This window comes from Halobaculum sp. MBLA0143 (genome assembly GCF_041361465.1).
Classification (GTDB): domain Archaea; phylum Halobacteriota; class Halobacteria; order Halobacteriales; family Haloferacaceae; genus JAHENP01.
In genome coordinates, this window is record NZ_JBGKAC010000001.1 from 1,242,041 (window position 1) to 1,298,343 (window position 56,303).

The following is a 56,303-nucleotide window of genomic DNA, read 5'->3' on the forward strand; positions in this document are numbered from 1 at the left end:
ACTACGGTCGTCTCCCCGGGGGCGTCGGCGTGGGGGGTCGCCAGTCGTCGCCGTTCCGTCCCGGTGTCGCCTCGGAGCCAGACGAGTTCGTCGTCGACGGTCTCGACGACCACGCCACGCTCGGTCAGGCCGGCCACCAGCCCGACCGGCTCCAATCCCGTCGCCTCCCAGCGGCGACTCCCGCCGGTCCCGTAGGCCGTCACCGTCCCGTCGGCGAGCACGTACACGTCCCGCCCGGCGGCGACGTCGGCGACCGGCGTGCCGGGGCGCCGGAGGGTGAACTGCCCCTCGCTGTCGACGTACCGCACCTGTCCGTTCGGCTCGGCGAGCACGACCCCGTCGGCACCCCCGTCGGCCGCCGCGACCGTGCCGTGCTCGAACGCCGACTGGCGAGCGAAGGCGACGGGCTCGGTCACGACTCCCCGCCGCCCCGGAGCATCCCCAACTCCTGCGCCTGTTGTTCCACGTACTCTTTCATCTCCGGGAACCCCTCCAGCTCCTGGGCCTGCTTCATCACGCTGGAGACGTACTGTCGTACCGTCTTCGGCTCCGTCTCCTCCAGCCGCGCGAGGAGGTACTCCGTGTCCGGCTGGATCGGGTCCCGGTCGTCCAAGGCGACGCTCTCGACGAGCTCCCGTTGGAGGTCGCTGCCGAGCACGCGGTCTGCGATCTCCGCGGGCGTGTAGCCGACCGACGCCTCACCCAGCTGCCGGCAGTCCACGTCGTCTCGCTCGGTGATCCGTCCCAACGAGGTCTCCCACACCTCCGTCATCACGTCCGCGCCCGGCTGCGGGATGAACTGCTGGATCGGGAACCGCCGGGTCGCCGCCGGGTCGATCGAGAAGGGCATGTTGGTCGCGCCGATCACGAGGAGGTTGTCCTCCACGTCGTTCATCTGTTGGAGGAAGGCGTTCGTCAGCGCTCGCTCGTGTCGCTGGAGGTTGTCGTCCGACCGGTCCGGGATCAGCGTCTCCACCTCGTCGAAGAAGAGGACGGCGAACCCGCCGCTGGCGATCTCGTGGGCCTGGTCGAACGCCGCCTCGACGTTCTTCTCCGACTCGCCGGAGTACTTCGACACCACGTCGCTGCCCCGCACCTCCAGGAACACCACGTCGCCGTACTCCTCTTCGATGTCCGTCTCGTACTTCGCCTCGTGGGCGATCGCCTCCGAGATCAGCGTCTTCCCACAGCCCGGCGGGCCGTACAGCATCATCCCGCCGCCGCGGTCGGCGAACTCGCGGCCGTAGCTCTCGACGACGGCGTCCCGGACTCGCGAGTCGAACAACGACAGCACCATCCGTGCCGTTCGTTTCACCTCGGAGAGTCCTGCCACGTCGTCCTCGAAGTTCTTCTCTGGAACCGTCGGCTGGATGTTGATCGACGCCCCCTCGTCGCCACGGCCGCCGCCGTCACCGTCGGCGTCGTCACCGCCGCCTCCGCTCCCGCCCCCGTCCCAGCCGGAGCTCCGTCCGGCGTCGTCGGAGCCGTGAGCCGGCGTCGAACTGTCGGTCTCGAACTCGAACTCCGTCCCCTGTCCCACCATCACCGTCGGCTCGTACGGCTCGACATCGGTGACGGAGAACTCGACGACCTCGCTCCCGAGGTCGTACCGTTCCACGATCGGGTGTAACAACACCTCCCGATCCTTCAACACCGCTTCCAGCTTGTCGGCCGGCGTCCCGAGCGGGTTGATCGTCACCGATCCCGCCGGACGAACCTTCTTCGGCGACGGTAGCGAGTAGACGTAGAACGACTCCGTCCGGTCGATGCCGCCGAACAGCTCCGCGATCTCCGGCGCGATCTTGGCGTCGCTCCCGATGTTGCTGGCCACACGATCGTTCTCCGCATCGACCTGGAGCGTCACGTTGACGCCACAGTGCTCGATCCGGACGACCTCGTCGTCGGGGTTGATCTTACTCGCTCCCAACGTCAGGTGCGAGGTCGGTTGACTGTCCAACACCACCGGTTCTAGGCTCAGTTTACTCATGTTGTCACCTCTCCGTCCTGTCTCGTGGCGAACCCTCCGCTCTCGTCTCGGTCCGTCACGAGAACTCCGCCTCCGTGTTTGCCGCCAGTGTTCGCTTCAGGAACGCCTGGAGCTGTTCGAACTCCGCAGCGACGAGCGCGTCCGGCGGGTCGAGCCAGAGAACGACTGCCGGCTGCCACGCGAGCAGCGCCGCCGTGTCACAGCAGGCGCGTTCGAGCCGTTCGAACGCGTCGGCGGCACGCGGCTCGCCGACCGCCTCGAGTCGGCGCCCGACGCTCCGGAGCCCCTCGGCGGCCGCTTCCAGCCGCTGGGCGACCCACGGGAACACCACGTACCAGTTCGCAGCAGCCGGTCCCTCGCGGCCCAACGGAAGCGTGACCTCGTCCCCGGATTGGACCGCCCGCCCCGCCGCAGTGGCGGTCTCGACTGCGTCTGTCGGCGGCTCACCGTCGACGAACCCGTCCAGTATCCGTCCGACGGCGCGGTCGACCGACTCCGGCGCGGTCTCCGACAGCGACGGGAACCAGTCGACGGCCGAGAGTGTCTCCGACAGCCCGAGCAACGCTCCGTCGACGGCGTCGACCGCGGTCCACGGTGACGCGGTCCCCGGGCGGCGCGCCGTGCGGAGGCGAGACACCTCCGCCTCGATCGTCCTTACGGCCTCGGTCCACCTGTCCGTACACACCTGCATCTGTTCGTCACTGTGCCGTCTGTTGGGTCTCGACGTCGCTGAGCTGTTCGGCCTGCTCGGTGGCCGCCTCCATCTCCTCGTCCGTGCCGAGGCTGTCGAAGAACTCGTCGTCGTCCTCCTCTTCCATCTTCTCTTTGGGGTCCATCATCCCGCTGAGCGACGAGAGGAAGCCGGCGTACTGCTCGGACAGCTCCACCAGGTCCTCCGGGAAGATCGCCTCCCCGAGCGCGAGCTCTCTGAAGTTCTCCCGGTGGTCGATCATGATCCCGCGCATGGCGTCGAACTGCTCCATCACGCGACCCAGTTCCTTCACACGGTCGGAGCCGGGGCCCAGCTCGGGACCCTGTGCCTCCTCCATGTTCTCGTAGAAGTGGTACTGCTCGCGGAGGTGGTCGAACTCCTGTTTGTCCGCCTCGTTCAGGTCCGACGGCTTCCCGTCGCCGACCAGATTCTCCATCTTCTGGCGGAGCTCCTGTTGTCGTTCTTCGGGGTTCACGTCGGAACTGCGCCGGTCCGTCTCCGCCTCGCGGTTCTCGAACCGTTCTTTCGCCTGCTCGACGCGGTCGTGGGCGTAGTCGATCCGTTCGATACAGGTGTCGAACATCGCCGCCCAGTTGTTGTACATCTTGGTGTACTCCGTCTCGGAGAGCTCGTCGAACGGCTTCAGGACGGTCACACCGTCGTTGTCGGAGGCCTCGACGATGTTCTGATCGTCGAGGTAGTCGATCACCGCCTCCGCCTGCCACTCCGTGTCGGCGAACTGGTCGTCCGACTCGACCAACGCGGAGACCGCCTGCTCACGGTCGATCTGTGCTTCACCCTGGTCGCTGATGTCGAGCGCGTTCCCCAGGTCGTGGTCCATCAGTTGGCTGACGAGCCGCTCCCAGTTGGCCTCCTCCTCGGCGTCATCCTTCCGCTGTACGATACTCCCGTCGAACCTGACGGCCTCGTCCCGGCTGCTCCTCGGAACTGCCGTCACCATTCCGTCCGATTGTTTGAAGTCGTCGAACTTCGTCATACGTTCATCTCCTCGTCGATCAGGTCCGAGACGCGCTGTCGGACCTCGTCACGCAGATACTCGTTGGCCGGTTCCGTCGACGCCATCCGGAGCTCCTCGATCTCCGGTTCGACCTCCTGTTTGAGGCTGCTCGCCGTGTGTGCTCCCTCCTTGTTCACCACCGGTTGGACCATCGACTCGGCTCTCCCTGCCACCTCCGCGTCGACCTCGTCGGTGTGTTTGGCGATCGGGACACGCCCGTCGGTCTCCTCGATCCCGGTGCCCGACTCGAACCACTCGGCGACGTGCTTGACGATGTCGTCCTGATCGAGGTCCAGCCCGGGCCGGCTGGACCTGACGGCCGCGAGCACGTTCGAGTAGCTCTCGATCTGGTCGACGAGCAACGACCGGTACTCCGTCTTCGGCATCGCGTAGCCGGCGTCCTGGAAGGCAGTGACCACCTCCTCCTCGATACCCTCCCAGAGCCACCGAGCGAACTCGTCGACGTCGTCTCTGACCAGGTACTCCCCGTCGAGGTCGAGGATGTACCCCTCCGACTCCAGGTAGTTGATCACGTCCGACACTGCCGTCACCGAGATGGCGTCCTCCAGGTTCTCGTGGGTGATCCGACCGTTCATCCCCTCGCTGGCCAGCTTGTCGTTGAGATCTTCACCCCGGCCGTCGACCCGTTCTTTCAACTGGGGACCGATCGTGTAGTAGTCCCTGGCGCCGGCCGCGATGCGCAACACGAGCCCACGCTCGTTGTCTTGCAGCTCCTCGACGAAGAACGAGACGTCGTCGAGCGCGAGGTCGAACTGTCTGCGGAAGTCCTCCGCAGTGGCGACCAGGTCGTGGTCGAACAGCTCCTGTAGTTCGTCCGCAACACCCATGTCGAGCCCCTTGTCGAACGGGTCGACGTAGAAGACGCCCGGTCTGATCCGTTCGAACGGGTAGTCCTCTGCCGACGCCATCTCCCTGAGCTCCTGTTTGATGTCGGTGTTCGACACCGACCCAGAGTGGACGAGACCACTGCCCTCGGACTCGTAGGCGTCCTTGATCGCCTGCTTCTCTCTGTCGACGTACACGAATCCGTAGTTCTCCTCGGCGACGGAACGACACGCGTCCGAGAGGACATCGTTGTCGACTGGCCGTATCGGCATTGTCGGTACCCACGAAGTAGTGATCCTAAAAGTTGTCCCCTACCCACCGTACTGGCCGACGGCGACCCCGAACGACCGACTTTTGCTCGCCGGCCCGCACAGACCGGACGTGGACACACGCTTCCCGGACGGCCACGAACTGACGCTCTCCCGTGCGAGCGGCCGGTACGCCTTCCTGACCCGCGACGGTCTCGTCTCGAAGACGACCGTCCGCCCGGCGGAGACGGCCCTGGTCGAGACGCTCGGGGACGCCGACGGCGACGCGGTCGTGTTGGGGGCGGACTTCGGTGTCGTCCCGACGCTCCTGGCCCGGGAGACGGGCTGTCGGCCGACCGCCGTCACGACGAGCGCGCGGGCGGCCGACTGCTGTCGGGTCAACGCCGACCGCAACGACGCTGCCGTCGGAGTGACACTGGACGCCTGGGTGCCCGTCGAGCGGGCGGACCACCTCCTGTACGCGCCCGCCGACGCGGTGCCGGCGGCGGTCGCCCGCGAACGGCTCGCCCGTGGTGTCGCCGCGACGGCCGCCGGCGGGACGGTCGCCGTCGCGGCGCCCGACCCGGACGGTGTCGCGCCGTTCCGGGCCGTGTTCGACCGGTGTTGTCGCGGCGTAACTCGGGAGCGCGTCGGCGACGCGACGGTGTTGTCCGGCCGGCGTGCGGACGGCGACCCGGAGACGGGACTGGAGCCGAACTCGTTCCGCGCGACCGTCGGCGAGTACACCTGTCGTTTCCTCACGCTGCCGGGGCTGTTCTCCTGGCGAGGAGTGGACGACGGGACGGCCGCCCTGCTGGAGGCGGTCTCCGTCGCCGACGGCGACCGCGTGCTGGACCTGGCGTGTGGCTACGGCGCCGTCGGCGCGTTCGTCGGCGCTCGGACGGACTGTCGGCTGTACGCGACGGACGACGACGCGCTGGCGACCCGGTTCGCCCGCCGCAACTACGAGCGCAACGGCGTCGACCCCCAGACGGTCGTCACCGCGGACGGACTGGACGGCTTCGACGACGAGTCGTTCGACACAGTGGTGGCGAACCCGCCGACACACGCCGGCAGCGGCGTCACCCGGAAGCTGTTCGCCGGGGTCGCCGACCGACTCACCCCCGACGGCGCGTTCTGGCTCGTCTACAACGAGGTGATGGGGTACGACTACACGCTCCGGACGGAGTACGACCTCGCGGTCGACGTGGTCGCGGCGTCGGAGGGGTTCGAGGTGGCGGTCGCTCGGCCGAATTAAGCCTCCTGGAGCCGGCCGCCGTCGACGGCGACGTTCTGGCCCGAGAGGTAGTCGGCCGCCGACGAACAGAAGAACAGGACGGGCGCTGCCACGTCGTCGAACGACGCCGGTCGACCACGGGGGTAGTCCACCCCCTCCACGACCGTGTTCTCCACCGCGAACGGGGAGACGGCGTTGACCGTGATCCCGTCGTCCTGTGTGTCGTACGCCAGCGTCCGGGTGAACGACAACACCGCCCGCTTGGCCGCGAAGTACGGGAAGTTCTCCGGCACCCGGCGGTCGTCGCGGGCGTCGGCGACGCCGAAGTTGACGATCCGCCCCCACTCGCGGTCGCGCATCCCGGGGAGCACCCGTTCCGAGCAGAGGTAGGTGCCGTACAGACAGCCGGCGATCGTCTCTCGCCAGGCGTCGTAGCCGATTTCGTCCCACCGGCCGCCCGGCAACGGCCCGACGGCGTTGACGAGCACGTCCACCCCGCCCAGTTCCGTCTCGCAGTCGCTCACGAACGCGTCCACCGCCTCGGGGTTCGTCACGTCGCCGGCGACGACCGCCGTCTCGGCGCCGCGGTCCCGGGCGTCGGCCGCCGTCGCGGTCGCCTCCGCCGCAGTCGACTCGTCGCGGTGGTGGACCGCGACGTCCGCGCCCGCGTCGGCGAGCCGCAACAGGAGCTCTCGTCCGACGCGTACCGCAGAGCCGGTCACCAACGCCGTCCGTCCGTCGAGGTCGGGATCGAGTGAGTCCACCAGAGTCGACAGGGCCGGCGCGTGTATCAAACCCGCGACTGCCCGGAGCGTCGGCGGCGCCACCCGTCGGGGCGGCGACTCGACCCGCAGACTCAAGTGTCGACCGGATAATATCACAGTATGAACCGAGGATTATCGCACGACAGCGACGGGGCCGAGGAAGAGGAGACGGCCGTCGTCGGCACGGAGCGGACGCTCGCCGTCGGCGGCGACAGGCCCATCCGGATCAGCACGGGCCACCGGATCAGACACCACGACGGGAAGTGTTCGCGACCGCACGGCCACAACTACGAGGTGTCCGTCGAGCTCCGCGGGACGCTGACGGAGGAGGGGTGGGTCGCCGACAAGGGGACCGTGACGAGCGTGATCGACGACTGGGACCACCGGTTCCTGTTGGAGGCTGGCGACCCGTTGGTCGAGGCGTTCGCGGCCAGCGGCGACGGGGACGCCGTCGTGACGCTGCCGGCGCCGCCGACGGCGGAGGTGATGGCCGCGACACTGGAGGAACGCATCGCCGCGGCCGTCCCGGACACGGTCGAAGACGTCGCGGTGACGGTCCGAGAGACCCGGGAGCTGGGTGCCGTCGGGGGGCTGTAGCGTGCCCGTGGAGTCGGACCCGGCGGCGGAGTTGGCGGTGGGCGGCAGCGACGAGAGTGACCCCGCCGACGCGGACGAGCCGACGCTCCCGATCAACGAGCTGTTCTACTCCCTCCAGGGGGAAGGCCGGCTCGCGGGCGTGCCGTCCGTGTTCGTCCGGACGAGCGGCTGTAACCTCCGGTGTTGGTTCTGTGACTCCTACCACACCTCCTGGGAGCCGGAGGGGGGAACGAGAACCGTCTCGGAGGTGGTGTCGGCAGTGGCGTCACACGACGCCGATCACGTCGTCGTCACGGGCGGAGAGCCGATGCTCCACGACGCCGTCGAGACACTGCTCGCCCGGCTGGACGACCGTGGCTACCACACGACCGTCGAGACCAACGGGACAATCTACCGCGACGCGCCGGTGGACCTGGCGAGCGTCAGCCCGAAGCTGGCCTCCTCGACGCCGACCGCGGAGCGAGACCCGAAGGGAGACGGAGAGTGGGCCGAGCGCCACGAGGCGGCCCGGATCGACCTGGACGCGACCGCCCGGCTGGTGGAGTCGTACGACAGCCAGCTGAAGTTCGTCGTCACGGACGAGTCCGACCTCGCGGAGGTGGAGTCGTTGGTCGCCCGGCTGCGCGACCGGGCGAGCGTCCCCGTCCCGGACTCGGAGGTGCTCCTGATGCCGGAGGGGGCCACTCGCGAGCGGCTGGCAGAGACTCGCCAGACGGTGGCGGAGCTGGCGGCCGAGTACGGCTACCGCTACACCCCTCGGATCCACGTCGACGTGTGGAACGACGCCCCGGGGACGTGACGGACGACCGCGACGGACGGATCGGATCGGCAGACCACACACCACACAGACACCGATGACAGACACGGACACAGACACGAACGCGACGGCGGACAGTGACGACGAGAAGCGGGCGGTCGTCTTGGTCTCCGGCGGGATGGACTCCGCGACGGCGGCCTACGAGGCCCGCGACCGAGGGTACGACCTCTACTTCCTGCACACCTCCTACGGCCAGGAGACGGAGGCGAAAGAACGAGCGTGCGCCGAGACGCTGGCCCGCGAGATGGACGTACGAGACTTCCTGGCGGTGGAGACGAGCCACCTGTCGCGGATCGGCGCCTCCAGCCTGACGGACGACGGGATCGAGGTCGGCGAGGCGGACCTGGACGACGACGAGGTGCCGGACTCGTACGTCCCGTTCCGGAACGCCAACCTGCTGTCGATGGCGGTGGCGTACGCGGAGGCGAACGACTGTTCGGCGGTGTTCCTGGGCGCCCACAGCGAAGACTACTCCGGCTACCCGGACTGTCGCCCGGAGTTCTTCGCGGCGTTCCAGTCCGTCGTCGACGCCGGGACGAAGCCGGAGACGCAGATCGACGTGGTCGCCCCGTTCACGGAGTGGTCGAAGACGGAGATCGCGGAGCGTGGGACGGAGTTGGACGTGCCGTTCGCGGACACCTGGAGCTGCTACCGCGCCGAGGCGCCGGCCTGCGGGACGTGTGACGCCTGCGCCTACCGGCTCCAGGCGTTCCAGCGCGCCGGCCTCACCGACCCCGTCGACTACGAGGAACGGCCGACGTACGCCGACTGATCTCACTTCAATCCTTTGACGACTCTCGGTGCCAGTGACGGTGCCGGGCGGTGTAGGTACGCTGGATCTGTCGCTACACCAGACGCGTCAATGCAGAATCCAATCGACAGGTGGGCCGTGACGGCCCTCAGATCGTACACAGTGTTGGTGATAGCGGCGTTGGTCGTCGGCGCCGTCGTCGTGCCGTCTCTCGCCGGCACGCCGGCGTCGCCGGACCGCGTCGTCGTCGTGGAGGTGGACGAACGGATCACGGACGACACGGCGTTACAGGTGACCCGACAGCTCCGGTCGCTGCGCGACGACGACTCCGTCGCGGCGGTCGTGTTGCGGGTGTCGAGCCCCGGCGGCTCTGCGGCCGCCAGCGAGGCGATGTACCTCTCCGTCCGGCGACTGGCTGCAGAGAAGCCGGTCGTGACGAGCGTCGGCGGGCTGGCGATGTCCGGCGCCTACTACACCGCGGTGGGGAGCGACGAGATCCTGGTGACGCCCGCGAGTCTCGTCGGGCACGTCGGCGTGATCGCGTTCGCTCCCAGCGGCGGGCTGTCACCGTCGGCGACGACCGGCCCGGACAAGGCCAGCGGCGGGCTCACCCGCGATCAGTTCTTCACCCGGCTGGAGTCGATAAAGCGAGCGTTCGTCGGCGCCGTGATGACCGAGCGGGGGGAGGAGCTGACCGTCTCGCGGTCCGTCGTCGGGGAGGCGTCGGCGTTCAGTGGGTCGAAGGCGGTCGAAAACGGCTACGCCGACGGGATCGGCGGGGTGGAGGCGGCGATCGCCGCCGCGGCCGACCGTGCCGAGGTGTCGGACTACCGCGTCCAGTACACGGACCCGGCACAGCCGGCACGCGGGCTGTCGCTGGGGAGCAACACCACCGTCGCCGCGACCGGCCCCGGTGAGTACCGTGGCGTCGACACCGTACGGTACCTGATGCTGTACGGCGTTCCGGAGGCGGACGGCCAGGCGTACAACGCCACCGCGGCCGCGGAGGTGGGGGCGTGAGCCTCCGTGGCGTCCTCGCACGGGCCGGTGTGTTCGTCGTCGTGCTCGGGCTGATCGCCGGCGGTGGGCTGTTCGTGACCGGGTCCCCGGTTTCGCCGTCGCCGCCGACGGTGTCGGAGGACGCGACGGCCCCGTTCACCGGGCCGGACAAGGTGGTCGCCCCGTCGCCCGAGAACGGGAGCCTGAACGTCGAGGCGGACGGCGACGGGAAGGTGGTCGTGGTCGACACGGCACACAGCGGAGAGCTGTCGCGGGCAGCGTTGACCCCGTTCACGAACGCGCTCGTCGACAGCGGCGCCGAGGTGCGGTACGCGCTCGACGACCGGACCCGCGACGAGCCGTTGAACACGACGCTGGCGGGCGCCGACGCCTACGTCGTCGTCGGCCAGGGCGCGGCGTACACCAACGACCAGCTCCGCGGGATCGCCAACTTCACCGCGTCCGGGGGGCGGGTCCTGATCGTCGACGAGCCGAACGCGGGCGTCGGCGGGATCGCCAGCCTCCTGTTCGGCGGCGGTCGCCGCGACACCACGACCCGGTCGCTGGCGCCGTTGGCGTCACAGGCCGGGATGGGCTTCGGTGACGGGTACCTCTACAGCGTGGAGAACTACGACACGAACTACCGCAACGTGTACGCCACGCCGACGGCGGACGGCCCGCTGACGGAAGGTGTCTCCCGGACGGTGTTCCACACGGCGCTGCCGGTGACCGGACCGGGAGTCGTGGCGACCAGCCCGGACACGACCGTCTCGGACACGCGCCGACAGGAACGGTTCACCGTCGTCGCGCGGTCGGGTAACACGACGGTCGTCGGTGATTCCAGCGTGTTCGATCCCGAGTACCTCTACCGCGCGGACAACGAGGTGCTCGTGTCGAACGTCTTGGAGTTCCTGCTGACCGGCGAGAAACGGCCGGCCGACGCCCCCGGGCGCGACTCCGGCGAGAGTCGGTTCGGCGCCTGACGCCCCGAGATCGGGGCGACGGACCCCGTCTGTCCCAGAGGAAACTGCTTATGCGGCTCGCGCGCATCTGTCCGTCCACACGATGCTCGGGCAGATCAGTCGGATGGACTACTTGACGAAGGTACAGTACCTCATGATGCTCCTGTTCGGCGCGGTGACGGCCGTGTTCGCGTTCGCACCGCTCGGCACGCAGACTCGCATCATGGGCGCGGGCGTAGCGTTCGGCGTGACCGTCGGGCTCTGGTTCTCACACCTGTTGTCGATGGTCGTCGACGCGGTCGGTGATCTCCGCTCGGGGGCGGCACAGTAGATGAGTGAGGAGCGCACAGACGAGGCGTCGAGCCAGACTCGAGCGGTGACGGACGGAGGCGGTGCCACTCGTGGCACGCTCGACACCACCGCCGCCGCCGACGAGGAACCGACGGAGCCGCCCGAGCCAGTCGAGGAGACCGGCCCGAACCTGGGAGCGTTCCTGCTCACTGCCGGGAGCGTCACCGTCGTCTTCGTCGCGGTGTTCGTGTTCGCGTTCCCACAGCCGATCAACCAGTACTTCGCGGGGATCGTGCTGTCGGTGACCGTCGTCACGCTCATCGTGGGGATGGTGTTGGACCTGTTGGGTTACTTCGACGACGAGGCGAAGGTGCCCGCCGCCGGCGACGACGGACCAAGTGAGCCCGAGCAGCTCCAGAGCGTCCGCAAGCGCCCCAACAAGCCGTTGCCCAAGCAGATCAACTTCGACGACGAGCTGCGGGAGCTGCGCGACCACTTCGACGGGGAGGTGCCCAGCCAGATGAACTCCTTCCTGACGGAGTACGAGAAGCTGAAGTCCGCCTCGCAGAACCGGAAGGTGATCGCCGGCAGTCTGCGGGCGGCGCTGAACCCCATCAGTGCGCTCGTCACCGACGAGGAGACGGAGGAGATGGTCGACGAGATGGGCGACCGGTTGTTCGCCTACATCAAGGCCGACCCGGTCGACAACATCGTCGTGACGGAACACGCCTTCTACGAGGACGGTGTCGTCACGCCCATCGCGGAGCTCCAAGGCGAGCAGGCCCGGATCAAAGCCACCGTCCACAACCAGGGCGACTCCGCGAAGGCGGAGGTAGCCGTCCGGTTCAAGAACGACTCCGGCGTCCCGGTGAAGACGGCGTACCTCCCCGTCGGGGAGGTGGTGACGGAGGCACAGAAGGAACTGAACACGAGCGTCTACGTCCCGTCGCTGGCGACGGACGCGGACGTGTTCGTCGTCCGAGCGACCCAGGACACCCCCGTCCTGGACATGTGAGGAGTAGTCGGTGGTCGCGCCGCGTGTCGACCGCCGACGGCCAGTCGTCCTGTCGTGTGTCGACCGTCGGCAGCCAGTCGTCCCGTCGGCGACGCACCGACGAGCAGGTTGGTTCTCGCCTCGTTCTGCCGTGATACGGGACTACTCGACGGTCGTCGTCGGCTCGGTGTCGGCCACTCCGGCCCGGTCGAACAACCGACGTGCCTGTCGTTCGGCGTCGCGTCGCGCCCGGGAGAGGTCGATCGTCGTCAGCGTCCGGTCGCGCATCAACACCTGCCCGTCACAGATCGTGTGTCGCACGTCACTCCCGTCGGCGGTGTAGACGAGACTGGTGACCGGGCTGTGGCCCGGCCCGAACTTCGGCTCGCTCGTGTCGACGACCGCCAAGTCCGCGTTCGCGCCCGGCTCGATCCGTCCGCTGTCGATTCCGAGCGCCCGGGCTCCCTCGACGGTCGCCATCTCGAACACTGCCTCCGCCGGCAGTGCCGCCGCGTCCCCGGTCGCCAGCTTGGCGACCATCGCGGCGTCACACATCTCGTCGAACAGGTCGAGGTCGTTGTTCGACGCCGGGCCGTCCGTCCCCAGAGCGACCGGCACCCCGGCCGCACGCAGTTCGGCGACGGGCGCGATCCCGCTGGCGGTCTTCATGTTCGCCGCCGGGTTGTGGACGACCGTCACCCCTCGTTCGGCCAGTCGCTCGATCTCTCGTTCGTCGACGTCGACACAGTGTGCGAGCGTGTCGCCCGGCTGGAGCATCCCGAGGTCGTCCGCGTAGACGATCGGACGGCGACCCGTCGCCTCGACCACGTCCGACACCTCCCGGCTCGACTCGTTCGTGTGGTAGTGGAGCGGGAGGTCGGCCTCGCGGGCGGTCGGGACGTGCGTCTCCAACACGTCGGTGTCGACCGTCGCCGGGTTGTGTGGCTGGACCGTCGCCCGGATTCGGCCGTCGGCCGTGCCGTCGACCTCGCGGGCGACCGTGACGCTCCGTTCCATGTCGGCGTGTGCCGCCGCGGACTCCTTGCCGACGCTGATCGCGGTGTGGCCCAGCGTCGCCCGGACGCCCGCCTGTTCGACGACGGCCGCGGTCTCGGGCACCTCGAAGTACATGTCCGAGAAGGCGGTGACGCCGGCGCGGATCATCTCGGCGACGCCCAGCCGCGCGCCGGCCCGCACGTCGGCGGGTTCGAGTGCGGCCTCGACCGGCCAGACGGTCTCTTCGAGCCACTGTTCGAGCGGCTGGTCCTCGACGAACCCCCGCAACAACGTCATCGCAACGTGGGTGTGGGCGTTCACCAACCCCGGAACGACCAGTCCGCCGTCGGCGTCGAGGGTGTCGTCGGCGGTGTCGACGGTGTCGGCGGCGGTGTCGACGGTGTCGTCGGCGGTGTCGACGGTGTCGTCTCCACCGTCGACCGATCTCACCTCGCGGATCGTCCCCTCCTCTCGGTCGATCAGCACGTCCGCTCGTTCGACGGTGTGATCCGGCAGAACGACCCGCCCACCAGCGACCCGGAGCGTAGACACGGGTCCGTATACGGAGAAGTACAACATAGGTGTGCCGACTGGGCCCGTTCACCTCCGGGCGAGCCGGCGGTCGGTCACTGGCCGGGCGTCCCGGTCACTCCTCGGAGCCCGGACTGCTGGGGTGGTACCCGGTGTCGTACTCACCGGGTCGGTCGTCGATCCGGTCGGGGTTGACGCGGCCGTCGAGCATGGCGAAGTCGAGGATCGTACACCACAACACCGCCTCGACGACGGGGACGGCACGCGGCATCAGGACGGGGTCGTGGCGGCCGACCACCTGGACGTCCTTGCGCTCGTCCGTCTCCCAGTCGGCGGTCGTCTGTTCTTTCGGGATCGAGGTGGGCGCGTGCCAGGTCGCCTCGCCGTAGATCGGTTCACCGGTGGTGATCCCGCCCTGGAGTCCGCCGTGGTCGTTCCCCTCCGGCACCGGGTCGCCCTCGTCGGCGACGACCGGCCCCTCGCCGTCGTGGAACGCCCAGTCTTCGTTGCGCTCGGAGCCGCGCATCGTCCGAGCGTCGCGGCCGGCGCCGAACTCGAAGCTCGTCGTCGCCGGGATGGCGAACATCAGCTGGCCGAGCCGCGCCGGGAACGAGTCGAATCGCGGGGCGCCGAGCCCCCGCGGCACTCCTCGGCACTCGAAGTAGACGGAGCCGCCGATGGAGTCACCCTCCGTCTGGTACTGGTCGATGGCGTCGCGCATCTCCTCGGCCGTCGGCGGGTGGGCACACCGCACCTCGTTGTCCTCCGTGTGCTCCTGCATCTCTTCGAACGTGACGGGCGGACACTCGATGTCGCCGACCTGGTTGACGTGGGCCTCCACCCGGACGTCGAGGTCGCTCTGTTCCAACACCTGGCGGGCGACTGCGCCGGCGGCGACCCAGTTGACCGTCTCGCGGGCCGACGAACGGCCGCCGCCGCCCCAGTTGCGGGTGCCGAACTTCGCGGAGTAGGTGTAGTCCCCGTGCGAGGGGCGGGGGGCCGTCACGAACGGCTCGTACTTCCCGGACCGGGCGTCTTTGTTCTGGACCACCATCCCGATGGGTGTGCCCGTGGTGTAGCCGTCCTGCAGCCCGGAGTTGACCGTCACGTCGTCGGGCTCGCCGCGACTCGTCGTGATCATCGACTGGCCGGGCTTGCGACGGTCCAACTCTCTCTGGATCTCCTCCGTCGACAGTTCGACTCCGGCCGGCACCCCGGAGACCGTACACCCCATCGCCGGTCCGTGGCTCTCCCCGTACGTCGTCACCTGGAACAGTCGCCCGAAGCTGTTGCCGTTCATGCCGTTCGGTCGGGCCCGCGCGGGCTAAAACCCCGTGGAGCCTCGGCGGCCGCCGCCGTCCGTCTGCCGCCGCCCGCAGTCGTGTGTCTCTGGCTGCGTAACACTCGCCGCGTCCCGTGCGGTTGAAGTGTGGCGACCTGTTAGTAGCGAAGTGATAACAACCGTGAGCCACACAGTCGTCTGTCGGAGGCGGTCGTCGTGAGTTCGTTCGACAGGCTCGTCGAACGGGTGACGGATCACAGTCGAATCGCGATCGTGGTGATGCTGTTGCTCACCGCGGGCATCGGTCTCGGCGCCTCCGACGTGAGCCAGGAGTCGTCGCTGGACCAGTTCCAGACGGACTCCGTCGAGGCGGAGAAGCTGGACTACATCGAGGGGAACTTCTCGGCGGACCAGAACACCACCACGGCACAGGTGATCGTCCGCGAGCCCAACGGCAACGTGTTGGACAAGCGGTCGTTGGTGTCACAGTTGGAGCTCCAACGCGCGTTACGGGACAACGAGACGGTCGACGACAGTCTCGTCGACGACACGCCGCCCGTCGGCATCGCAAACGTCGTCGCCACGGCGGCGATCCAGCGCGACGAGGCGCGAGACGTGCGCGAACTGGGGACGGAGATCCGCGAACTGAACGCCTCCGTCCAGCAGCGTCGTGCGGCGTTGGCAGCCAACCGGACGGCTCTGCGAGAACGACAGGCGCAGTTGGAGGCCAACCGGACGGCGCTCCAGGAACGGCAGGCGAACCTGACGGCCGACCGACGGGCGTTGGCCAACCGGACGGACGCGCTGAACGCGACGGCAGCGCAGCTGCGGGGCGGGCTGACGACGCTCCGACAGAGCCCGAACGCGAGCGTCCGGGCGACGTTCGACGCCGTCGACGCGAACACCACAGTCGAGCTGAACGAGACCGACTTCCGGACGTACAGCCGTGCGGCGACCGCGCTGCGGGCCGCGCGAAACGAGACGGCGACCCAGGAGGCGTACCGGCTCGGCACCCGCGGCGTGTTGCGCGAGGAGTACGCGGCCGTCGAGCGGGAGGGCCAACGGCTCCGAGAACGCGGCGAGCAGCTCCAGGCCGACGCCGAGCAGTTGGAGGCGCGCGGTCGGGAACTGCAGGAACGGGCCGAGCAGTTGGAGGAACGCGGCGAGCAGCTCCAGGCCGACGCCGACCGACTCCAGTCGCTCGCAGACGAGTTAGAGACGGAACGGGCGGGGTTGGAGAACGCCACGGACGCGACGCTGGCCGAGCAGACGGCCAAGCTGCGCTCGCTGAACGGCTCCGAGGTGGACGAGCTCGTCGGGACCGTCCTCGCCGAAGACGGTGAGGGCGGCAACTCCGTGTTCGGCTTCCTGCCGACGGACTACGACCCGGGCTCGACGGAGGCGAGGGCGACGACGATCCTCGTCACCCAGAAGTCCGACGGTGCGGCGGCGGCGCCGGGAGCGGCCTCCGGTGACTTGGAGACGGCACAGTTGGCGATCCAGAGTCTCGTGGAGTCGCGCGACGACCCCGGCCGGTACCTCGTCTTCGGCTCCGGGATCGTCAGCGACGAGATCACCGCGTCCCAGGAGGACAGCCTGACGATCGTCGGGCCGCTCGCGGGGTTGTTCGTGTTGGTCGCGCTCGTGATCGCGTACCGCGACCTGGTGGACATCCTGCTGGGGCTGGTCGGCATCGCCGCGGTCCTGCTGTGGACGTTCGGGTTCATGGGCTGGGCCGGAGTGAACTTCAACCAGATCATGATCGCGGTGCCGGTGTTGTTGATCGGACTGTCGATCGACTACGCCATCCACATCTTCATGCGCCACCGCGAGGAACGGCAGGCCGCAGACGGCGCCGGCCCGCGGCAGTCGATGACGGTCGCGCTGGGCGGCGTCGGAATCGCGCTCGTGTGGGTGACGGCGACGACCGTGATCGGGTTCCTGTCGAACCTGACGAGCCCGGTCGCGCCGATCCGCGACTTCGGGGTCGTCTCCTCGTTCGGCATCCTGGCGGCGTTCCTGATCTTCGGCATCCTGATCCCGGCGGCCAAGGTGGAGGCCGACGAGATCTTAGAGCGGTTCGGGTTCGACCGTCAGATGACGGCGTTCGGCACCGGCGGCGGGGCGTTCTCCTCGGTGCTGGCAGTCGGGTCGCAGGCGGCCCGTAAGGCTCCGTTCGTCGTGATCGGGATCGCGGTGGTCGTCACCGCGGCCGGCGGCTTCGGCGCCGCCCAGGTGGACACCTCCTTCAGCCAGGAGGACTTCCTGGCGGAGGATCCGCCCGACTGGATGGACGAACTGCCCGAGGAGCTACGCCCGGGCGAGTACACCGCGAAGTCGAACTTGGAGTTCGTCAACGAGAACTTCGTCCGCGAGGACTCCCAGGCGCAGATCCTCGTGGAGTCCGGCGGCGGCGAGTCCGTGACGGATCCGGCGGTGTTGTCGTCACTGGAGACGGTCGCCGACCGGGCGACGGACAAAGACGTGACACAGACGCTGTCGAACGGCGAGGCGGACATCGAGTCGCCGTTGGTCACGATGCGGACGGTTGCGGCGGAAAACGAGACGTTCAACGCTACGTTCACCGCCGCGGACACGGACAGTGACGGCGTCCCCGACCGGAACGTCGCGGGCGTGTACGACGCGTTGTACGAGGCGGCGCCCGGCGAGGCCGAGCGGGTGATCGCCCGCGACGACGGCGAGTACGAGGCGGTCCGGGTCGTCGTCTCCGTGAGAGGCGGCGCCTCCGGCGGCGACATCACGGAGCAGATGCGCGATGTGGCGGACGTGATCGACGACGACGGCGGGCTGGTCGTCACCGCCACCGGGACGGCGATCCTCAACAAGATCGTCCAAGACGAGCTCCTGGAGACGGTGGTCGTCAGCCTGATCGTGACGCTGATCGCCGTGTTCCTGTTCCTGATGGGCTCTTACCGCCTGACGGAGGGGTCGGCGACGCTGGGGGCGATCACGTTGTTGCCCGTGTTGCTGTCCGTCGCCTGGATCCTGGGGACGATGTTCCTCCTGGACATCCCGTTCAACGTGGTGACGGGGACGATCACGAGCCTCACAGTCGGGTTGGGGGTGGCGTACAGCATCCACCTCTCCGAGCGGTACAACCAGGAGTTGGACCGCACCCGCGAGGTGTGGACGGCGATGGACCGCGCGGTGACCGGCACCGGCGGCGCGCTGCTGGGGTCGGCGGCCACGACCGCCGGTGGGTTCGGCGTGCTCGTGTTCGCCATCCTCCCACCGCTCCAGCAGTTCGGGACGATCACGGCGATCACCATCGTGTACGCCTTCCTGGCGGCCGTGCTCGTGTTGCCGAGTATGCTCGTCGTCTGGACCCGTCGGGCCGGGCCGGAGTGGGCCGCGAGCCAGATCGGCGACGAGTCAGAAGAGCCGGACACGCCCGAGACCGTGACGGCGGCAGCGAACGGTGAGGGGGCGACGACAGACGGGACGAGTGCGCCTACGGCGGAGCCGGCCGCGACGGACGCCGGCACGACCGTCGCGGACGACGACCGCGAGGCCGGCCAGACGGCACAGCCCGGCCAGTTCGAGGAGGGCGGGTTCGTCCCGGCGTCCGTCGTCGAGGGCGGGCCGACGGCCCACCGCGAACTGGACGACAGCCACGTCGCCCCGGGGACGACCGTGTCGGCGACGGTCACCGTCGAGAACGCGGACGGCCGGTTCGTCCTCCGGGAGGAGTGTGCAGACGCGGAGCTGTCCGTCGTCGAGACGGAGCCGGAGCCGGTGGACGTGGTCCAGCGCGGCACGGAGCTGAACGTCGCGTGGGACACGGCCGACGGCGCCACCCTGGAGTACGAGCTCCGGGTGGCCGAGGACGCGACGGACGGAGCGACCGTCGGGCTGGACGGTGTGCTCCTGACGGACGCGGCCGACCGCGAGGTGCAGGGTGACCAGAGCCTGACCGTGGTGGCGAACCTGTTCGAACGGATCGTCTCCGCGGGCGCGGTGACGGACGCGGACCTCCGACTGGCCCGCGAGCAGTACGAGGCCGACGCGCTGTCGGACGCGCAGTTCGACCGGATCTACCGGGCGTGGCTCCGCGAGGGCGGCGACAGACGCGAACTGCCGGACGGGGAGGCGACGGCCGACCGGCCGAGCGAGCAGCCGCGGCAGGGCCAGAGCCAGACGGACGGAGGAGACGATGTCGGAACGGAGTGAGTCACCGCTGGGTGACGACACAGACCACGCCGACGCGGTGGCGGGGCTGACCCAGCTCGGGCTGTCCACGTACGAGGCGAAGGTGTTCGTCGGCCTCCACGCGCTGGGCACCGGGAGCGCGGGCGAGGTGGCCGAGGTGACGGACGTGCCCCGGTCGCAGGTGTACGGCGCCGCCGAGGGATTAGAGGAGCTGGGCCTGATCGACGTGCAGGCCGGCACCCCGACGCGGTACCGGCCGCTGCCGGTGTCGGAGGCGCGGTACCTCCTGTTCGAGCGGATGAAGGAGGCGGGCGACACGGCGTTCGACTACGTGGACTCCGTCGCCGGCACGCACGCCGACGACGACGACAGCGGCGAGGCCGTCTGGCGGACGGACGGGGGCGAGAACGTCGCCCAGCGCGCCGCGGCGATGGTCGATGCGGCAGAACGACAGCTCACCTACGGCGCCGCCGACGTCAGCCGGATCGGCGACGCGGTGTTGACCGCGTTGTCGGAGGCGGACGCCCGCGGCGTGGACGTCCGGGTCGCCAGCGCCGACCCCGCCGTTCGGGCGGCCGCGACGGACACCGGTGTCACCGCTGTCGGACTCGCCGAGACGGCGACGCCCGATCTCAGCAACGGGCGCGTGCTCGTCGCCGACGAACGCGCGGTGCTCCTCTCCGTCCTGCCCGGCGCGGTGCCGCACGTCTCGACGGAGACGGCGTTCTGGAGCGACGACACCGCGTTCGCCCGGATCCTCGTCACGCTCATCGGCGAGTGGTTCGCGGAACACCTCGAGACGTAGCCGGCCGACACCGTCGGCCGTCGGGGTGGATCGTTCTCCGTTCGCGGGCGGTCGGACGACTGCCGCGCCCCGACACCGACGAGTAACGGGACCGAGGGCGTCGTGGGCGGCGAAGGCGACGGCCGCCGACCGCGAGTGAGTTCCGGCGGCGAGGTGATGTTGCGAGTCGTCTCACTCGTGGCCGCTGACGGGCACCGGCTCGTACGGCTCCTCCAGGTACGCCAGGTCGCTGTCGGAGACGGACAGCTCTAGGGCTGCGACGGCCTCTTCCAGGTGCTCGACACTGGTCGTTCCGACGATGGGTGCGTCGACGGTCTCCTGTTCGAACAACCAGGCGAGCGCGACCTGTGCCATCGACACGCCGTACTCGGCGGCGAGCTCCTCGACACGTTCGTTCACCTCGCGGCCGCCGTTCGCGAGGTACGGGTGGCGCTCGGCTTCCGCCTCGGCCTCGCCGCGTGCGGTCGTCTCCAGTTCGTCGTGCGGACGGGCGAGGAACCCGCGCGCCAACGGCGACCACGGGATCACGCCCACGTCCTCGCGGTCACACAGCGGGAGCATCTCCCGTTCCTCCTCGCGGTAGAGGAGATTGTAGTGGTTCTGCATCGTGGCGAAACGTTCCAGCCCGAGTCGCTCGCTCGTGTGCAGCGCATCGGCGAACTGGTGTGCCCACATCGACGACGTGCCGACGTAGCGTGTCTTCCCGCGCCGGACGGCGTCGTCCAGCGCCCGCAGGGTCTCTTCGACCGGCGTGTCGTAGTCCCAGCGGTGGGTCTGGTAGAGGTCGACCGTCTCCATCCCGAGGCGGTCCAACGACGCGTCCAGTTCCTGTTCGATCGCCTTGCGGGAGAGCCCGCCGGAGTTGGGGTCGCCGTCGCGCATCTGGAAGTACCCCTTCGTGGCGACGACGAACTCGTCGCGGTCGTACTCCGCGAGCACGTCACCGAGGACACGCTCGGACGCGCCACGCGAGTACATGTTCGCCGTGTCGAAGAAGTTCACCCCGAGTTCGATCGCGCGTTCGACGAGTTCCCGGCCCGCTTCCTCGTCCAGCACCCAGTCGCGCCAGGAGGGGTCGCCGAAGCTCATGCAGCCGAGACAGACCTTCGAGACCGTCATTCCGGTGTTCCCGAGTGTCGTGTACTCCACGCCTCCACGGTGGGGGTAGGGTGTGGAGAAACTACCGCTCCCGGCGGTCCGGGGCGGCGACCCGACGCCCCACACCGCTCTCGTCGCCCGTATCCCGCTGGGCGAGACCGCCCACGAGACACTTACGCTGGCCGGGCGACGACCGGACGATGTCGACACACGGACGCGGACACGACGGTGACGGCTGTGTCAAGTGCGGCCACACGGAGGCGGAGGTCGGAGAGATTTCCACGACCGGTGGTGGCCTCTCGAAGATGTTCGACGTACAGACGAACAGCTTCAAAGTGGTGTCGTGTACGAACTGCGGCTACTCGGAGTTGTACCGGGACACCGGGTCGGCCGGGAGCGACCTCGTCGACGTGTTCCTGGGCTGATGGCGGCGGTCGGCGTCGGTCTGGTCGTGTTCCTGCTCGTGGGGCTCGCGGCCCCACTGGTCCTGTACTGGCTCGTGCGGGCCGAACGCGCGCAGGACGCCGAGAACGTCAGCGACTTCGATACCGCCGAGCGGGCGGCACGGCGAGACGAGGAGTGAGTCACACGACGGATCGGACGCAGGGTGAGCCGACAGGCGCGATACCAACTTCTTTGTCGGTCCCGCCCGTACGACTGTCAACTCTGCGGGGGGTGGTGTCTCGACGGTCACCACTCCCCCTGGGACACGACCTATGACACTCTGGCTCCTCGGAAATCAGTTGTCCACAGACGCCGCACCGCTCGCGAGCACAGACGAGGTGTTGCTGATCGAGTCGTACGAGTTCGCCGAACGACTCCCGTACCACCCGTACAAGCTGACGCTGGTGTTCTCTGCGATGCGTCACTTCCGGGACCGGCTCCGGGCGGACGGCTACGACGTGACGTACATCCGCGCAGAGTCGTTCGCGGAGGGCCTCGCGGAGTACGCCGAGGCCGCACCGGGAGACGATCTCGTCCTCCAACGGCCCACGGGTCACCGTGCCGGCGAACGACTCGACGAGCTCGCCGCAGACGCCGGACTCACACTCACTGTCGTCGACAACGACCTGTTCGTCACCAGCCGCGACGAGTGGGACGAGTGGGCAGACGGACGTGGTGACAGCTACCGCCAGGAACACTGGTACCGGCACGTCCGTCGAGAGACGGGGGTGTTGATGGAGGACGGTGACCCCGTCGGCGGGGAGTGGAACTACGACGACGAGAACCGGGAGACGCCGCCGGACGACTGGTCACCGCCGGAGACCGCCGGCTTCCAACCCGACGAGCTCACCCGCGAGGTCCACGAGTTCGTCACCGACCGGTACGACCACCTCTGGGGCAACCACGACCTCGACGAGTTCTGTTGGCCCGTCACCCGCGCGGAGGCGTTGCAGGCGTTAGAGCAGTTCGTCGAGGTACGACTGCCGGCGTTCGGTCCGTACCAGGACGCGATGGTCGGCGACGAGTGGGCCATGGATCACTCGTTGCTGTCGCCGGCGATCAACCTCGGACTACTCGACCCGTTGGAGGTGGTCGAGGCGGTCGAGGACGCCTACGAGGAACGCGGCGTCGAGCCGGGTGCGCCCGCCGAGACGGTGACCCGCGAGGGGACGGTGCCGTTGAACAGCGTCGAGGGGTTCGTCCGGCAGATTCTGGGCTGGCGGGAGTTCATGCGACACGTCTACCGGGAGTCGATGCCGGGGCTGTCGGAGGCGAACCAACTCGACGCCACACGAGACCTGCCGGAGCTGTACTACACCGGCGACACGGACATGGAGTGCATGAGCGAGGCGGTCGGCCACGTCTGGGACCGGGGGTACGCCCACCACATCGAACGGCTGATGCTGTTGGCCAACTTCTCGACGCTGTACGGCGCCGACCCACACGAGTTAGACGAGTGGTTCCGGTTCGGCTTCGTCGACGCCTACGACTGGGTGACGACGCCGAACACGGTCGGGATGGGGTCGTTCGCCACCGACGTGCTCTCCTCGAAGCCGTACACCTCCTCCGCGAACTACGTGAACGACATGAGTGACCACTGTGGGTCGTGTCCCTACTACCACACGAAGACGACCGGCGAGGGGGCGTGTCCGTTCAACAGTCTCTACTGGGACTTCCTGAAGGAGAACGAGGAGACGCTGCGGGGCACCGGTCGGATGGGGCTGATGTACAACCACGTCGACAACAAGAGCGACGAGGAGTGGACGGAGATTCGGGGGCGGGCCGACGACGTACGGGCGATGGCGCGCGAAGGGGAGTTGTAGCGGTCGTCACCCGAGCAGCGCCCCGGAGAGCCGTTGTGGAGCGAGGACGATTCCCCTGGCGACGGTGCAGGGGAGGCTCCTGTCCCCACCGAGGAGTGTCGCGGCGATCACGAGCGGGGAGACGGCGACGACGGCGACCACTGCGCTGACGGCGCGCATCGGCGAGCCGACCAGTCGACTCGACGCGACGTCGACGAGCGCGACGACGCCCGCAGTCAGTGCGATTCCGGCCAACGGTTCTCCCCCCGTGATGACACCCGCGGCGGTGAGCCAGTCGTAACCGAGGACGCTCAGCCAGCCGAACAGGAGGAGTTGGACGAACTGCGCGGCGACGCCGCCGAGTGTTGCGAGATTTCGGGCGGGGCCGTCCGTCGGAATCTCCTCGTCGGAGAGGCTACCGTGTTCGATCCCCTCGGCCGGCCAGTGGAGAACGTGCTTTCGGGTTGTGTCGTCAGTCATGGTGGGACCTCCTCGATCTCGGGGTTGTCAGTCAGCTGCATTTCGAGTGCAATCTTCAAAAGAACGACGGTGGCGAGAAGCTGTGTCAGCCCCAAGACTGGGACGGCGACGCCTCTGACCGGAACGACCATTGACCCGTGGTAAACCACGTCGACGGCCCCGGCGACGACGAGCGCGATCAGTACGCCGAAAGACTTGCCGACGAACGCCCCGACCAGCGCACTGACACGAAACAGGTGGTAGATTGCGATTCGGCGCATCTCCTGATAGTCTTCTTCGTCGATTCTGTTTCCCATCGACCGGTGGCTGTTACCTGAACCTCATAAATATATTGGTCTAGGACAAAATATGTACTCTAGACTACCACCCGTTCCCCACCACCCTCACGCCTCGGCCGCCACGAGCGACAACACCTCCACGCGTCGAACGCCGTCGAAGTTCCGGAGCCGGTACAGCAGTTCCCGGACGCGAGCGGCCTCGCCGCGACAGAACACCGTCTCCAGACACCACTCCCCCTGGTGAGCGTGGCTCGTCGCGGTGATCACGTCCTGGTAGTGGTGTTGGGTCTCGTGGAGCGGGCCGATCACCTCGTGGTGTTCGTAGTCGAACGCGAGGACGGCGGTCACCGCGCCGTCGGCGTCGCCCAGCCGGCTGTGGCGTTCGACGTACTCGGCCATCGCCTCGCGGACGGCCCGCGACCGGGAGTCGATCCCCTCGCGCTCCCAGACGGCGTCGAACTCGGCGAGCAGGTCGTCGGGGACGCGCAGACTCGTTCGCACGGTCGTCCGGAAGGCGGCGGCGTGTTTCGCCGTTTCGGTCGCGCCGGGCGTCGAGCGCCGGTCCGAGGCCGTTCAGACCAGCCCCGGGGTCGTCCGGACGAAGAAGTAGGCGACGAACGCGCCCGCCAGCGCCCACTGTCCGAGCCGGACGTCGCCGCCCTCACCGGTTGCGAGCTTGACGAACGGGTACGAGACGATGCCGGCGGCGATCCCGTAGGCGATGGAGAAGGTGAACGGCATGACGATCACCGTCAGTCCCGCCGGAATGGCGGCGGTGGTGTCGTCCCAGTCGATCTCCGTCACGTTGCCGAGCATGATGATCGCCACGACGACGAGCGCGAGGTGGGAGGCGTGGATCGGTACCGCGGCGGCCAACGGGACGAGCGCGAGCGAGGCGACGAACAGGAGCCCGACGACGAGCGCGGTCAGCCCGGTCCGGCCGCCGGCCTCCACGCCGGTGGACGACTCGATGTACGTCGTCACCGTTGAGGTGCCGAGCACCCCGCCGACGGTCGTGCCGATCGCGTCTGCCAGCAACGGCCGCTCGATCCCCGGGAGGTCACCGTTCTCGTCCAGGAATCCGGCGACCTGTCCGACGCCGACGAGCGTGCCCGCGGTGTCGAAGAAGTCGACGAAGAAGAACGTCACCATCACGAACAGGAACCTCGCGGGCTCGACGTTCGCCAGCCCCTCCAAGAACGCCCCCGCCAGCGGCGTGATGTCGTAGGCGGCCGCGGAGTAGGTGATCGTCGTCTGACCGGTCAGCGACGCGGGGGTGTACAGCGTCACCCCGCCGGCCACTGACGGGCCGGGGACGGACAAGCCGAGCGACGCGAGGCCGTACGACGCGAGCGTCGTGGCGACGATCCCGATCACGATGGCCCCTCGAACGCCGGCGGCGTACAGGCCGGCAGTCAGCAGGAGGCCGATCACAGAGACGACCGCGACGGGGTCCGTGGCGAACACGGGGTTGAACGTGAGGAACGTCGCCGGGTCGCCGGCGGTGACGTGCATCGCCTGGAGCCCGATAATTGCGAGGAACAACCCGATCCCGGCGCCGACGGCCCGTTTGACCGGCTCCGGAAACAGCTTGACGACGTACTCGCGGGCGCCCACGAGCGTCAGGAAGACGAACAGAATCCCCTCGACGACGACCGCGGCGAGCGCGGTCTGCCAGGGCACCCCGAGTGCCCCGACGACCGTGAACGCGAAGAAGGCGTTCAGTCCCAGCCCCGGTGCCTGCCCGAACGGACGATTCGCGTACAACGCCGTCACGAGCGTCGCCACCGCGGCGGCGATCAGCGTCACCACCGCCACCATCTGGACCGTCTCCGCGTAGCTGTGCCCCTGGAGGATGATCCCCGGCTTCCCGCCCTCGGTCCCGACGAGGACCGAGGGGTTGACGACGACGATGTAGCTCATCGTCAGGAACGTCGTCACCCCGGCTGTCACCTCCGTGCCGAAGTCCGTGTCGTGGTCGTCGAACCCGAAGAACGCGGCGAGTCCTGATGCCATAGCTTCTGTCTACACACGAAAGTGAAGAATTCTGTGATTTCCAGCAGGGAATCACCGCACATACGTGCACACTAACCCCGACGACAACCCCAACAATCACGTCAGGTCAGTGGTCCCGAGTTGGCTTCCCGCGACACCGACGACTACTGCATGTGCTGTCCCAGAGATGGTCGTCGCCAGGATAGCCCCGACACACTCTGTAACGATGGGACTGACATTGGAAGCGGCCAGCCCTGGAAGGTCTGCTAGAAAGCTTCCGCCGATGCCGATGGTGGCGGCGACCACGGGAAACTTCAGACTGTGGCCACGGCTACGGTGCCAACTCCACTGGAATGACGCGAGGAGTCCATGACCGACAACGACAGCTGCGGGGGCCAGAAACGTCCGACCGACACCGTACAGCGTTATCAGCGCGAGTGGAAGTTCAACTGCTCCGCTACTCTTAGAACTGATCACATTGAGAATCGCAAACAGTGCTGTAACGAAACCGTGGTATACCAACAATCGAACTGGGTATATGAGTGATAAGCTCGGCATTCCGTCTCGTCGGACACCCTTGGCATCATTAGCCGCCACCATCGCCTGACGAATGACATAGGTAGCAGCTACTGCGCTGATGCTAAATAGCACAATATTAATACCGATTATAACCATAAATAATAAGGGGTGCACCCATGGCGCTGGTGCGGAAGTGTTTGTGACACTACTTGGTGGCATCGGGATCGGGTACGCAAAGACCTGACTGAGTCCAGTTCGGATAATCACATGAGGTGTAAATGTCGGGAGAAATTTTTTATTACCTTAGCAGCAGATGCAATCCCCCCGACAACAAAGAATGCGACAAAAAAACTGTATCTAGAAATATCTAGCGATTTTATTATCATTTTAATATTACTTTATATATTTTCCAATAGGATAAATAAGTATGGTTCCTATAAATAAAAACAAGATAAGAACGAATATCGACGTTGTTGGATCTGGTAAGCTCACAATGCTCCACGCAAAAATAATAAAAACAGCTGCGTACGTGACGGCAGCCGCGGTCACATACGGGTGATTCGATCGAAACGACATTTCGGATTAGGTGTTCGGCCAGTTCACCTCAATACTGTCGATCGAGACGAACTTGCGGCCGGTTGTTGGGTCGAGCGGTTCGTCCTTACGGTAGAAGTCTGACCGGACCGAACCGGGGAGGGGGCTGGAAAGGTCCAGTGCCGACGAGGTGCATTTGATACGAGCACCGACTTGGTAGGTCTTGTTCTTGTCGATGTTTGCGAACACTGTGTTGTCTGCTCCGTCCCAGTTGCTGTACGAACTCCGCTTCTGCCAGTAGTCACCGTACACGGGGGCAGTGTGGTTGAGGATTTCGCCGGAGTCGATGTCGCTGTCTGTGTCGGACACCTCCCGGATGAACACAGATACTTTCCCAGTCGAAGAGCACCCAGGAGTGGCGACCATCGACCCGGACCAAGTCCCATTAATCGTGAACTCAACGCCGCCAGAGTCGTACGAGGACACTGTCTTCCACACCTCGGCAACAGATTCCGCCTGCCCACCAGCGAAGACCTTGGCGTCTGCGTAAGCCTCCTTGTCTTCGGTGATGTAGTCCTCGTTAGTTGATCCCAACGGGATCACGTCACTGTCGGTCGCACCGCCCGACGCAGACGAGAAACTGTACGTGTTGTCGTACCCCTCAAAGAGGTTGATGTCTGCAGTGGCGTCAGCCGTCACATCAACATTGGTAGAGGCGTTCAGCTCCGCCATACGCCTCATTGCCGCGGATTGGTCAGACTCGGTGAACTCAGGACTGTACCCGACTCCGTCAAGGACTGCAGGCTTCTCGCCTTCACCCCCGGACAGGCTGCTCCAGTACTGCGCAGTGTAGCCGTCTTCGAACTTGTAGAACGTTCCGATAGCCGGTGTACCAACCGCCCGCGGTGGCTGACTGCTCACTTGGCCCTCCGAGTACAGTTCATCGTTGTTCCGAACAACAACGACCCCCTCTTGACTCGGTGACCCGTGGCGTTCGATTAGGCGAGCAAACGCCTTGGCGAGGTCCCGCTTCCCGCCCTGTTCTGCACTTGTGACGCCAACTCCGAAGGGCACTGCTGCTCCAAGCGCCGTTGCAACCACGCTCCGTCTGCCGTATGTCTTCTCAGATATCGTTTTTGCTGAGTACAGACAGTTTTATATCTGTTACGATATATTCTTCCAGTATTTGCATCCAATATCTTTTCATTTCTTTGAAGCTAACTGCTTTTGGACCTATGGCTATATGTTGTACACTGCATCCATAGCACAAACAGATGCGCACAGACTAAGTGCGTTTCTGAAGGGAGTAGAGGTGATGACGTTCCAGACGCTGGACGACCTGCCGGCCGCACAGCGCGTCCTCTGTCGTGTCGACCTCAACTCCCCCGTCGAGGACGGGACGGTCGTGGACAACCGGCGGTTCGACCGCCACGCCGAGACGGTCCGCGAGCTGAGTGAGGCGGGCCACCGGGTCGCGCTGTTGGCCCACCAGGGCCGCCCCGGTCGGGACACGTTCGTCGGCCTGGAGCAGCACGCCGACCTGCTCGCGGACCACGCCGGCGTCGACGTGTCGTACGTCCCGGACACGTACGGCGAGGAGGCGCTGGCGGCGATCCGGGCGCTGGAGTCGGGTGACGTGCTCCTCCTGGAGAACAGCCGGATGGTCGACGCCGAACTGCCGGAGGAGTCGCCCGAGACGAAAGCCGAGACGGCGTTCGTCCAGACGCTGGCGGCCGAGTTCGACGCCTACGTGAACGACGCCTACTCGGCGGCCCACCGGAGTCACGCCTCGCTGGTCGGCTTCCCGCGGGCCCTCCCGGCGTACGCCGGGCGCGTGATGGAGACGGAGTACGAGGCCAACACCGCCATCGCGTCCCGAGAGTTCGACGGCCCGGTGACGATGGTCGTCGGCGGGACGAAGGCGACGGACGTGATCCAGGTGATGGAGGCGCTGGGCGACCGCGTCGATCAGTTCCTCCTCGGCGGCGTCGCGGGCGAACTGTTCCTCCGTGCCGCAGGCCACCCCGTCGGCCGGGATGTCGACGCCGAACTGTTCGACGAGCAGTGGGAGGCGAACGGCGACACTGTCGAGCGCGTGCTCGACGAGTACGGCGACCAGATCCGGCTCGCCTCGGACCTCGCGTACGAGACCGACGACGGCGACCGCGCGGAGGTGGCCGTCGCCGACATCGACGAGAAGACGACGGACTACCTCGACGTGGGCGCGGAGACCGTCGCCGACTACGAGCCGGTGATCCGCGACAGCGACGCCGTGTTCGTCAAGGGCGCGCTGGGCGTGTTCGAGGACGAGCGGTTCGCGGACGGCACCGTCGGCGTGTTGGAGGCCGTCGCCGAAACTGACTGTTTCTCGGTGGTGGGGGGTGGTGACACCTCGCGTGCGATCGAACTGTACGGCATGGACGAAGCAGACTTCTCGCACGTCTCGATCGCCGGCGGGGCGTACATCCGGGCGCTGACGGGCCAGGAGTTGGTGGGGGTGGCGGAGTTGGAGCGGGCGACAGAGACGGGACCCGCGTAAGAAGGTATATCAGCTACACTAGTAGAAGACTAAGTGACTATTTTTCTAGAAAATGCTCTTTGGCCTTTATCAGAAATACTGGTTCAGTGTCGCGGTGGGACAACTACGGACAGCCACCGAACGATGGTGACGAAGCGACGGGTGAGTCGAGTGAGACGAAAGAAGGGTCCACGAGGACGGTCAGCGACGGCTCCGGAACTGTCCCAACAGGTGGCTCATCACAGAAGGCCAAGCTACGAGCGTACGACACACTCCGTGACGAGGTTTTGTCGGCCGTCGATAGGCAAGTCACTCTGAATTCCCGTGGTGTCGCTGGCATAATTCTGGTCATCGGATACTCGGTTAACTTCGATCAGTTGGCCGTTCTCGCGTTCGTCCCAGTGATACTCGCGTACCTGCTCGTACGGACTGCCGAGTCGCGGGCCTGGATGGCGAACGCCAGCGGCCAGATTGCCAAGATCGAACAGGAACTTACTTCAGATCCGACTGAAGATTCGTTCGGCTTTGAGCATCAGCTCGGCGGGTTCGGAAGCGGAGATATCGACGGTGTCCGACGACTGCGAGATGTCCCTGCCGTGATTCGAATTCTCTTCGTCGGTGCCATCTACGCGGTTGCGGTACTCAGTGTGGTCTACGGGGTCTGGCCGCTGGACGAGACACCGCAACTGCTGAACGTGGAGGTGACCCGATCCGTTCTCCTAACCGTGTACGGGGTTCTCACTGCCTCTTTTTCAATATCTGCCATTTCTATAGGTTTGTTTGCAATCTCTCTCGAAAATCACGTATTGCGAACTGAAGAGCATCAAGACGACTAGACACTACTGAACAGCGACCAAAACTTACAGTTCGCTGTCGGTCGACACGCAGACTGTGAAACTCGGCATCGTCTCCGACACCCACGACGACGCGGACGCGGTCACGACGGCAGTCGAACAGTTCCGATCACAGAACGTCGACACGGTGATCCACTGTGGCGACTTCGTCGCGCCGTTCTCGGCGACGCCGTTCGACGCCCAGTTCGCGTTCCACGCCGTCCGCGGCAACAACGACGGTGAGTGGGCGCTGGCGGACACGGTGGAGTCGTTCGGCACGTACCACGGCGAGGCGGCGACGCTGACGGTCGACGGCGTCGCGGTCGCGGCGTACCACGGGACGAGTGAACCGCTCGTCGACGGACTCGTCGGCTGCGGTGACTACGACATCGTCGTCCGCGGACACACCCACGAACGGACCCGCGAACACCACGCGCCCGACGGCGAGGTGACGACCTTCGACACCGACGGGACGACAGAACACGATCTCGACGCGGCGGGGACGCTCCACCTCAACCCCGGCGGCGTTGTGATTCCAGGCCAAGAAGAGTCGCCGGCGGTGATCGTGATCGACACCGAGGCGGGGACGGTGCGGTTCGAGTCGCTCACAGACGCCTGAACCACCACCGAACCAACGAGCCGACAGAGACGAACGCGACGAGCGATCCGACGACCAGGCCCGTGGTGGTGAACGGGTACAGCCCGCTCCGTTCGGCCGCCAACACCGACACCTGGAGGAGCACGAGCGACAGGAGAAGTCGGAGGAGGTACCACCGACCGTCTGTCAGACTCGGGGTGTCGTCGGTCACGACGGGAACGGTCGACGACGGACGGCTTGTGTGGTTCGGTTTCGAAGGCAGTGCGGTGTCGCTCCGTCAGTCGTCGGCCTCCCGCGGCACGACGCGCTGGCGGCGACCCTGGAACAGCGACTCTAAGCCGACGCCGAGGGTCTCGTCGGTCGTGGCGACGCTGTCGGCCTTCGGGGCGCGGTCCAGCAGCGCCCGGACGGCGTCGACGTTCTCCGGGATCACGTCGCTCTCCTGGTGGATCGACTGGAAGAGGTACAGATCCGACCCCTCCATCGAGACGGAGCTCTCCCAGATGCAGTTCTCCCAGAGGTCGCCGCGAGGACGACCGGTGTCCTGGGCGAACTCCTTGAGCTTGCCCGTGCCGTCGATGCCGGCCTCCTCGGGGACGAGGAACAACCGGGACTCGTCGCTCAGCGTCTCGCGCACGTCGTCGGCGGTCGGCTCGGCCTCCAAGGTGACGTTGACGGAGTGGAGGTGCATCAGCGTCGCCGGCACCTTCACGCCGAGGGTGTCGATCTCCAAGTCGGGGAAGATCTCGTTCACGTCCGGACCGTGGTGAGAGGGGATCTCCACGGGGTCCGGGAGGATGTCGTTGATCGGGCCACGCGAGGTCTGGCCGGGGTCGCCGCCGCGCCGGACGAGCGTCACCCGGGCCTTCTCCACGCCGTACGTCTCTCGGAGCGGGGCGAGGAGTCGGGAGAGCCCGGTCGTGTTGCAGGAGACGACGCGAGCGTACTCCACGTCGTCCTCGCGGACGGCGTCGTAGTTGGCCCGGGAGACGAAGGAGGCATCGGCCACGTCGGCGTCCTCGCCGCCCTGGAAGATCGCCGGCGTGTCGTACCGCTCGTACAGCTCCCGGTTCTCGGCACCGATTCCCGACGGCGTCGTGTCGACGATCACGTCCGAACGGACGACCAAGTCGTCCACCTCCCCCGCGAGATCCACGCCCGCCTCGTGGAACTGGTCGGACCGCTCCGGAATCGCCGCGTACAACGGGTACCCCTTCCGGACGGCCGCCTCCGCCTCGAAGTTCGGTCGCGTCTTCGCAACCCCGGTCAGTTCCATGTCCGGCTGGGCCGCCACCGCGTCGGCGACTCGTTTGCCGATGGTGCCGTAGCCGTTGACGCCGACCTGTATCATCACTGGGGCGTCGTCACGGCGTCGGGTTAATCGTTACGGCATACTCTGAGAGAAAGCAACTACCATGCGAGTAATCGAGCGGATGGTTTCGGCGGCGTGTGTGCGGAGGCGAGCTACATCGGGTCGATGCGGCGTGTGTCCTCAAGTAGAGATTGGGCAGTCTCGGAGCTGTCGGGGTCGGATGTCGACTCCTCGATTATTACAGCTATGAGTTTAGCGATTGCAATAGTAATGATGCTGGACGGAGACAGCCACCAGACGGAGTCCCCAATTCTGTAATCGAACAACGGAGTGACTGCGGCACCAAAAACGGTGAGTGTCGACTGGCCAACACCGTTCTCAATCACTCCTGCAACGACGACTCCGAGGCCCAGACGAACTGACACGACTGTCGTTGCGATTACTGAGAGGATAGCCAGTAACGAGATCGCAGACGACAGCGTCTCTGGGCTGAGACTCGTATCCGAGTCTGGTTGATCCCCAATTGCACGCATTCCGACGTGTGCGCTCGCTCCAACAAACGCGATGAGGTAGTACCCGACCATCTCTGGAGACACGAACGACGTGAACAGCAGACCGGGTACAGCGAACACACTGGTGAACACGATCGTTGCCGACCCTCTGAGGAGTGCCGAGAGTAGCCTGTCTCGGAGCTTCGGGTCACCCTCGGTCATGAGTTCACTCGACAGTTGTGCGGGGAAATACTTATGAATTCCCATACTCTGATTCTGATTTGGACAATCATCTTATTCTAGTTTCTATATTCATCAGACATTTCTAGGTAGGCCGCGAGGACGGTGTATCTGATCCAGTCTTCTTCCAGATTTTCTCTGTTTTTGTTTAATATAGCAAAAATCAGAATAGAACTAATTACATAGGCAACAAGTACTTCAAACGGTCGGAGTACATTCGCAATCCCGTCGGGGACGTACTCGAACCACAGTCCAACTGCGAGTGACCCGCAGAAGAATCCTAACACGACTGTCCCGACTGTCAGCCCGCGTGCCAGCAGATACAACGCCTGCATCCGTAGTGCCCGGGTGCGACCACGCTGCTCCACGAAAGAGAGAGTCAGCTTGAGTAACGTGTCGTGTGATTCGAACTCGCCACTCAGGACGAACTGGTCCTTGCACAGCTCCCAGAAGTATCTCTCGACATCTGAAATGCGATACCGACACGATTCTCGTTGTCCCCTGATACACAACATCAGATTGTCGAAGCCGTGGTCGTCGTCGCTGTGTCCGCCGCCGACTTGGAGTAATTGTCCAACGACGAAGGCAACGCCGATGGTAAACAACACCAGTGGGAGGCCAACGGGGAGTGTCGCCTCGGAGTCAAACGCCAACTCAAACAACGGAACGGGCCTGACTGTCGCGTACAGGCCAGTGAGAACGTACACCCCTGGCACGATGTTCGCAAACAGATTGTAGAGGTTGATCGTTCTGATCCCTTGGCTCGTGACGGCACGCTCCATCTGCCTCTGCCGCGTTTATCCCCGCGGTAAAATATTTCGTCTTCGGCGTCTATAGTTGTGCATATTTGAGCAGACAGACTCCATCCGTCCGACGGCGCAAGGACTACACGCCCGGCAGCCCTCCAACGGTCTATGAGCAGCGAGACGGCAGTCGATCCGCTGACACGCGCGGCAGAGACCGCGGTACACCAGGCGTTAGAGTTAGGCGCCGACGAGTCGCTGGCGGTCGTTACGGACGACGAGCGGCTGGAGATCGGCGAGGTGCTGTACGACGTGGGCAGCGAGGTGACCGACGACGCGACACTCGTGTGCTACCCTCCCGGGGAGCAACACGGGACGGAGCCGCCGGCGCCGGTCGCGGCCGCGATGGCCGAGGCAGACGCCTTCCTCGCGCCGACGACACGGAGTCTGAGCCACACCCGAGCGCGGTCGGCGGCGACGGACGCCGGCGCGCGCGGAGCGACGCTCCCGGGGATCACCGCCGAGGTGTTCACGACCGGGTTGGACGCCGACTACGACGCCATCGCGGATCACTCCCGCGAGATCTACGAGCAGGTGGCCGACGCCGACGAGGTGCGTGTGACGACGGCGGCCGGGACGGACCTCACGGTCGAGGTCGCCGACCGAGAGTGGTACGAGGACACCGGCGACGTGGGAGACTCCGGCAGCTTCTCGAACCTCCCGGCCGGCGAGGTGTTCACGAGCCCGGCGACGGCCGACGGGACGTACGTCGTCGACGGGACGATGATGCCCCACGGACTGCTGACGGAAGAGCTCCGCTTCGAGGTGGAAGACGGACTCGTCACGGAGATCTCCGACGACGACATCCGCGAGCAGGTGGCGACCGCGGCAGAGGAGGTCGGCGACGCGGCGTACAACCTCGCCGAGCTGGGGATCGGGACGAACGTCGGCGTCGAGACACTCGTGGGGCACGTCCTGTTGGACGAGAAGGCCGCCGGGACGGTCCACGTCGCCATCGGCGACAACGCCTCCATCGGCGGGGAGACGGAGGCACCGATCCACTTAGACGGGATCGTCCGGGAACCGACGGTGTACGCCGACGGCGAACCGGTCACCCTGCCGGAGCCGTAGCGTGCGGCTGGCAGTCACGACCCAGAAGGAGACGTTCGAGCGGCTGAACGACCACCTCCCGGCGTACGGGATCGAGGTCGTTCCCGTCCAGCCCGAAGAGCGACTGCTGCCGGTCGCGGAGTCGCCGTTCCCGGCGGTCGACGCCGGCTGGGTGTACCCCTCGCGGCTGATGGAGGGGGCAGTCGTCGACACCCACCTGGGCGTCCCCTGGGTGAACGGTCGGGACGCGATCCTGGCGTCGCGCAACAAGGCCGGCGTGCTCGCGCGGCTCGCGGCCGCGGACGTGCCGGTGCCGGACACTCGCGTCGTGTCGAACCCCGCGAGCGAGACGGCCGTGACCGACGCGGCCGCCGAACTGGGGTGGCCGGTCGTCGTCAAGCCCAATTCCACGACCCGTGGGGTCGGCGTGGCGAAGGTGTCGGAGCCGGACTCCGTCGCCGGCGTGACGGACTACCTGGATCTGGTCCACGACTACCGCGCGACCGGGGACCGATCGTACCTCCTCCAGGAGTTTCTCCCCGACGCGACGGACTACCGCGTGATGGTGGTCGGCGGCGAGTACGTCGGCGCGGTCCGGCGACGACTCCCGGCGGACCGCCGCGCCGACGGCGCTTGGAAACACAACGTCCACCGCGGTGCCGTCGCCGAGGGCGTCGAGTTGGACCCGGAGCTCCGGCGGCTCGCAGAGCGGGCGGCCGCCGTCCTGGGGATCGACCTCCTGGGGGTCGACCTCCTCGTCACCGACGACCGCGCGGTCGTCTCGGAGACGAACGCCCGCCCGACGGTCGACGACCCCGAGAAGTACGTCGACGACTTCTACGACCGGATCGCCGACTTGGTCCGGGCGACTGCCGAGGGATGAGACTCCCCGGCGCTGTCCGACTCGTGCACGACTGGAGAGCCGCCGGGGTTGAACCCCGTTCGGCTCTCCGAGGTCGGCATGGACGGCTACGTCACGCCGAACGGGCGGACAGTCGAGGCTGCCGCGGACGCGACGGAGCTGGTGGGTGACACGCCGTTGCTCGCGCTGGAGGAAGCGGCGCCGAACCTCTTCGCCAAGGTGGAGTCGTTCAACCCCTACTCCGTCAAGGATCGAATCGCCCGAGAGATGGTTGACCGCGCCGAGGCTGAGGGAGTCGTCGACGACGACAGCACGCTCGTCGAGCCCACCTCCGGCAACACCGGAATCGGACTCGCGTTCGTCGCGGCCGTGCGGGGCTACGACTGCGTGTTGGTCGTGCCCGAGTCGGCGAGCGTCGAGCGGCGGCAGCTGGCCCGCGGGCTCGGCGCGACCGTCGAGGTGGTGCCGGCCGAGGCGGGCGTGGAGGGTGCCCGCGAGCGGGTCGAAGAGATTGTCGCCGACAGAGCGGACGCCGTCCGGCTCGGCCAGTTCGAGAACGAGGCCAACCCCGCGGCCCACCGCCGGACGACCGGCCCGGAGATCTGGCGGGCGACCACCGGCGGGGTAGACGCCCTCGTCGCCGGCGTCGGCACGGGCGGGACGATCACGGGCACCGCGCGCCACCTGAAGCAGGACCGCGACCGCGACGTGCGGACGGTCGCGGTGGAGCCGGCGGCGTCACCGTTGCTGTCGGCCGGCGAGACCGACGATCACGGAATTCAGGGGATCGGCCCGTCGTCCGTGCCGGAGACGCTCGACACCTCCGTGATCGACGAGGCTCGGACGGTGACACGCGAGCGGGCGGTCGAGCGGGCGCGGTGGCTCGGCCGCGAGACGGGCGTGCTCACGGGGCTCTCGGGCGGCGCGGCGACGGCGGCGGCCGTCGAGGTCGCCCGCGAACAGCCGGACGAACTGACGGTCGTTGTTCTCCCGGACACCGGCGAGCGGTACCTCTCGACGGATCTGTTCGAGTTCGAGACCGACGACGAACGGACGGAGCCGACAGGAGAGGCGGGTCGACCGTCGTGAGTGTCGTCTCGGCTATAGGTCGATGCTGGCGGAGTCGTCCACCGCGTCGAACGTCACCTGCAGCACGCCGTTGTTGTACGAGGCGTCCGCGGAGTGCTCGTCGACGCGAGTCGGGAGCCGAACCCGTTCCTCGTACTGGCGCGTCTCCCCGTTGGCCGCCAGGGTGAGCGTCTCTCCGTCGCACTTGAGGTCGATGCTCTCTTTGTCCACCCCCGGGAGGTCCGCGACGACTCGGACCTCGTCGTCACTCTCGTAGGTGGAGACGTGCGTCTCCGAGCCGAAGCCGGCGTCGGCTGCGCCGTCGGGTCCGGCCATCCCGTTCATCATCCGCTCAATCTCGTCGAAGATATCCCCGAACGGATCGTCACGATCATCCCGCATACACGAGTGGATACGTCTCTCACCCTCAAAAGCCTTCTCTCGGTGCGCCGGCCGTCACCGGCGGCGTCGCGGCTCGTTCGGGACGCTCGGCCACGGCGACTGCCCGGGTCGCGTTCACGGCCCACCGTGAGAACTGAGCCCGATGTCCCCACCCAGACGGCGTCTGCCCGACGTAGTCGCCCGTCTCGACCGGGACTACACGGTCGATCTGGACCCTCACCCGGGGCACCGTGCCGCGCCGCTGGCGTGGGTCCAGGCGTGGGCTCACGAGGCCGACCGCGTGGACGTGTGGGCGACCGGGAACCGACTCCTGGCCCGCGAGGCCCGCGTCCCGGACTGGACCACCGCGGGCGCAGTCTGGAACCGATGTCACGACGATGGCGTGATCGACGCGCACGACGACGCAGACGGTGAGCTGTGTCGTGTCCACCCGGAGTGGGTGGACTCTGCCCGGTCGAAGGAGCGTGCGACGCCGTCGTGGACTCGCCTCGGTTCGTCGTCGACGATCACGACCTCTCGGGGTCTGCGGGCGACACGGAGGCCTAGAACCACGAGGCGCCGTGGGCGCTCCGTGATCGGTGCGGACGGCACCGCGCCGCTCCCGCAGCCTCCCGCCGACGGCCGGGGGGCGGATCAGTCGACCGTCGACGACCCCGTCGCGTTCCACCGCCCGGCGCCGGTCCGGGCCGTCGACGCGGAGACCTGGGAACACCCCGCGTCCGAACGGCCGTTCCCCGGGCCGTGAGTGAGTAGGTGAGTGTGTGGGTGGGTGAGTGGGTGAGTGGGTGAGTGGGTGAGTGTGTAAATGAGTGTGTGGGTGAGTGAGTGGGTGAGTGTGTAGACGAGTGAGCGACCCGTGTGACGCCGTGTGTCGGCGCCCAGCGCCTGCCCGCGCCGTCTCCGTGCCCAACCCAAAGAGGCTTGCCTCGCGGTCCCGAACCGAAATCCGATGCGTGATCGGTACAAGGAGTTGATGCTCCGTAGCTTCAAGGACGCGATGGACGTGGTCGACGAGTACAACGAGTGGGCCGCAGACGCCTTCGACAGTGCTCCGCCCGTCCCGCCGCAGGCCGTCCCGCAGGTGGCGATGGCGCTGTACCAGTCCCGGGTGATGGACGGCTGGGGCGGCGACGGCGGGTTCGACATCCCGGAGTTCGACGACAAGATGTTCGAGTGACGCGGAGACGAGGCCTCGGTGGCTGGGCGATTCTCACGACGGATCTCTCGACAGCGACGGAGACTGTGCACTCGGCACGCGACGCGTCCACGACCGCGTCGGTCGATAGATCCGAGCTGCTATCACGGCGTCTGGCGAGTGTCGTAGTGTGAAGCGGAGAACACTCCTCGGGTCGGTCGTCACCGCCGGGGTCGCGAGCGCGGGGTGTGGGCGCCGACCCAGTCGCACGGGACGCGGTGGACGCCAGGGCGGCGAGAGTGCGCCCGCGTCGGCGACGCCGACCGAGACGGCGACCGGGACGCCGACCGACCGACCGAACCCGTACCCGGACGCTTGGGCGTACGACCCGCGCACCGAGATGGTGATCTTGACTGCAGAGGGCACTGTCGAGCAGTTCGGCGTCACGATCGCCGGCGAGGCGCTCAACGCGAGTGACACGGCGTACGACTACGTCTCGCTGCAGTTCGGACTGTTCGACGAGACGGACGCCAAGCTCGGGTCTGCGCTCGACAACGTGAGCAACCTCGACGCCGGCCAGCGGTGGCGTTTCGAAGCCTTCGGGACGGCGGACGACGCCGAGACGTTCAGCATCGAAGAGATAACCGTGTACTGATCACTCGGGCGGACGCGGACGGGGACCTCGACACTGCTCCGCCGGCCCGTTCTCGATTCTGTCGTCGTCCTACGCTCCCGGTCGAGTGCTCGACTCTACTACTCGGCAAACCCGGCAGGAATCGTGCCGGGAGACACGGGTTCCTCGCGCGCCTCCCACTCCGTCTCGTCCCCGTGATCGTCGTCACGGGTGCCTCGACTTACGTCCACGGTGACGTCTCGAGCGCGCTTCAGGTTCACCGTCGACTCGTGCGCGGCGACAGGCTCGGGGAACGCCACACAGTCCCCGAGCGGCGTGACAGACTCCTGTGGCGTGTTCTCGGGGGTGTCGACCCCCAGGAGCGGTGCGTTCAGTCCGCTGCGCCGGGGGTCCGCGCCGGCGACGCCGGCGGGGTCTCGACGGCCGTGAACAACAGCGACGACAGCGCGTTGAGTGCGTCGTCGCGTTCGGCCGCGGTGAGGACGTACTCCTCCGCCGGAACACCGGCCTCCAGCGCGCGCGACTCGGGCACCTCGCCCTCGGGGACGACGGTCGCCGACTCCAGATCCGCCATCGCCTCCGCGACGGCGGTCACGAGCGCCGGGGTCCGCTCCCCGTCGCCGCGGTCGTTGTCGAGCCGCCGCTGGGTCTCGACACAGAGTGTCACCAGTTCCTCGATCCGCGTCTCCGGCAGCTTCGTGTTCCGCAGGCTGTCGATGGATGCGCCGTAGTCCGACAGCAGTCGCTCCCGGGAGATCTGGGTCGATTCGTCCGGCTGGGTCGCGCCGTCACGCTTTTGTGACGGAGAATCGTTCGAACACATGTCGTGTGAAGGCCGCACGACACGCAGGGTGAGGGTGTTAGGCCACCCTCGCCACCTTTACCGCAGTGACGACGCCCGCGTGTCGTATCCGGAATGTAGTCCTAGCCACCGATATAGTTTATTGTTTTATAGATATGGATAAGTCTTCGAAGGAAAGCGGGGTTCGTGGGGGGCGAGGGCGTCACCTATTCGTCCGTCGCGGTCGGACGATGCGGTATGTCCCGGCTGGATCTCTCCGACGGCTTCGATGTCCACGACCACCGTTCGAAGCTGAAGCTGCTGAAACAGGACGAGAACTCGATGCAGCTCCAGAACCGCGACGACGTGGGGTGTGCCGCCTGCGGGCGCGTCTTCCAGCGGCTGTTCGTCACGAGCGACGAGACGGTGACGTTCGACAGCGCGCCCAGCGGGCCGGTGTGTGTGGCGCGGACGGACGAGCAGATTCTCGTGTTCGCGCACTGAGGTCAGTCGTCCGACTCGGAACTCGAACCGGAGTCGGACCCTTCGTCAACCTCCCAACTGCTCCAGGACCTCTGTGGTCCCGTGTTCTCCTCGAGCATTCTACGCAGGAGTTCGTAGTTCGCCCGCAGAATCCCCACCATCTCATCCGACTGGAGATCACGGTGGTATGCTGTGAAGACGCCACGCTTCTTGAACCCCTGTTTCAGAGTCTGGCTTTCGGGGTTCAACTCCATCCTCAGTCTGCGCCGTTCCTCGTCCTCGTGACGCTCGTAGGCGTCGGTTCCCATGACATCCCCCCGGTCCTCGATCGTGATCGACTCTGGCTCCATCCGACCACTGGGAAGGAACTTCACCTCAAGCAGATCGTCTGCTTGCGCCTCGGCCATCTTCATCGCGGAGGATATAAACTCCTCAGTTTCGAGCACGATGCCGTCTGTGAACTCACGCTCGAACATGTCCACCATCGACTCTCGGTAGTCGTTGGTGGAGGCAGTCTCGACGAAGAACAGGTTCCCTCCCAGAACGCCCATCAGGCGCTTCTCGCACTTCGGCACCTGTTCGGTGCCGTCAAGCTTCTCGACCTCCTCCGTTCTCCAGTTCCCATACTTGAAGTACGCTGTATCGTCTGAAGGGACGTTCAGCGTCTCTGGTATGGCACCCTGACCGCTCTCTTCATCACCCTCCCTGATCGACCACTCGCGGACCACCTCCTCAATGTTGTCGAGGGCGAGGTTCTCCTGTGGAACCCGTGCGAATTTGAAGCTAACCATTGATCTCCACCTCCTTCTCTAGTCTCATCTGGACGATTGGCTTGATAAACCTGTCCACGCTGTACCTCACGGACCTTCCTTCGGTCACTGAGTCGACCAGACCGCGTGACAGCAGGTCGTTGAGGTGGTACGATATTGTCGACTTGTCTCTGTCGAGCAGTTCCACGAGCCGCTTGGGGCGAATTCCCCTCGGATCTTGATCGATGAGCATGTGTCTGATGAGCTGTAGTTTGGCCTGTGACAGCGACCCAACCCGTTCGGTTGCGTCGGTGATTCCGAGCTGGTCCACTGCTTGGTCGATTGACTCGGAATCCCAGGGTTCCTGACCCTCGAGAAATGCCTGCTTGAGGCTCTTCACGAGAACCTGGATGAACAGCCCTGGGATACCGTTACTGTGCTTGAATGCGGGCACGACTGCATCCTCTGACAGAGCAGCGTCTCCACCGATGAACTCTACAAGAGCGCTGGCGAGTTCGCTACACTCTGTTTTGCTGAGCCCCGGTAGTTTGATCTGTTTTGTTGTGTCGATCTCCCGTTCGATCTCGTCTCTGTCGTACCCCCACAGTTCTGGACTCCAGAACGTCACGAAGAGACCATTTTCGACACTGGATTCGAGACGGGTCATGGACTTACGCGCCCGCTTGTCCTCACCACAGTCGTCGAGGATGAACACCGCGTTCTCATCCCCGGCTACGTCCTCGGCAACCTTCTGTAGGCGGGACTCTTCGTACGTCTCCATTGACGGGTCTGACTCGCCGATTGTAACCTTATCACCGAGGTCGTTGCACTCGAACGAGTAGACTTCGAGACCGGCCTCTACACGGTCTAGTGCGTCTTCCACGGTTCGTCTGAACAGAGTCTTGCCGACACCTGAAACGCCAGTGACGGCCAGGTGGATGGTTCCACCCCTTGCGGCGAAGTGCCCAGCGAACTCCCCGACCTCCTGAAGTTGCTGGTCGTAGTCAACCGTCCTCTCCGTGTGCTCTGTGAAGTGGCTTCGTATCACTTCTGTACTGACCCTCTCTGGTCGGAATCCGTGGGATTCGAGCCACGTCTCGTAGTCGCTGACCTGTCCTCGCTGTCCGTTCTCGAACGCTGCCTCAAACTGACCGAATTTACTGTCCTTGTTGTCCATATTGGGGAGTGGCGTGCCACGACTCCAACTAGCCAAACGATGGCACCATATTTAAATCCTATGTCAGTCATTTGGCTGTATCGGTCTACTTGTGGCTCTACACCGGCTTTCGCACTACAGATCTTAAATAGGTCTAACTATTTGAAACCCACCAAACCAGATTCGACGAACCGGATTGCTGCTACATTGGGAACTCTTTTCACTGCGGACGAGTCAATATGTGGTATAAGTATCAAAGGTACGGTCGAACACCTCTCAGATGAACTAGGAATCGAACGAAGCGCCCGCGCCCGCGAGATGATAGAGAGGGTCGTACACATCAGGGACTAAACGGGGTTGATCGGTCGTTGTCCCGCATTACTTTCCGAGAGTCCACACACCCGTCACTCGGAAAGCGTGTGAACGAGTAGATGTGTGTTCCCGCCCTCACCCCCGTTTCCCCGCGAAGCCTGTCCGGGAAGTGGCCTTCTGGCTGATTAGGCCGCGCAGTTGTGGTCTACGAGACCACGTCAGCATCTTCAGTGCGCCACTTCCCGTTCAGCTTCTCGTCTCACCTCTCGGCAGGGGCGATGGGACGGACTCTCAACGCCAACATCTGGTGCTCCGAGTTGACTATATCAACTCTAAAGTGTTGGCCTTTTCGCTCACTCCCCGGCGAGGTAGCCCGCACCGGCCACGACCGCACCCACGACGGTCAACACGAGCGTGAGGACGAACCCGAGCCCGAACAACGCGGGAGCGAACCCGAGCCCGAAGACGAACCCGATCACCGCGCCGTTGCCGGCCGCCAGCAACGGCGACCCCTCGTCTGCCCACCCGCCGACGCCGGCGCCGACGCCCAGCCCGACCAGCCAGGTCAGCGGCAGCGGGAGGAGTCCGGCGAGGAACGCACCGAGGATGGTCAGGCCGGCGAGCTTCAGCGCGCCGCCGGAGTCGTCCCGGGAACGCCCGGAGCCCGAGCCGAGTGCGACGTTGTACGCGCGCTTCGCCAGTCCGGACCAGCTCGTCCGGTTGGACACCGTCGCACGCGACGACCCGCCGGAGCGTCCGCCCCGGTCGTCGTCCGTCTCTCCGTCCCGTTCCCGCTCCCGTTCTCGCTGGCGACCGTCCCGAGACATACCCGAACCGAGGCGGCCGAGACTCAAGAGTGTGGTCACCGTGTCGCGCGTCGTGTGGGTGTCGCGCCGGTGCGGCGGAACACGGACGTGGTCGCCGTCGCGCCGCCGACTACTCCGCGTCTTCGTACTCTAACGCGACGGAGTTGATACAGAACCGTTCGCCGCCCTTGTCGTCGGGGCCGTCTTGGAACACGTGGCCGAGGTGACCGTCGCAGTTGGCACACAACACCTCGACGCGGCGCATACCGTGGCGGTCGTCCTCCTTCCGGACGACGTTCCCGTCCTCGGCGGCGTAGAACGCCGGCCAGCCACAGCCGGAGTCGTACTTCGTCTCGCCGTCGAACAACACCTCGCCACAGCCGGCACAGACGTACTCTCCGTCGCCGTAGTGGTCGACGAACTCCCCGGAGAAGCGCGCCTCCGTCCCGCGCTCCCGGAGAATCTCGTACTCGTCGTCGTCCAGCTCCTCGCGCCACTCCTCGTCACTGTCCGGCACCGTTCGGTCGTCCCGCTGGGTCTCGCTTCCAGCCATACCCACGGTTGGTGGCGGAGACTGAAGGCGGTTCTGCTCGTTCGGGTCCAGGTTCCCCGTCACTCTGCCGGGGAGTGTTCACGTCCAGTCGACGAACGAGCCGTCCAACAGCGTGTCGCGCTGGCGGGCGAGGTAGTCCTGTTGTGCCCGTCTGACCGCCGCGGAGAACGAGCGACCCTCGTCGGCGTGCTCGCGGGCGCGGTCCAGCTTCCAGCCGGCGGGCGTCGTCCGCGTCTCCACACGGTGACGCAACGGCTCCAGCATCCCGGCGGCCTCCCGTTCCGAGCAGCCGGCGCCGACGAGTCCGGCCTCGGCGTGGTCCAACACGTCGGCGAACACGCGCTCCGTGTCCGTCGTCTCGACGCCCTCGTTGGTGATCCAGCGCAGGTCGGCGTCGATCCCGTCCGCGACGGCCGCCCGGAAGTTCTCCCGAGCGGTCTCCCACGAGAGGCTGGCGGCGGGGTGACGCCGTTGCGGGAGACACTCCATCAGCCCGGCGAACGCCGCCAGGAACGCCATCGAGTCGCGGACGGTCGGCTGGGCGGGGATCACCCGGAACTCCAGACGGGCGTTGGCGGCCGCCCGAGAGCCGCCGTCGAACACCGGCCGCACCCACCGCCAGTAGGTGCCGTGTTTCCGGCGGAGGGTGGCGAACTCGTCGTCGAACCGGTTGCCGTCCACGAGCTCCTCTTCGGGCATCGGGACGATCACGTCGTCGCGAGCGACGCGGTCGACCGCCTGCTCGACGCTGTCGAGGTCCTGCGGCAGACACACCTTCGGGGAGTCCGTCGTGTTGAGTATCTCGAAGGCGTGGACTCGGTTCTCGCGAGCGCCATCTGCGACGACGGTCTCCAGGTCGACCCCGTCGTCGTACAGCTCCGGCGGGAGCAGGGGCGTGTTCACCCCCAGCGCCAGCAACGGGCCGACGAGCCGGACGGCGTAGTCGTGGTAGACGGGGATGTCGCTCGCGGTCGGCACCTGGTAGTGGGGCTGGATCGACGTAGTGAGCGAGACCGGCATCACCGTCTCCGCCTCCAGGCTCGACAACGGCGCCGGCAGGTCGAACGTCACGTCGGCGTTGGGGCCGTTGGCCATCGCGTGGTAGCGAGCGGAGTCGCTCATGTTGGTGGCGATCGCGTGGCCGCGGCGGGTGACGACGTCACCGACGTACGAGCCGGCGGTCTCGCCGGCCGGAGCGGCCGTCCACAGCCCGTCGGAGACGAGCCGCATCCCCTCCTGGTGTGTCGTCTCCAACGCCGCCCGGAGCCGGCTCCGCACCTCGGCCGCCTGCGCCCGCAGCCCGTCCGTGTTGAACGGCTGGGGGCTCGTCGTCATCTCGGCGTTGTGGAGGCCGAGTTCCTTCTCGAAGCCGACGAGTCGGAGGAGCCGCCGGGGCACCCGCGCCAGATCCCCCCGGCTGATCCCCCCCGTCCCGTCGCCGGCGTCCCACCGGCCCTGTGACACCGCGTAGAACTCGTACTCGAAGCCGACGATCGACTGGTGGTTGTCGAAGGTGCCGTCCGCCAACTCCGATTTCACCGTCTCCGCGTCCAGTTCCGCCCGTTCTTGGAACTCCTCGGAGTCTACTCGGAGAATCTCTTCGACCCGCTCCGCCAGCGTGTCGACGCCCCGTTCTGCCATACCCGGGTCGTACGGTGCCGCCGACTTCAACCCCTTGGGAGTCGGCGTTCGTCCGACCGGCCCGCTCTCACTCCGGGCCGCGGCGGTCGTACTCCAGCGTCGCCGCGACGGCGTCGGCCGTCGCCGTGTCGAACGCGCGTTCGACGAGGTGCAAGGCGAGGTCGACCCCGGACGTGACACCGCCCGCGGTCACCACGTCCCCGTCGTCGACGACCCGGGCCTCCCGCACGACGGCGTCCGTCTCCCGGAGGTCGTCTAACGCGCCGTGGTGGGTGACGGCCGGACGACCGTCCAACAGTCCCGCGGCCGCCAGCAGCATCCCGCCGGTGCAGACTGACGCCACCGTCGCGCCGGCGTCGTGGTGGGCCGCGACCGCCGCCGGCACCGCCCCGCGTTCGTGTTCTGCCCACGCACCCGCCGTCGAGCGGTCGTTCCACCCGCCGCCGGGGACGACCAGGAGATCAGACGCCTCGTCGTCGTCAGGCTCCGGGAGCGTCCCGTCCGGCTCGACGCGCATGCCGTGGCTGGCTGTCACAGTTTCTGTGGGTTCCAGCGTGACGAACCGCGCCCGGCAGTCGGCCCCCTCGCTCGCGGCGTTCTGGAACACCTCGAACGGCCCGACCGCGTCCAGTTCGTCGAACCCCTCGTAGAGGACGATGTCGACGTTCACGGCGACGCTACGCCCGGCGACGGGAGGAATGTATCGGAGCCAGCCGTCACCGGTTCGGGAGTTTGTCGACTTCGCGGGTGAGGCCGGCCTTGTCGGTCCAGTCGTACAGCCGGTCGACGCTGTCGAACAGACCGAGAACGTCTTCTTGTGGCTGACTGTACGGGTTCGTCGGGTCCACGCCGTTGTTCAGTTCGTCTGGGTTCAGGCCCTCGTAGTTACGGCGGAAGGCGTGGGTCTTCTCGAAGAAGTTGTTCCGGATCTCGCCCAGTTCCACAGATGGCCCCGCGTGTCGACCCTCGAACACTGGGACGAGATAGTCGGCGTACGAGGCCAGGAGGTAGAATTTGCAGTGGGTCTCCGGTGGGTCGCCGGGTGAGTCTCCGGCTCCTTCGGTGTGCTCGTCGTCGGTGCTCGCCTCGCTCGCTCCGTTTTCCGTCTCGCCCGTCTCGAACTGACTCGGATCGAGGAGGTCACACAAGAGAAACGCATAGGTTCGTGTCCGCGCGTTGAGTTCCGTTTCCACGAACTGGAGCCGTCTGATCGGGTACGTATCGTAGCTCCCGAGAACGAAGAAACAGGTCTGTCCGCTGAAGAACGGATACGAGTTCTCTACGAAGAACCGCAGTACCCTGTTCACGAACGCCGGGCCGTAGTCGACGCCGTTCGTCGCCTCCAGAACCTTCGATTCGACCTCTTCCGAACACTCTGTCACGTCCGGAACTTCTGGGGGACGGCTCACAATCTGTGCTGAACGCCGTAGCTATTTAGTCTTTATTACTTATTCGGCGTACGCTCCGAATCACCGATTCGGCTCTCCCGAATCTTTTCAGTCGGCAACTCGTAGTGGCTGTATGCACGAGATCAGGGACGCCCCGTTCGCGGGCGAGGAGGAGACGTACCACTTCCTCACGCAGGAGACGCGGTACCTGATCCTCCAGTACGTCCTGGCGCACCCCGAAAATCTCCCGTCTCTCGACGAGCTGGATCACGCGATTCCGAAGGGGAAGAGCACGATCCACGAACACCTCGGGAAGCTCCGAGAGCGTGACGTGGTCGACAGCTACGAGGTCGACGCGGAGGATCGGAGCCGCGACCTCCCCTCGACGTTCTACGGGCTGACGGAGTACGGGATCTACCTCCTGGAGGAGTTCGATCTCCTCCAGGGGAAGCCCGCGTTGCAGGCGATGTACGCGAACATGGAGAAACCGGAACGGATTCGCCGGTACGAGGACGCTCCCCGACCGTCGAAGAAGAGTGAGGACGAACTCCGCGAGGAGCTAGACGAGGTCACTCGGGACGGCGACGTAGACGACGCGACGGCGGCACGGAAGGCAACGGGAATCTCCAGTCTGCTGAACGGTGGTGGGAGGGAGAGTCGAACGATCAGCGAAGGCGACGACGTGTCAGCCCAACTCGAACTTGGGTCAAGCGTGCTCCGACTGCTCGAATCGGACGACAGTGACGACCGCGCGGCTGCCGTGTCGGCGTTGTCCGAGATTGCGAGTGCCAGCCCGGAGAGTGTCGTCCCAGCGTTGCCGACGCTCGCCGAGCGGATCGACGATCTGCCCCTCGAACGACAGCGGGCGGTGTCGGCGATCTTTGCGGCAGTCGCCTCGGACGCTCCCGGCGGGATCTCCGACGAGGTGATCGGCCGCTTGGGCGAGTTCTACGCCCAGGACATCGACCACTGGCGACAGGACCCCGAAGTGGCACGCGAGACGCTACAGACCGGACTCGCTGTCGCTGCTAGCGTCGGTGCATCGAGGGTCCGTTCCGTGTGCCTCGGTGCTCTCGAGAGCATCGATTCCGTTGAAGAGAACCACGACGTGACGGCGGATCGTCCCGAGACAGTGTAACGGTCCCGTTCGGTTCTGACAGCCGACTTCAGTCCGCCGTCCCCTCCTCGTACTCCCCGCGAGCGCGCTCGAACATCTCTAACGCCTCCTCGCGCATCTCGGAGTGGTCGACCACGGGATCGGGGTACTCCGGCGCCACCTCGCGGCGCCGGCCGACGGACAGTTCGTGCCAGGAGTGAACGTCGTCGGCGGGCACGCCCTCTAGCTCCGGAACGTACTCGGCGATGTACTCCGCGTCGGGGTCGTAGCGCTCCCCCTGCGTCATCGGGTTGAAGATCCGGAAGTACGGCTGAGCGTCCGTCCCGGTGGAGGCGGCCCACTGCCAGCCGCCGTTGTCGTTGGCGGTGTCGTGATCCGCCAGCTTCTCTCGGAACCAGTCGTACCCCTCGCGCCAGTCGATCAGGAGGTCCTTCGTGAGGAAGGAGGCGACGATCATCCGGACGCGGTTGTGCATGTACGCCTCCTGGCGGAGCTGTCGCATCCCCGCGTCGACGATGGGGTAGCCCGTGAGGCCGTCCTTCCAGGCCTGGAGATCCTGCTGTGCCCGCGATCCGGTGCGCCAGCCGATCTCCTGTTCGTACTCCTTGTAGTTGTCCGAGACGACGTGCGGGTGCGCCCACAGCACCTGGGTGTAGAACTCCCGCCAGGCCAACTGTGACTGGAACTCCTCGACGGAGTCGGCGTCGTCGCCGGCGACCTGGGCTCTCGCCTCGGCGGTCTTCTCGTACACCTCCCGCACGCCGATGGTGCCCCACTTCAGATCCGTCGACAGCCGCGAGGTGTTCTCGTCTGCGGGGTAGTCCCGGCGGTCTTCGTAGTCGTAGACGGCCTCGTCCAGAAAGGCGTCGAGCCGTTGGCGGGCGTACTCGGTTCCGGCGGGCTGGACGGTCGCCTCCGGCTCCGAGAAGCCCAGGTCCTCGATGGACGGGAGTGGGTCGCCGGACACGTCCGCGAGGTCGCTCGTGTCCGGCGCGGGCAGGGGGTCCTCCTTGCCGCGGTCACGCCACTTCTTCCAGAAGTACGTGAACACGGAGTAGGGGTCGCCGGCGTTAGTGGTGATCGACCCGGGCTCGTGGTGGACCAGATCCTGGTGGTCGTGACGGCCCACGTCGGCGTCGGCCAGCGCCCGTCGGACGGCGGCGTCGCGCTCGCGGGCCAGCCCGGAGTAGTCTTCGTTCCAGTGGACCGCCTCGGCGTCGTGGGCGGCCGCCAGCGCCGGCAGTTCCTCGCGTGGGTCACCCCGGACGGTCACCAGGTCCGAACCGTGGTCGCGGTACCACTCCCGGAGCGCCGACAGCGCGTCCAGCATGAACCGGACCCGCGGCGGCCCGGCGTGCTCCAAGACGGCGTCGTCGAACACGAACACGGGGACGACCGGCCCGGCCTCGGCGGCGGCCGCCAGTCCGCGATTGTCTGCCGCACGGAGATCCCGGCGGTGCCAGAACAGTCGCATACCGCTACCACGGACGGAAAGCCCCTCAAACTGTCGACGGGCCGCGACCGCGACCACGACGCACTACGACCCCTCGACCACTCCCGTGTGACGGACGTTTTCGGTGCGCCTAAACTTCGAAACTCTCTTGAGTTTTAGGCCTGCCTAAACCAGACGTGCAACGAGACAGACGGCGGTTCCTGATCGGTGCCGGTGCGGGACTGACTGCGGCGCTGGCGGGCTGTAACACACAGAGCGAGGAGGAGACGACGGCGACGGAGTCCGCGGCGGACGGCGAGTCGACGGGGACGGACGCGGCGACGGACGGCGCGGCGGCCACGAGCGTCGGCGCGGCGACGGCGGTCGCCGCCGAGTGGACGGCGATGCGGGCTCGGCTGTTCGACGCCGTCGCGCTGGCGGCGGCCGGCCGGCCGGCCGCCGGCGCCGCCGTCACCCAGTCCGTGTTCGCTCGCTTCGAGAACGCGAGCGGGGAGTGGGGCGCCCACGAGCAGTTAGAACATACGAACGCCGACAACTACGAGACGTTCGAGGCGAATCTCTCCAGGCTGTCGGAGGCGTTGTCGGCGGGCGAGGTCGCCGAGGCCCGCGAGGCGGCCGTCGCCGCGAGCGACAACCTCCGCGCGGCGGCGTTAGGTCGGACGGACCAACCGACCGCTCACGCCCTCGAACTCCAACTGCTGGGCACCCACGTCCGCAACGCCGGACTGCTGGCGGCCGCCGGTCACACGGACGGCGCCGTCGCGGTCGGGCAGGCGACGCTGACGGCGTTCGAGCAGGCCGCGGTCCACGACGCCGTCGAGGAGACCGCACCGGAGGCGTACGAGACGTTCGAGGGTGAGCTGAAGGCGACCGTCGCGGCCGCCGAGGCCGGCGACGGCGCGGCCGCCCACGAGGCGAGCGAGGCGTCGCTGTCGGCGGCGGTCGAGGGGTCGTACGCGCTGGCGGACGCCCAGACGGCCGGCGCCGGCGAACTCGCGGTCGCACAGGCCCGGGCGTTCGACGCGACGGCGGTGTCGAGCCTCGGCGGCCCCGGCGTCGGACTCGCACACGCGACGACGCTGACGAGCTACCGGGCGCAGGCCTACGACGCCGTCCGGCTGGCCGACGCCGGCGAGACCGATGCTGCCTCCGCGCTGTTGCGCGAGGTGTTCGCGGACTTCGAGGGCGCGACCGCTCACGACCCGTTCGAGGAGGCGGACGCGGAGTCGTACGAGGCGTTCGAGCGCGGGCTGTCGGCGCTCCGGTCGGCCGTCGAGAACGGCGAGGCGACGGCCGAGCCCCTGGCGACCGTCGACGAGAGTCTGCTCGCGGGCGTCACCGCGCTCGGGGGCCAGCAGGCGACGACGCTGGAGGCCGCCTTCTTCCGGGCTCGTTTCTCTGACGCCCGGCAGGCGTACGCGACCGGCGACGGCGAGACGGCCGCGGCGCTGGCAGAGTCGTTGTTCGAGCGGTTCGAGCAGAACGAGGCGGGAGTCCACGAGGCCTTAGAGGAGACCAGCGCGGAGCTGTACGAGTCGTTCGAGGACGAACACCTCTCCGGGCTGATCGAGGCGTTCCGCGCGGGCGACGACGAGGCCGTGGCGACCCACTACGACGGCGTCCAGTCGGCGTTGTTCGAGTTCCAGACGCAGTTCGCCGGCACGGCGGCCGTTTCGGCCGCGGGGGCGGCGTACATGGACGCTCGCGTCTTCGACGGCGTCGCCGCCGCGCACGTCGGCGACGGCGAGCGGGGCGCGAGTCTCGTCGGCTCCGCGTTCGAGTACTTCGAGTCCGGCGCCGGCGGCTTCCACGAGGCGTTAGAGGAGGCGGACGCGGAGACGTACGAGACGTTCGAGTCGGAGTTGGGCGCCGTCCGGTCGGCGATCGAGTCCGACGGCGACGCCACCGCCGCGGGGCTGGCGTTCCACGACCGGGCGGTCGCCGCGGCGACGGCGGTCGTCGGCGCCGGCACGGGCGGCTCCCTCGACGGACTCCCGGGGACGGCCGCGCAGGCGACGTTCCAGGCGTTCGAGGCGGCTCGCGTCCACGAGACGTTGGAGGAGGCGGACGGTGAGACGTACGAGTCGTTCGAGGCCGCGCTCGGCGAGTTCGTCGGCGCCGTGCAGGACGGCGGCGACGCCGCGGGCGCCGTCTCGACGTTCGCCGATCACGCCGCCCGCGCGCAGTTCGCGGTCGTCGGCGGGCTGGGGAAGGCACCGGCCGTCGCCGGCGCGTCGATGGACTCCGGAGAGTCCGACGAATCGGAGGCGTCTGGCGACACGGAGTACGAGGGCGGCCCGAACGTCGTGAGTGCCGACGAGGTGCCGGAGGACGCGACCGTCGTCGACCTACAGGCGGTCGCGTTCACACCGGAGACGGTCACCGTCTCGGCGGGCGATACGATCGCGTTCGTCCACGCCGGGGGCGAGGCGCACAACGTCGTCGCCTACGCCGACCAGACTCCCGAGGGCGCGCCGGAGTGGAACTCCGCGGGCGCCGACTCGGAGTCGGCCGCCGTCGAGGCCTGGGAGGAGGGACGGGGAGCCGTCGTCTCCGGACGGGCGTACGTCCGGACGTTCGAGACCGTCGGCGAACACGGCTACTACTGCACCCCTCACGAGATGGCCGGCATGGTCGGGACGGTGATCGTCGAGGAGTGAGGCGACGCGAGCGGCGGACTCCCGCCGCGTCGGACTCGACAGTGGGGTCCCGTCGTCCCCCCCACCCGGGATGGGCATCCCCGGTCTGACGACGGGAAGCTTCTTGCTCGCTGGCGTCCGAGCCGGTGGCGTGACAGACGCCACGCCACCGGAGCGACGCACTCGCGCGGCCCAGGAGCGACTGCGCGCTCACGGCGACGACGCGGCCGTGTTGTTCCCCAGCCACAACCTCACCTACGCGACCGGGTTCAGCGAGGAGCCGGGCGAGCGGCACCTCCTGGCGTTCCTCCCGGCCGACGGCGACCCCGTGTTCCTCGTGCCGGAGCTGTACGACAGTCAGGTTCGGCGGGCGACGTGGATCGACGACGTTCGCACCTGGAGCGACGACGGCGACCCCGCCGCGCGGATCGCGGACCTGGTCGCGGAACTGGACCTGGACGGCGGCCACGTCCTCGTCGACGACACGATGCACGCCCGATTCACCCAGGATCTCCGGACGGCGGCGCCCGACGCCACCTTCGGACTGGCCTCGGAGGTGTTCGCCCCGCTCCGGGTCCGGAAGGACGACGCCGAACTGGCCGCGCTCCGGCGGGCGGCCGAGGCGGCCGACGCCGTCGTCCGTGACCTCCGCGAGCGCGGGTCGGAGTTGGTCGGGGAGACGGAGCGGGCCGTCGCGGGACTGATCGAGGACCGACTCGCCGCTCACGGCGGTGACGGCGTCTCCTTCGGGCCCACCGTCGGCGCCGGCCCGAACGGCGCGATGCCACACCACACATACGGCGACCGCGAGATCCAGGCGGGCGAGCCGGTCGTGTTGGACTTCGGCACCCGGATCGACGGCTACCCTTCCGACCAGACCCGGACGCTCGTCTTCGGCGACGAGCCGAGCGACCGCGTCCGCGAGGTTCACGACCTCGTCTGTCGCGCCCAGCAGGCCGCCGTCGACGCCGTCGCGCCCGGGGTGACGGCCGGCGAGGTCGACGCCGCCGCCCGCGACCCCATCGAAGCCGCGGGCTACGGCGACCAGTTCGTCCACCGCACGGGCCACGGCGTCGGCTTGGCCGTCCACGAGGAGCCGTACATCGTCGCCGACAGTGACTGCGAACTGGAGCCGGGAATGGTGTTCAGCGTCGAGCCTGGGGTGTACCTCGACGACGAGTTCGGCGTCCGGATCGAGGACTTGGTGGTAGTGACCGAAGAGGGGTGTGAGCGGCTGAACGAGACTGTGCGGGGACTTGGAGTGAACTAACCGTCCGTGTCGGGTGCCCGTCAGGCTCCGCGTTCACCTGTTCTCCAGAGAATTTTACGGGCAGACCTCTATCTACGGTTTCGCGTGTGACGTGTTAGCGACCGCCTTATCAACCTTTAAGCGATTCCCGTTCCACTGTGAGAGTGGAGGTAATCACGAATGACTGACTACGAACTCGACCCACTCCCGTACGACTACGACGCACTGGAACCGCACATCTCCGAGCAGGTGCTGACGTGGCATCACGACACCCACCACCAAGGCTACGTCAACGGCTGGAACAGCGCCGACGAGACGCTGGCCGCGAACCGCGAGGAACACGACTTCTCCGGCTCGGCCGGCGCCATCCGTGACGTCACCCACAACTCCTCGGGCCACATCCTCCACGACCTCTTCTGGCAGAACATGTCGCCGGAGGGCGGCGACGCGCCGGACGGGGAGCTCGCCGACCGCATCGAGGAGGACTTCGGCTCGTACGAGGCCTGGGAGGGTGAGTTCCGTGCTGCCGCCAGCGACGCCTCCGGCTGGGCGCTCTTGGTGTACGACACCTTCTCCAACCAACTCCGGAACGTGGTCGTCGACAACCACGACGAGGGTGCGGTCTGGGGTGGACACCCGGTCCTCGCGCTCGACGTCTGGGAGCACTCCTACTACTACGACTACGGCCCGGACCGCGGCGACTTCGTGGACAACTTCTTCGAGGTCGTCGACTGGGAGGAGCCGAGCGCTCGGTTCGAGCAGGCCGTCGAGCTGTTCGAGTAAGCCGACTCGGTCGCTCGCTTTCCGCTTTCTTTCGACGCCGCTCGAGTAGCCCCCGGCTTCGCCGTCGCCGGTAGCTTCAGGCCGTTCGCGGCCGAGGCTCCGACGATGCTCCCCGACAGCGTCCACGACCTCACCGTGACCGGGCGACAAAGTGACCGCGAACTGACGATCCACCCCGTCGCCGTCGACACGCCGACCGGGCTCGTACTCGTCGACACCGCACTCCCGGGGCAGACTGACGAGCTGGCAGACGCGCTGGCGGCCGTCGGCCGCGGCTTCGACGACGTCGCTGGCGTGTTCCTCACCCACCAAGACGGCGACCACGCCGGCTGTCTGGCCGACGTGCGCGAACGGGTGACAGCGGCTCGTGGAACCGAGCCGACCGTGTACGCCCACGTCGCCGACGCGCCGTACGTCGACGGCCGGGCGGAGCCGATCAAGTCCGACGGGGATCGGTACCCTCCGGCGGCGGTCGACGTGGAGGTGGTCGACGGCGTCGTCTTCCGGACGGACGCCGGGCCGATGCGGGTGATCGAGACGCCGGGTCACACTCCCGGACACGTCTCGCTGTACCTCCCGGACGAACACCTGCTGCTGGCGGGTGACGCGCTCACCACGGACGACGACGGACTCGCCGGACCGGCAGAGGCGTTCACGCCCGAGACGGAGACGGCCGCCGAGTCGGTCGCGGCGCTGTCGGAGCTGACGTTCGACACGGTCCACTGTTTCCACGGCGGCAGCGTCGCCGCGACAGCGGTCGACGCGGCCGACGTCGCCGACGAGCTCCAGTAGCTACTCGCCGTCGACGGTCACCGACTCGTCGGCGACGCAGTCGTACAGCGTCCGGGTCAGCTCGGGGAACGAGACGGCCACCTCCGGATCGAAGCTGGCCATCAGCCCGACCGGTCGGTCACCGTCGCCGAGGAACGTGCGGTACAACAGGAACTCGCCGAACCCCCGGATCGTGAACTCGTAGTCCGTGTAGTGGAGCGACTCCCAGGTGTTCCGGGTGACGTAGCCGTACCGCTCGTTGTCGATGTACTGCTCCACGTTCAGGTCCGTCACCCGGTCGCGCACGTCCGGGCGGAGGTACAACGACTCGTGGCCGGTCTCGTCGAACAGCCAGGCGTCCCGGAGGCCGTCGCCGCCGGCGTCCCGTAGTGCCGACACGAGGTCGTCTTTCACACCACTCATGGCAACTGTTGTCGTATTCCGAACTCATGAATCCACCGTCTCGTGGGTTGGGATCGCACGACTCCGCCGCCACGACCCACCCCACGACCCCGCCCGCGTCTGCCGTCAGTACCGTGTGAGCCTGCGGCTGCGGCTCTGCTGGCGCGTGACCGTGTCGTACTTGTGGGCGGGGCGCTCACGGCCGGGCGTGCCACGTCCGAAATCCGAGTTCGACGACCTGTACCCCTGTGACTTCTACACCCCGACGGAGCTGTTGGAGTCGGGTCAGATGTACACCGTCTACGAGATCGCCCGGCTGCTCCAGGATCTGGAGGCGGACGCGGAGCTAGAGCCCGGCGAGGAGGAGATCCTGCTGGACTGGGCGATCCCGTGGCTGCTGTCTCACGGCGACGACCTGGTGATCGCAGAGCCGCCGACGGACGCCGACCCGGGCTTCTACGGGCTGCGGGAGGACGGCGACCTCCCGGGCGAGTCGTGAGGCTACTCGTCGCCGGCGGCGACCGCGTCGACGCCGGGAAGACCACGTTCGCCGTCGGGCTCGCGGCCCGGCTGGACGACCCGTTGGCGGTCAAGCCCCGCGCCGGCAACGACCTGTGGTTCGACCACGACGACGCCGTCCGGGCGCTGTCGGCGGGTCGACTGTACGGTAAAGACGCCGCCCGGCTCGCGGCGGCGACGGACGCCGACGGCCCGGAGGCGATCAACGCCGTCCACCGGCTGTGGCGGCCCACGCCCGGTCGGACCGGGATGCTCGGCGAGACCGACCGGACGTTCCTGGCCGACCGCGTCGCCACCGGCGACGGCGACCGGGTCGTCGTCAACGACCGTGTCGATCTCCCGGGGGCCGTCCGCGACCTCGCCGACGACCCCGTCCGGGTCGACGACGTCGCCGCGTT

Annotated in this window: 59 protein-coding genes (2 of these 59 running past the window's edge); 30 read left to right on the top strand and 29 right to left on the bottom strand. The window is 67.0% G+C overall.

What is annotated here, in order from left to right:
- The 5 genes from RYH79_RS06385 to RYH79_RS06405 form a co-directional block, all read right to left on the bottom strand.
- Positions 1 to 416, bottom strand: the beginning of a protein-coding gene (locus tag RYH79_RS06385) for a hypothetical protein (RefSeq protein ID WP_370897351.1). The gene continues 2,299 nt to the left of window position 1, outside the view; the window shows 416 of its 2,715 coding nt (coding positions 1–416); its start codon is at positions 414 to 416; its stop codon lies off the left edge, out of view.
- Positions 413 to 1,987, bottom strand: a complete 1,575-nt coding sequence (locus tag RYH79_RS06390; RefSeq protein ID WP_370897353.1) for an ATP-binding protein — start codon at positions 1,985 to 1,987, stop codon at positions 413 to 415. The genes RYH79_RS06385 and RYH79_RS06390 overlap by 4 nt, the downstream gene beginning before the upstream one ends.
- 55 nt (positions 1,988 to 2,042) lie before the next feature.
- Positions 2,043 to 2,624: a hypothetical protein gene (locus tag RYH79_RS06395; RefSeq protein WP_370897355.1), complete on the bottom strand. Its 582-nt coding sequence runs from the start codon at positions 2,622 to 2,624 to the stop codon at positions 2,043 to 2,045.
- A 61-nt stretch (positions 2,625 to 2,685) separates the two neighbouring features.
- Positions 2,686 to 3,696 carry a hypothetical protein gene (locus tag RYH79_RS06400; protein ID WP_370897357.1) on the bottom strand — a complete coding sequence of 337 codons (1,011 nt, stop codon included), beginning with the start codon at positions 3,694 to 3,696 and terminating at the stop codon, positions 2,686 to 2,688.
- The gene (locus RYH79_RS06405) at positions 3,693 to 4,835 is read right to left on the bottom strand and encodes a hypothetical protein (RefSeq protein ID WP_370897359.1); all 1,143 of its coding nucleotides are present in this window, start codon (positions 4,833 to 4,835) and stop codon (positions 3,693 to 3,695) included. Before RYH79_RS06405 ends, RYH79_RS06400 begins: the two co-directional genes overlap by 4 nt.
- Positions 4,836 to 4,944: 109 nt before the next feature.
- Here RYH79_RS06405 and RYH79_RS06410 point away from each other — a divergent pair, with 109 nt between their 5' ends.
- The gene (locus RYH79_RS06410) at positions 4,945 to 6,069 is read left to right on the top strand and encodes a class I SAM-dependent methyltransferase (protein WP_370897361.1); all 1,125 of its coding nucleotides are present in this window, start codon (positions 4,945 to 4,947) and stop codon (positions 6,067 to 6,069) included.
- On the opposite strand, the gene RYH79_RS06415 is transcribed toward RYH79_RS06410, so the two are convergent.
- Positions 6,066 to 6,770 (bottom strand): SDR family NAD(P)-dependent oxidoreductase, encoded by a 705-nt coding sequence (locus RYH79_RS06415; protein ID WP_370900795.1) that lies wholly within the window; start codon positions 6,768 to 6,770, stop codon positions 6,066 to 6,068. The genes RYH79_RS06410 and RYH79_RS06415 overlap by 4 nt on opposite strands.
- Before the next feature lie 162 nt (positions 6,771 to 6,932).
- Here RYH79_RS06415 and RYH79_RS06420 point away from each other — a divergent pair, with 162 nt between their 5' ends.
- From RYH79_RS06420 to RYH79_RS06450, 7 genes are all read left to right on the top strand, one after another.
- Complete coding sequence (locus tag RYH79_RS06420; protein WP_370897363.1) at positions 6,933 to 7,409, top strand: 6-pyruvoyl trahydropterin synthase family protein; 477 nt, start codon at positions 6,933 to 6,935, stop codon at positions 7,407 to 7,409.
- A gap of 1 nt (position 7,410) precedes the next feature.
- Positions 7,411 to 8,208, top strand: coding sequence for a 7-carboxy-7-deazaguanine synthase QueE (locus RYH79_RS06425; protein WP_370897365.1), 798 nt, complete (start codon positions 7,411 to 7,413; stop codon positions 8,206 to 8,208).
- A 55-nt stretch (positions 8,209 to 8,263) separates the two neighbouring features.
- Positions 8,264 to 8,998, top strand: coding sequence for a 7-cyano-7-deazaguanine synthase QueC (queC, locus tag RYH79_RS06430; protein ID WP_370897367.1), 735 nt, complete (start codon positions 8,264 to 8,266; stop codon positions 8,996 to 8,998).
- Positions 8,999 to 9,115: 117 nt separating this feature from the next.
- Positions 9,116 to 9,997 carry a S49 family peptidase gene (locus tag RYH79_RS06435; RefSeq protein ID WP_370897369.1) on the top strand — a complete coding sequence of 294 codons (882 nt, stop codon included), beginning with the start codon at positions 9,116 to 9,118 and terminating at the stop codon, positions 9,995 to 9,997.
- Positions 9,994 to 10,959, top strand: a complete 966-nt coding sequence (locus tag RYH79_RS06440) for a DUF4350 domain-containing protein (RefSeq protein ID WP_370897371.1) — start codon at positions 9,994 to 9,996, stop codon at positions 10,957 to 10,959. Before RYH79_RS06435 ends, RYH79_RS06440 begins: the two co-directional genes overlap by 4 nt.
- 82 nt (positions 10,960 to 11,041) lie before the next feature.
- Positions 11,042 to 11,269, top strand: a complete 228-nt coding sequence (locus RYH79_RS06445) for a hypothetical protein (protein WP_370897373.1) — start codon at positions 11,042 to 11,044, stop codon at positions 11,267 to 11,269.
- Positions 11,270 to 12,244, top strand: coding sequence for a hypothetical protein (locus RYH79_RS06450; protein ID WP_370897375.1), 975 nt, complete (start codon positions 11,270 to 11,272; stop codon positions 12,242 to 12,244). It begins immediately after the preceding gene.
- A gap of 141 nt (positions 12,245 to 12,385) precedes the next feature.
- Here the strand turns inward: RYH79_RS06450 and RYH79_RS06455 are convergent, their stop codons facing one another.
- Complete coding sequence (locus RYH79_RS06455; RefSeq protein WP_370897376.1) at positions 12,386 to 13,771, bottom strand: amidohydrolase; 1,386 nt, start codon at positions 13,769 to 13,771, stop codon at positions 12,386 to 12,388.
- A 94-nt stretch (positions 13,772 to 13,865) separates the two neighbouring features.
- Positions 13,866 to 15,050, bottom strand: coding sequence for a chorismate synthase (gene aroC / locus RYH79_RS06460; RefSeq protein WP_370897378.1), 1,185 nt, complete (start codon positions 15,048 to 15,050; stop codon positions 13,866 to 13,868).
- Positions 15,051 to 15,248: 198 nt separating this feature from the next.
- Between aroC and RYH79_RS06465 the strand changes: the two genes are divergently transcribed.
- Together RYH79_RS06465 and RYH79_RS06470 are read left to right on the top strand one after the other, a co-directional pair.
- Positions 15,249 to 19,223 carry an MMPL family transporter gene (locus tag RYH79_RS06465; protein WP_370897380.1) on the top strand — a complete coding sequence of 1,325 codons (3,975 nt, stop codon included), beginning with the start codon at positions 15,249 to 15,251 and terminating at the stop codon, positions 19,221 to 19,223.
- Complete coding sequence (locus RYH79_RS06470; RefSeq protein WP_370897382.1) at positions 19,207 to 20,007, top strand: TrmB family transcriptional regulator; 801 nt, start codon at positions 19,207 to 19,209, stop codon at positions 20,005 to 20,007. The genes RYH79_RS06465 and RYH79_RS06470 overlap by 17 nt, the downstream gene beginning before the upstream one ends.
- A 171-nt stretch (positions 20,008 to 20,178) precedes the next feature.
- Here RYH79_RS06470 and RYH79_RS06475 read toward each other — a convergent pair whose 3' ends face one another.
- Positions 20,179 to 21,156, bottom strand: coding sequence for an aldo/keto reductase (locus tag RYH79_RS06475; RefSeq protein ID WP_370897384.1), 978 nt, complete (start codon positions 21,154 to 21,156; stop codon positions 20,179 to 20,181).
- Positions 21,157 to 21,305: 149 nt separating this feature from the next.
- On the opposite strand from RYH79_RS06475, the gene RYH79_RS06480 reads away from it, so the two are divergent.
- The 3 genes from RYH79_RS06480 to RYH79_RS06490 all read left to right on the top strand — a co-directional run bounded on the left by RYH79_RS06480 (position 21,306) and on the right by RYH79_RS06490 (position 23,372).
- Positions 21,306 to 21,530 (top strand): zinc ribbon domain-containing protein, encoded by a 225-nt coding sequence (locus RYH79_RS06480; protein WP_370897386.1) that lies wholly within the window; start codon positions 21,306 to 21,308, stop codon positions 21,528 to 21,530.
- Positions 21,530 to 21,688: a DUF8143 family protein gene (locus tag RYH79_RS06485; protein ID WP_370897388.1), complete on the top strand. Its 159-nt coding sequence runs from the start codon at positions 21,530 to 21,532 to the stop codon at positions 21,686 to 21,688. The genes RYH79_RS06480 and RYH79_RS06485 overlap by 1 nt, the downstream gene beginning before the upstream one ends.
- A gap of 133 nt (positions 21,689 to 21,821) precedes the next feature.
- On the top strand, positions 21,822 to 23,372 hold the full coding sequence (locus tag RYH79_RS06490; RefSeq protein ID WP_370897390.1) for a cryptochrome/photolyase family protein: 1,551 nt from the start codon (positions 21,822 to 21,824) through the stop codon (positions 23,370 to 23,372).
- 6 nt (positions 23,373 to 23,378) lie between these two features.
- On the opposite strand, the gene RYH79_RS06495 is transcribed toward RYH79_RS06490, so the two are convergent.
- From RYH79_RS06495 to RYH79_RS06515, 5 genes are all read right to left on the bottom strand, one after another.
- Positions 23,379 to 23,831 carry a hypothetical protein gene (locus RYH79_RS06495; protein WP_370897391.1) on the bottom strand — a complete coding sequence of 151 codons (453 nt, stop codon included), beginning with the start codon at positions 23,829 to 23,831 and terminating at the stop codon, positions 23,379 to 23,381.
- Positions 23,828 to 24,127 (bottom strand): hypothetical protein, encoded by a 300-nt coding sequence (locus RYH79_RS06500; RefSeq protein ID WP_370897393.1) that lies wholly within the window; start codon positions 24,125 to 24,127, stop codon positions 23,828 to 23,830. Before RYH79_RS06500 ends, RYH79_RS06495 begins: the two co-directional genes overlap by 4 nt.
- Before the next feature lie 87 nt (positions 24,128 to 24,214).
- Positions 24,215 to 24,610 (bottom strand): CopG family ribbon-helix-helix protein, encoded by a 396-nt coding sequence (locus RYH79_RS06505; protein ID WP_370897395.1) that lies wholly within the window; start codon positions 24,608 to 24,610, stop codon positions 24,215 to 24,217.
- Between the two features lie 72 nt (positions 24,611 to 24,682).
- Positions 24,683 to 26,125: an NCS2 family permease gene (locus RYH79_RS06510; protein WP_370897396.1), complete on the bottom strand. Its 1,443-nt coding sequence runs from the start codon at positions 26,123 to 26,125 to the stop codon at positions 24,683 to 24,685.
- Positions 26,126 to 27,205: 1,080 nt separating this feature from the next.
- Positions 27,206 to 28,258 carry a hypothetical protein gene (locus RYH79_RS06515; protein ID WP_370897398.1) on the bottom strand — a complete coding sequence of 351 codons (1,053 nt, stop codon included), beginning with the start codon at positions 28,256 to 28,258 and terminating at the stop codon, positions 27,206 to 27,208.
- Between the two features lie 214 nt (positions 28,259 to 28,472).
- On the opposite strand from RYH79_RS06515, the gene RYH79_RS06520 reads away from it, so the two are divergent.
- The 3 genes from RYH79_RS06520 (at position 28,473) to RYH79_RS06530 (ending at position 31,127) form a co-directional block, all read left to right on the top strand.
- Positions 28,473 to 29,696 carry a phosphoglycerate kinase gene (locus RYH79_RS06520; protein ID WP_370897400.1) on the top strand — a complete coding sequence of 408 codons (1,224 nt, stop codon included), beginning with the start codon at positions 28,473 to 28,475 and terminating at the stop codon, positions 29,694 to 29,696.
- An 86-nt stretch (positions 29,697 to 29,782) separates the two neighbouring features.
- Positions 29,783 to 30,511, top strand: coding sequence for a hypothetical protein (locus RYH79_RS06525; protein WP_370897402.1), 729 nt, complete (start codon positions 29,783 to 29,785; stop codon positions 30,509 to 30,511).
- 55 nt (positions 30,512 to 30,566) lie between these two features.
- Positions 30,567 to 31,127 (top strand): metallophosphoesterase, encoded by a 561-nt coding sequence (locus RYH79_RS06530; protein WP_370897404.1) that lies wholly within the window; start codon positions 30,567 to 30,569, stop codon positions 31,125 to 31,127.
- On the opposite strand, the gene RYH79_RS06535 is transcribed toward RYH79_RS06530, so the two are convergent.
- The 4 genes from RYH79_RS06535 to RYH79_RS06550 form a co-directional block, all read right to left on the bottom strand.
- Positions 31,114 to 31,317: a hypothetical protein gene (locus tag RYH79_RS06535; protein WP_370897406.1), complete on the bottom strand. Its 204-nt coding sequence runs from the start codon at positions 31,315 to 31,317 to the stop codon at positions 31,114 to 31,116. The two genes, RYH79_RS06530 and RYH79_RS06535, sit on opposite strands and share 14 nt — an antisense overlap.
- Before the next feature lie 66 nt (positions 31,318 to 31,383).
- Positions 31,384 to 32,457, bottom strand: a complete 1,074-nt coding sequence (locus tag RYH79_RS06540; RefSeq protein ID WP_370897408.1) for a type II glyceraldehyde-3-phosphate dehydrogenase — start codon at positions 32,455 to 32,457, stop codon at positions 31,384 to 31,386.
- 113 nt (positions 32,458 to 32,570) lie between these two features.
- Positions 32,571 to 33,131, bottom strand: a complete 561-nt coding sequence (locus RYH79_RS06545; RefSeq protein ID WP_370897410.1) for a hypothetical protein — start codon at positions 33,129 to 33,131, stop codon at positions 32,571 to 32,573.
- A gap of 77 nt (positions 33,132 to 33,208) precedes the next feature.
- Complete coding sequence (locus tag RYH79_RS06550; RefSeq protein WP_370897411.1) at positions 33,209 to 33,931, bottom strand: hypothetical protein; 723 nt, start codon at positions 33,929 to 33,931, stop codon at positions 33,209 to 33,211.
- 132 nt (positions 33,932 to 34,063) lie between these two features.
- On the opposite strand from RYH79_RS06550, the gene RYH79_RS06555 reads away from it, so the two are divergent.
- The 3 genes from RYH79_RS06555 to RYH79_RS06565 all read left to right on the top strand — a co-directional run bounded on the left by RYH79_RS06555 (position 34,064) and on the right by RYH79_RS06565 (position 36,953).
- A complete protein-coding gene (locus tag RYH79_RS06555) occupies positions 34,064 to 35,023 on the top strand; it encodes an aminopeptidase (RefSeq protein ID WP_370897412.1) in 960 nt (319 codons plus the stop codon).
- Between the two features lies 1 nt (position 35,024).
- The gene (locus RYH79_RS06560) at positions 35,025 to 35,885 is read left to right on the top strand and encodes an ATP-grasp domain-containing protein (RefSeq protein ID WP_370897413.1); all 861 of its coding nucleotides are present in this window, start codon (positions 35,025 to 35,027) and stop codon (positions 35,883 to 35,885) included.
- Between the two features lie 78 nt (positions 35,886 to 35,963).
- Positions 35,964 to 36,953 carry a PLP-dependent cysteine synthase family protein gene (locus RYH79_RS06565; RefSeq protein WP_370897415.1) on the top strand — a complete coding sequence of 330 codons (990 nt, stop codon included), beginning with the start codon at positions 35,964 to 35,966 and terminating at the stop codon, positions 36,951 to 36,953.
- A gap of 12 nt (positions 36,954 to 36,965) precedes the next feature.
- Here the strand turns inward: RYH79_RS06565 and RYH79_RS06570 are convergent, their stop codons facing one another.
- On the bottom strand, positions 36,966 to 37,334 hold the full coding sequence (locus tag RYH79_RS06570; protein ID WP_370897416.1) for an Hsp20/alpha crystallin family protein: 369 nt from the start codon (positions 37,332 to 37,334) through the stop codon (positions 36,966 to 36,968).
- Positions 37,335 to 37,476: 142 nt separating this feature from the next.
- On the opposite strand from RYH79_RS06570, the gene RYH79_RS06575 reads away from it, so the two are divergent.
- From RYH79_RS06575 to RYH79_RS06585, 3 genes are all read left to right on the top strand, one after another.
- A complete protein-coding gene (locus RYH79_RS06575) occupies positions 37,477 to 38,079 on the top strand; it encodes a hypothetical protein (protein ID WP_370897417.1) in 603 nt (200 codons plus the stop codon).
- A gap of 204 nt (positions 38,080 to 38,283) precedes the next feature.
- Positions 38,284 to 38,511 (top strand): hypothetical protein, encoded by a 228-nt coding sequence (locus RYH79_RS06580; protein WP_370897418.1) that lies wholly within the window; start codon positions 38,284 to 38,286, stop codon positions 38,509 to 38,511.
- A gap of 148 nt (positions 38,512 to 38,659) precedes the next feature.
- A complete protein-coding gene (locus tag RYH79_RS06585) occupies positions 38,660 to 39,124 on the top strand; it encodes an FxLYD domain-containing protein (RefSeq protein WP_370897420.1) in 465 nt (154 codons plus the stop codon).
- Positions 39,125 to 39,473: 349 nt separating this feature from the next.
- On the opposite strand, the gene RYH79_RS06590 is transcribed toward RYH79_RS06585, so the two are convergent.
- Positions 39,474 to 39,926, bottom strand: a complete 453-nt coding sequence (locus RYH79_RS06590; protein WP_370897422.1) for a hypothetical protein — start codon at positions 39,924 to 39,926, stop codon at positions 39,474 to 39,476.
- A gap of 216 nt (positions 39,927 to 40,142) precedes the next feature.
- Between RYH79_RS06590 and RYH79_RS06595 the strand changes: the two genes are divergently transcribed.
- Entirely contained in the window at positions 40,143 to 40,388 is a 246-nt protein-coding gene (locus tag RYH79_RS06595) for a DUF7385 family protein (RefSeq protein ID WP_370897424.1), read from the top strand.
- Between the two features lie 2 nt (positions 40,389 to 40,390).
- On the opposite strand, the gene RYH79_RS06600 is transcribed toward RYH79_RS06595, so the two are convergent.
- The 7 genes from RYH79_RS06600 to RYH79_RS06630 form a co-directional block, all read right to left on the bottom strand.
- The gene (locus tag RYH79_RS06600) at positions 40,391 to 41,158 is read right to left on the bottom strand and encodes a hypothetical protein (protein ID WP_370897426.1); all 768 of its coding nucleotides are present in this window, start codon (positions 41,156 to 41,158) and stop codon (positions 40,391 to 40,393) included.
- Positions 41,151 to 42,293, bottom strand: a complete 1,143-nt coding sequence (locus tag RYH79_RS06605) for a hypothetical protein (RefSeq protein ID WP_370897427.1) — start codon at positions 42,291 to 42,293, stop codon at positions 41,151 to 41,153. Before RYH79_RS06605 ends, RYH79_RS06600 begins: the two co-directional genes overlap by 8 nt.
- A gap of 644 nt (positions 42,294 to 42,937) precedes the next feature.
- Entirely contained in the window at positions 42,938 to 43,411 is a 474-nt protein-coding gene (locus tag RYH79_RS06610; RefSeq protein WP_370897429.1) for a hypothetical protein, read from the bottom strand.
- A gap of 109 nt (positions 43,412 to 43,520) precedes the next feature.
- The gene (msrB, locus tag RYH79_RS06615; RefSeq protein WP_370897431.1) at positions 43,521 to 43,943 is read right to left on the bottom strand and encodes a peptide-methionine (R)-S-oxide reductase MsrB; all 423 of its coding nucleotides are present in this window, start codon (positions 43,941 to 43,943) and stop codon (positions 43,521 to 43,523) included.
- Between the two features lie 78 nt (positions 43,944 to 44,021).
- On the bottom strand, positions 44,022 to 45,584 hold the full coding sequence (locus RYH79_RS06620; RefSeq protein ID WP_370897433.1) for a glutamate-cysteine ligase family protein: 1,563 nt from the start codon (positions 45,582 to 45,584) through the stop codon (positions 44,022 to 44,024).
- 67 nt (positions 45,585 to 45,651) lie between these two features.
- Positions 45,652 to 46,254, bottom strand: coding sequence for a DJ-1/PfpI family protein (locus RYH79_RS06625; RefSeq protein WP_370897435.1), 603 nt, complete (start codon positions 46,252 to 46,254; stop codon positions 45,652 to 45,654).
- Positions 46,255 to 46,300: 46 nt separating this feature from the next.
- A complete protein-coding gene (locus tag RYH79_RS06630) occupies positions 46,301 to 46,966 on the bottom strand; it encodes a DUF8170 family protein (RefSeq protein ID WP_370897437.1) in 666 nt (221 codons plus the stop codon).
- A gap of 139 nt (positions 46,967 to 47,105) precedes the next feature.
- On the opposite strand from RYH79_RS06630, the gene RYH79_RS06635 reads away from it, so the two are divergent.
- The gene (locus RYH79_RS06635; protein ID WP_370897439.1) at positions 47,106 to 48,110 is read left to right on the top strand and encodes a hypothetical protein; all 1,005 of its coding nucleotides are present in this window, start codon (positions 47,106 to 47,108) and stop codon (positions 48,108 to 48,110) included.
- Between the two features lie 28 nt (positions 48,111 to 48,138).
- On the opposite strand, the gene RYH79_RS06640 is transcribed toward RYH79_RS06635, so the two are convergent.
- A complete protein-coding gene (locus RYH79_RS06640) occupies positions 48,139 to 49,563 on the bottom strand; it encodes a cryptochrome/photolyase family protein (protein WP_370897441.1) in 1,425 nt (474 codons plus the stop codon).
- A gap of 155 nt (positions 49,564 to 49,718) precedes the next feature.
- Between RYH79_RS06640 and RYH79_RS06645 the strand changes: the two genes are divergently transcribed.
- The 4 genes from RYH79_RS06645 (at position 49,719) to RYH79_RS06660 (ending at position 55,005) form a co-directional block, all read left to right on the top strand.
- Complete coding sequence (locus RYH79_RS06645) at positions 49,719 to 52,202, top strand: DUF5059 domain-containing protein (protein WP_370897443.1); 2,484 nt, start codon at positions 49,719 to 49,721, stop codon at positions 52,200 to 52,202.
- 130 nt (positions 52,203 to 52,332) lie between these two features.
- Positions 52,333 to 53,451 carry a M24 family metallopeptidase gene (locus RYH79_RS06650; RefSeq protein ID WP_370897445.1) on the top strand — a complete coding sequence of 373 codons (1,119 nt, stop codon included), beginning with the start codon at positions 52,333 to 52,335 and terminating at the stop codon, positions 53,449 to 53,451.
- 159 nt (positions 53,452 to 53,610) lie between these two features.
- Positions 53,611 to 54,213, top strand: a complete 603-nt coding sequence (gene sod / locus RYH79_RS06655; RefSeq protein ID WP_370897447.1) for a superoxide dismutase [Mn] — start codon at positions 53,611 to 53,613, stop codon at positions 54,211 to 54,213.
- Positions 54,214 to 54,318: 105 nt separating this feature from the next.
- Entirely contained in the window at positions 54,319 to 55,005 is a 687-nt protein-coding gene (locus RYH79_RS06660; protein ID WP_370897449.1) for an MBL fold metallo-hydrolase, read from the top strand.
- Here RYH79_RS06660 and RYH79_RS06665 read toward each other — a convergent pair whose 3' ends face one another.
- Positions 55,006 to 55,407 (bottom strand): DUF7522 family protein, encoded by a 402-nt coding sequence (locus RYH79_RS06665; protein WP_370897451.1) that lies wholly within the window; start codon positions 55,405 to 55,407, stop codon positions 55,006 to 55,008.
- A gap of 187 nt (positions 55,408 to 55,594) precedes the next feature.
- On the opposite strand from RYH79_RS06665, the gene RYH79_RS06670 reads away from it, so the two are divergent.
- Complete coding sequence (locus RYH79_RS06670) at positions 55,595 to 55,885, top strand: DUF5827 family protein (RefSeq protein WP_370897453.1); 291 nt, start codon at positions 55,595 to 55,597, stop codon at positions 55,883 to 55,885.
- Positions 55,882 to 56,303, top strand: the 5' portion of a protein-coding gene (locus RYH79_RS06675) for an ATPase (protein WP_370897455.1). Its footprint extends 379 nt past the window's final position; the window shows 422 of its 801 coding nt (coding positions 1–422); the start codon lies at positions 55,882 to 55,884; its stop codon lies beyond the right edge, outside the window. The genes RYH79_RS06670 and RYH79_RS06675 overlap by 4 nt, the downstream gene beginning before the upstream one ends.

Bases quoted from the DNA above. Each gene is read 5' to 3' on its own strand.
- RYH79_RS06565 (WP_370897415.1), top strand. From the start codon at position 35,964: ATGGACGGCTACGTCACGCCGAACGGGCGGACAGTCGAGGCTGCCGCG.
- RYH79_RS06555 (WP_370897412.1), top strand. From the start codon at position 34,064: ATGAGCAGCGAGACGGCAGTCGATCCGCTGACACGCGCGGCAGAGACC.
- RYH79_RS06545 (WP_370897410.1), bottom strand. From the start codon at position 33,131: ATGACCGAGGGTGACCCGAAGCTCCGAGACAGGCTACTCTCGGCACTC.
- RYH79_RS06510 (WP_370897396.1), bottom strand. From the start codon at position 26,125: ATGGCATCAGGACTCGCCGCGTTCTTCGGGTTCGACGACCACGACACG.
- RYH79_RS06470 (WP_370897382.1), top strand. From the start codon at position 19,207: ATGTCGGAACGGAGTGAGTCACCGCTGGGTGACGACACAGACCACGCC.
- msrB (WP_370897431.1), bottom strand. From the start codon at position 43,943: ATGGCTGGAAGCGAGACCCAGCGGGACGACCGAACGGTGCCGGACAGT.
- RYH79_RS06420 (WP_370897363.1), top strand. From the start codon at position 6,933: ATGAACCGAGGATTATCGCACGACAGCGACGGGGCCGAGGAAGAGGAG.
- sod (WP_370897447.1), top strand. From the start codon at position 53,611: ATGACTGACTACGAACTCGACCCACTCCCGTACGACTACGACGCACTG.
- RYH79_RS06605 (WP_370897427.1), bottom strand. From the start codon at position 42,293: ATGGACAACAAGGACAGTAAATTCGGTCAGTTTGAGGCAGCGTTCGAG.
- RYH79_RS06665 (WP_370897451.1), bottom strand. From the start codon at position 55,407: ATGAGTGGTGTGAAAGACGACCTCGTGTCGGCACTACGGGACGCCGGC.
- RYH79_RS06570 (WP_370897416.1), bottom strand. From the start codon at position 37,334: ATGCGGGATGATCGTGACGATCCGTTCGGGGATATCTTCGACGAGATT.
- RYH79_RS06390 (WP_370897353.1), bottom strand. From the start codon at position 1,987: ATGAGTAAACTGAGCCTAGAACCGGTGGTGTTGGACAGTCAACCGACC.
- RYH79_RS06590 (WP_370897422.1), bottom strand. From the start codon at position 39,926: ATGTGTTCGAACGATTCTCCGTCACAAAAGCGTGACGGCGCGACCCAG.
- RYH79_RS06400 (WP_370897357.1), bottom strand. From the start codon at position 3,696: ATGACGAAGTTCGACGACTTCAAACAATCGGACGGAATGGTGACGGCA.
- RYH79_RS06540 (WP_370897408.1), bottom strand. From the start codon at position 32,457: ATGATACAGGTCGGCGTCAACGGCTACGGCACCATCGGCAAACGAGTC.
- RYH79_RS06580 (WP_370897418.1), top strand. From the start codon at position 38,284: ATGCGTGATCGGTACAAGGAGTTGATGCTCCGTAGCTTCAAGGACGCG.
- RYH79_RS06485 (WP_370897388.1), top strand. From the start codon at position 21,530: ATGGCGGCGGTCGGCGTCGGTCTGGTCGTGTTCCTGCTCGTGGGGCTC.
- RYH79_RS06660 (WP_370897449.1), top strand. From the start codon at position 54,319: ATGCTCCCCGACAGCGTCCACGACCTCACCGTGACCGGGCGACAAAGT.
- RYH79_RS06610 (WP_370897429.1), bottom strand. From the start codon at position 43,411: ATGTCTCGGGACGGTCGCCAGCGAGAACGGGAGCGGGAACGGGACGGA.
- RYH79_RS06595 (WP_370897424.1), top strand. From the start codon at position 40,143: ATGTCCCGGCTGGATCTCTCCGACGGCTTCGATGTCCACGACCACCGT.
- RYH79_RS06550 (WP_370897411.1), bottom strand. From the start codon at position 33,931: ATGGAGCGTGCCGTCACGAGCCAAGGGATCAGAACGATCAACCTCTAC.
- RYH79_RS06500 (WP_370897393.1), bottom strand. From the start codon at position 24,127: ATGGGAAACAGAATCGACGAAGAAGACTATCAGGAGATGCGCCGAATC.
- RYH79_RS06490 (WP_370897390.1), top strand. From the start codon at position 21,822: ATGACACTCTGGCTCCTCGGAAATCAGTTGTCCACAGACGCCGCACCG.
- RYH79_RS06635 (WP_370897439.1), top strand. From the start codon at position 47,106: ATGCACGAGATCAGGGACGCCCCGTTCGCGGGCGAGGAGGAGACGTAC.
- RYH79_RS06445 (WP_370897373.1), top strand. From the start codon at position 11,042: ATGCTCGGGCAGATCAGTCGGATGGACTACTTGACGAAGGTACAGTAC.
- RYH79_RS06495 (WP_370897391.1), bottom strand. From the start codon at position 23,831: ATGACTGACGACACAACCCGAAAGCACGTTCTCCACTGGCCGGCCGAG.
- RYH79_RS06450 (WP_370897375.1), top strand. From the start codon at position 11,270: ATGAGTGAGGAGCGCACAGACGAGGCGTCGAGCCAGACTCGAGCGGTG.
- RYH79_RS06405 (WP_370897359.1), bottom strand. From the start codon at position 4,835: ATGCCGATACGGCCAGTCGACAACGATGTCCTCTCGGACGCGTGTCGT.
- RYH79_RS06480 (WP_370897386.1), top strand. From the start codon at position 21,306: ATGTCGACACACGGACGCGGACACGACGGTGACGGCTGTGTCAAGTGC.
- aroC (WP_370897378.1), bottom strand. From the start codon at position 15,050: ATGAACGGCAACAGCTTCGGGCGACTGTTCCAGGTGACGACGTACGGG.
- RYH79_RS06640 (WP_370897441.1), bottom strand. From the start codon at position 49,563: ATGCGACTGTTCTGGCACCGCCGGGATCTCCGTGCGGCAGACAATCGC.
- RYH79_RS06520 (WP_370897400.1), top strand. From the start codon at position 28,473: ATGACGTTCCAGACGCTGGACGACCTGCCGGCCGCACAGCGCGTCCTC.
- RYH79_RS06600 (WP_370897426.1), bottom strand. From the start codon at position 41,158: ATGGTTAGCTTCAAATTCGCACGGGTTCCACAGGAGAACCTCGCCCTC.
- RYH79_RS06620 (WP_370897433.1), bottom strand. From the start codon at position 45,584: ATGGCAGAACGGGGCGTCGACACGCTGGCGGAGCGGGTCGAAGAGATT.
- RYH79_RS06575 (WP_370897417.1), top strand. From the start codon at position 37,477: ATGTCCCCACCCAGACGGCGTCTGCCCGACGTAGTCGCCCGTCTCGAC.
- queC (WP_370897367.1), top strand. From the start codon at position 8,264: ATGACAGACACGGACACAGACACGAACGCGACGGCGGACAGTGACGAC.